Source organism: Faecalibacillus faecis (genome assembly GCF_003024675.1).
Taxonomy (GTDB): Bacteria; Bacillota_I; Bacilli_A; order Erysipelotrichales; family Coprobacillaceae; genus Faecalibacillus; species Faecalibacillus faecis.
Map to the genome: position 1 here is coordinate 1 of NZ_PYLP01000002.1, position 57,671 is coordinate 57,671.

Consider the following 57,671-nt stretch of genomic DNA (forward strand, 5'->3'; position numbering starts at 1 on the left):
AATCCATCGATGTGACAACAGTGCCTTATAAACCTTATGATCTGGCAAAACAAGTAGAAGAAACAATAGAAAATGGAACAAGAAAAGAACTTGTATCATCTAACTATTTAACATTAAATAAATATGATATGACAGGCTATAATAAAGTAAAGAATGATAAACCATTCCAACTTGTATCAATCATTGAAGGACAAGGAACAGTAGAAGGAAAAGAAGTGAAAAAAGGAGATCATTTTGTAGTTTGTTCAGATCAAAAAGAAGTTGATTTTGATGGAACAATGACAGTAATGATTTGTACATTATAAGGCGGAAGCCTTATTTTTTTAACTTGATTTTTTAGGTTGTTTAAAGTATTCTAATTACTATATTATTTAATAAAATGAAATAGGTGATTTTATGAAAGAATGGTTGATTTTAGCGTTTATATTTTTTATAGGAAGTTTAGCTGGATGGCTTTTAGAACTTATTTTTCGTCGCTTTTTTTCCAAAGCAAATCCTTCAAGAAAATGGATCAATCCTGGTTTTTTAGTAGGACCTTATTTACCACTTTATGGTTTTAGTTTATGTGTCGTTTATTTACTGGCACATATTAATGTTTCATTTATTCATGGAGTGTATTTAAGAAAGACGGTACTTTTTTTACTAATGGCTTTATCGGTTACTTTAATTGAATATTTTGCAGGACTTATTTTTATCAAAGGGATGCATGTAAAGCTTTGGGATTATAGTGATGAAAAGTTTAATATTCAAGGAATCATTTGTCCTAAGTTTACTTTCTTTTGGTATTTATTAAGTGCGATTTATTATTTTTTAATTCATCCTAATATCATTCATTCAATTGAATGGCTTGCTGGAAATCTTTGGTTTTCATTCTTTGTAGGTTTATTTTATGGTGTCTTTTTAATTGATGTTGGATATTCTTTAAATATTTTAAACAATATCCAAAAATTTGCGAAAGAAAACGATATTATTGTCCAATATGAAGCGTTTAGAAAACATATCGGTGAGTTAAGAAATGAATTTAAAGAAAAAGAACGTTTTGTTTTCTCTATGAAATTGGATCATATTTCAATCAAAAAATCATTAAAAGCGTATTTTGATAAATACTATAAATAGGAGAATTATATGGAATTAAAGAAAATAAGTGAAAATGATATTGAACAAGTAAGTCAACTTTATTACAGTGCTTTTCCTGAAGATGAAAGAGCACCATGGAAAGCTCTTATAGAAAAACACAATAAAGGTAAAGGAGAATTTTTATCAATCTATGATCAAAATAAATGGGTTGGGTTAACGTATGTCATTACCTATCAAAATTTGTCCTATGTTTTGTATCTTGCTATTGATGAACTTCAAAGAGGTCATGGCTATGGAAGTAGTGTTTTACAAATATTGAAAAAGAGATATCCTCATACCATTATGTTATGTATTGAAGAAGTAGATGAAAAATATGATAACTACAAACAACGTGTTCAGCGTAAAAACTTTTATTTAAGAAATGGACTTCAAGAAATGGGCTTTAAATATGTAGAAAAAGATGTTAAATATGAAATGCTTTATGTAGGAGAAAAATTATCAAGTAAAGTTTATGATGAATTGATGGTTGCTTATGCCGGACCTGTTTATCATAAATTTAGAGATTACAAGGCTGATGAATTGATTGACTAAACATCCATATGGATGTTTTTTTGCTTTAAGAGTATAATAAAGGTAATGATAGGAGGAAGAAAGAATGTTACATAAAAAATTAAAACCATTTCCTAAAGACTTTCTTTGGGGAGCAAGTACATCTGCTTATCAAGTAGAAGGAGCTAACTTATCACATGGAAAGGGTCCTTCGGTTCAAGATGTTAAAAAAGTACCAGAAGGGACATCTGATTTAACAGTATGCGCTGATTTTTATCATCGTTATAAAGAAGATATTGCTTTAATGGCTGAAATGGGCTTTAAAGTTTATCGTTTTTCTATTTCGTGGTCAAGAATTTTACCTCAAGGAACAGGTGAAGTAAATCAAGAAGGAATTGATTTCTACAATAATGTTATTAATGAATGTTTAAAATATAATATTATTCCATTAGTGACAATGTTCCACTTCGATATGCCACAAGCCTTAGAAGAAAGAGGTGGCTGGGAAAAACGTGAATCTATTGATTGGTTTGTTAATTTTGCTAAAGTGATGTATGAAAATTTTGGTGATCGTGTTAAATACTGGCTTACGATCAATGAACAAAACGTTTTAATTTTATCAGGAGATATTATTGGAACAACAACCCTTACAGGACCAGAAAAATATAAATCTCTTTACCAACAAAATCATCATATGTTAGTAGCACAAGCAAAAGCAATGGCTTTATGCCATGAAATGGTAGAAGGTGGAAAAATTGGACCAGCACCAAATATTTCTCTTGCTTATCCAGCAAGTTGTAAGCCTGAAGATCAATTAGCTGCTCAAAACTTAAATGCGATTCGTAACTGGCTTTACTTAGATATGGCTGTTTATGGAGAATATAATCATCTTGCATGGGCTTTTATGGAAAAAAGAAATGCAACTCCTCATATCGAAGAAGGAGATATGGAAATTCTAAAAAATGGACATCCAGATTTCATTGGTTTCAACTATTATTCAACAGCAACTGTTGCTTGGTGTGATGAAAACCAAGGAGAAACATTTGGACATGATCAACAAAAAACACGTATGGAAGAAGGTGTTTATCTAGGAGCTGCCAATCCAAATCTACCTCATACTGATTTTGGGTGGGAAATTGATCCATTTGGTTTTAGAGCAACTATTCGTGAAATGTATTCAAGATATCGTTTACCAATGATTGTTACAGAAAATGGTTTAGGTGCTTATGATAAATTAACTGAAGATGGAAAAGTTCATGATCAATACCGTATTGAATATTTAAGAAAACATATTGAACAAATTCAATTAGCGATTACTGATGGTGCAGAAATGATGGGATATTGCCCATGGTCAGCAATTGATTTAATTTCTACTCATGAAGGTATGGTTAAACGTTATGGATTTATTTATGTAGATCGAGATGAATTTGATTTAAAAACATTAGATCGTTATAGAAAAGATTCATTCTATTGGTATAAAAAAGTTATTGCTTCTAATGGAGAAGACCTTAGTGATTAAATCTTTAAAGAAAAATCTTTAAAGATTTTTCTTTTGTTAATGACAAGTTCATTTTTTTAGGCTTTAATAGAGATGAGGTGTTAAAATGAAACCAAGTCAAAAAATTAAACAAAATGTTGTGAATCAAATAGCAAAAACTACTTTATATGAAAATGTCTCAGAATTAATGAAAATGCAACAAATTTATGAAGCAGGAATTAAAGAAATTCGTACAAAATTAGAAATATTAGATGCAGAATTTAAAGTAAAACATGATCATAATCCGATTCATCATATCGAATCTCGTTTAAAATCGCCAGAAAGTATTTTAAAAAAAGCTATTAATAAAGATATTCCTGTAACAGAACGTTCGTTAGAAGAAAATATTCATGATATTGCGGGAATTCGTGTTATTTGTAATTATGTAGATGATGTTTATAAGGTAGCACAATTACTTACAGATCAAGATGATATCCGTTTAGTTGAAGTAAAAGATTATATTGCAAATCCAAAAGAAAGTGGTTATATGTCTTTACATCTTGTTTTAGAAGTACCAATTTTCTTATCAGAAGGATCTAAACCAATTCATGTTGAAGTACAGCTTCGTACAATTGCGATGGATTTCTGGGCTTCTTTGGAACATAAACTTAAATATAAAACAGATAATAATGTTCCTGAAGATATTAAAGAAGAATTACAAGAATGTGCAAAAACAATTTCAAAACTTGATTTAAAAATGCAAAATATCCATAATCGTTTAAATAAAAAACGTGTGTAAAAAAAGATATCGCGATTGCGATATCTTTTAATTATGTTCTTTTTTTAATTTGTTCATCAAAATAACCAGTGTTGGAATCAAAATAATGATAGCAGCAAACCAAGCAATAGGGTTGGCAAAACAAATGGCATTATAACCAAACTTACCAACGAGGGCAAAAGCAACAAAAGCTCTTGCCACTAATTCAGCACCCCCAGCAAGCATCGTAAGTGCGGATTTTCCTAAACCTTGAATGGTGTTTCTTGAAACAAATAGAATACCTAAAACAAAATAGAAAATACTATTGCAAATCAAGAATTGTTGTGCATCATTAATAACGCCTGTTTCATTACCGGCAACAAATAATAATGAAAGGTATTTTCCAAAGAAAATCATAAAGATACAAGCAACGATACCATAACCAATGACAAGGAACATAGATTCTTTAATTCCTTTAAAAATACGCTCTATCTTTCCAGCACCTAAATTTTGTCCAGAGAAGGTAGCCATTGTAGAACCCATCATATCCATTGGTTGCGTAAAGAACATAGATAATTTTTGGGCAGCAGCAATAGCAGCAACTTTTGCTGAACCTAAAGTATTAACGGCACTTTGTAAGATAACAGCACCAACAGCCGTAATTGAATATTGTAAAGCCATTGGGACGGCAATATTAATAAGTTTTTTGATAATTGGAAAACTTATAGAACGTGCATGATGATCAAATCTTAAATTAGGATATTTTTTAGCCATATAAATAAAACATAAAACAGCCGAAATTCCCTGAGCAATCACTGTTGCAAGGGCAGCACCTCGAACACCCATATGAAAATTAATAATCATTGATAAATCTAAAACAACATTAAGTACCGATGATATAATTAAGAAAATAAGAGGTGTTTTACTATCCCCTAAAGCACGTGAAACACTTGCTAAAAAGTTATAAGCAATGGTACATGTTAAACCATAAAAAATAATTGAAATATAATCGTAAGATTGTTTGAAAATATTAGCGGGCGTTTGCATCCATTGAAGTAATGTTTCCGTTGTAAAATGGGTTAAAATTGTAAGTACAATTGAAAAGAATATGCATAAGTAAAATGCGTTCATAATGGTTTGAAGCATTCTTTTTTCTTCTCTAGCACCAAAAGCTTGCGCAATAGGAATTCCAAAGCCAGCCGCAAGTCCTAAAACAAAACCGATAATTAAAAAGTTTAATGAACCTGTTGAGCCAACGGCAGCAAGAGCATTTACGCCGACAAATCTTCCTACAATCATTGTGTCAACGACGTTATAAAGTTGTTGGAAAATAGCTCCCCCAATTAAAGGAATACAAAATGAAATAATCAGTTTTAATGTATTTCCATGTGTTAAATCTTTTTCCATCTAATCCCTCCCTAAATCCTGTTTTTTTATTATAGCATAGAAAAGGAGTGAAAGATTTTTAAATAATGAAAAAAGTGTTCTCTATTTTATAGAAAACATTTTTTTACTTGAATAAGGAAAAAGGAAAGAAGAGAAAAAATATAAATCGGAATCATTTGAAAAAGGGATACTTTTTCAATTAAAAAGACTTTTTGTAAAAGAGGAATATATAAAACAAGATGTAATAGAAAAGTACCAATCAAAAAAGCAAGAATGCTTTGTTTATTTGAAAATAGTCCTATTTGATAAATGGGTTTTTCATTCCGACTACTTAAACCATGAAGTAAACGTGATAAACAAATTGTCGCAAAGGCAAAAGTAGAAGCAGCCAGTGTATTTATTTTTAAACTACAATAATAACTTGCCATCGTACATAAACCAATAATGATTCCGTCAAAAGAAATCCTAAAAAGTGATTTTTTATTTAAAAGAGATTCATCTTTTTTTAGGTGGATATTTTAAAACATTTTGATCATTTTTTTTCATCCCAATCGCAATGGCAGGTAAAGAATCTGTAATTAAATTCATAAATAAAAGGTGTGCTGGAAAAAACGGTGTTGGCAAAATAAATAAAGAAGCAAGTAATACACATAGAATCCCCGCAAAATTTCCTGACAATAAATAATAAATTGAATTTTTAAGATGTTCATAGACATTTCGACCGATAATAATAGCATGTACAATCGTTGAAAAGTTATCATCCATTAAAATCATATTGGCAGCATCTTTTGCCACTTCACTTCCTGTAATACCCATAGCCACACCAATATCACTTTGTTTAAGAGCAGGAGCATCATTGACACCATCACCTGTCATGGCCACCACTTTACCTTTTCTTTGCCAAGCTTCAACGATACGAATTTTATGTTCAGGAGCTACTCGTGCATAAACAGAAACACGAGGGAGAATTTCATCAAGTTCATGATTATTTAGTAAATCTAATTTTTGACCTTCTATATATAAATCGTTTTCTTCAAATATGCCAATTTTTTTGGCGATGCTTGTAGCGGTAATGACATGATCTCCAGTAATCATAATAGGTTTAATACCGGCTTTTTTACATTGAAGTACAGCTTCTAGACTTTCAACTCTAGGTGGATCCATTAAGGAAATAAGACCAATGAAAGTAAGATTTTCATGGTTATATTCTTTATAACGAAGGCAAGTACTCGTAAACCTGCTTTTGCAAGATCTTTATTTTGTTTTAAGATATGTTCTTTTGTATAGATGATAAAGCTATTTTTTCGCCATTGAGTAAAAGCGTATCACATTCTTTTAAGATATCTTGAATACTTTTTTGATAAAACATCACGGCTCCTCCTTTGAATAAAAAAAGACAAAACTCGTTAAAGATAAAATCCTTAACGAGTCTTGTCTTTAAGATGTACCAGAATAGAAAAAACTATTCGCGTATGTTGATACCATCACACAGATTGTGAGACTACTCCCTCATTGATTTCATTTTAACAACGACTCTATAAAAATAATGTCAATTTATAAAATCTTAATAATTTTATTTTTGTTAAGCTATGATATAATGACAAAGAAAAAGGAGAAGAATATGACATTAGCACAATTAAGATACGTTATTACAGTTTCTCAAGTAGGAACACTTTCAGAGGCTGCTAAGCGTTTATATATATCACAACCAAGTTTAACAAATGCAATCAAAGAATTAGAAAAAGAATTAGGTATTACGATTTTTATTCGTACCAATAAAGGAGTTATTTTATCAAGACAGGGAGAAGAATTTTTAGGTTATGCAAGACAAGTGATTGAACAAACAAACTTGATTGAAGAAAAGTATTTACAGGATCATAATATTAAACATGAATTTTGTATCTCAACGCAACATTATTCTTTTGCCGTAGAAGCTTTTGTTTCTTTGATTAAAGAATATGGTGGGAAGGAATATGATTTCAGGATTCGAGAAACACAAACTTATGAAATTATTGAAGATGTTGCCAAACTTAAAAGTGAAATTGGGGTTCTTTATCTTAATTCATTTAATGAAGTTGTTTTAAAGAAAACGTTGAAAGAAAATGACTTAACATTTCATCGTCTATTTATCGCAAAACCTCATGTTTTTCTTGGAAAAGATAATCCCCTCGCAAATAAAAATAAAGTATCTTTAGAGGATTTAAAAGAATATCCACGTTTATCTTATGAACAAGGAGAACATAATTCTTTTTACTTTTCTGAAGAAATACTGAGTACTTTAGAAAGCCAAAAAGAAATTAAAGTATGTGATCGTGCAACACTCTTTAATTTATTAATAGGTCTTAATGGCTATACAATTTGTAGTGGAGTCATTAATGAACAGCTTAATGGAAAAGATATCATTGCGGTTCCTTTAGATGTGAATGATTTTATGGAAATAGGATATATTACACATAATAAAGCTATTCTAAGTCGTTTTGGGCAACTTTATATTGATATCTTAAAAGAGTATACAAAAAAGGATTCGTAAGGAATCCTTTTAGTTTGCACGTGTTTTGCTAAAGTAAAGAAGATCGGTTGCTTGCATGTTGTTTTCATAGATTTCTTGAGGATAATAATCAATGAAAAAGTTTTCAATTTTATGACTATAATGATAACCAAGTTTTGTATAAATAAGCATGTTTGTCATTGAACTATTGGCGGTACCAATTAAAAAAGTTGTTTTGTTTTGATAAAGATTTTCAATGTATTGAAGTAAGGATTTTCCATATCCATGTCCTCGATTATTTTCTAAAGTAAGTAAGTTTTTAATTTCAAGGGTAGTATCATTGATTTCTTTAACAGCAATAAAAGCAAGAGGTGTTTGTTTTTCAAAGTAAGCAAATAATCTTCCATCTCTTAAATAATTTTCAACAAGGTTAATATTAGGATCACTTTCGCATAATAAAGATGCATAATCTAATTTATTTTCAATAATTTCTTCAATCATGTTTTATTCCTCCAATAGAGGCATTTTAACATATTTTAGAATATGTTAAAATAAGTTGAGGTGAATTTCATGAATCATAAATTAAATAAGAAAAAAGTAGCATTCGTTATTATAATAGCTGTACTTATTATTTCTTTAGGTGTTTTTCTCTTTAATAATGTAAATCAATCTACAAAAAAAGAAACACCTAAAAAGGTACAAGAAAAAACAGTGCAAAAAGAAGAAAAGAAGAAAGAAGAACCGGAAGTTAATTTTACTATTTCTTTTGCGGGAGATTGTACACTTGGAAATTATGCCGGACAAGCTTATGATGGATCTTTTAATCAAGAATATAAAAGACAAGGGAATGATCCAACATATTTTTTAAAAAAAGTAAAAGATGTTTTTGAAAAAGATGATTTGACAGTTGTTAATCTAGAAGGACCATTTACTACAGCCAGTAATCATCTTGAAAAAGAATTTCCTTTTAGTGGAGCTCCTGAATATACAAAAATATTGACTTCTTCATCAGTAGAAGCAGTTACCCTCGCAAATAATCATAGCGAAGATTATTATGAAGCAGGGCTTCAAGATACCAAAAAATATTTAGATGAAGCTTCTATTGGACATTTTGGTTATGATGATTCTTATATAAAAGAAATCAAAGGCATCAAGTGTGGATTCCTTGGTTATCGTTCACTTTCGGTATCTATGAATAATGAAAGTGGTCATCAAAAAATACAAGAGGCAATCAATCATTTAAAAAATGAGGAACAATGCCAACTTGTTTTTGTTTATTATCATTGGGGTATTGAAAGACAATATCAAGCTAATGAAGATCAAAGATCATTGGCTAAGTTTACCATTGATGCTGGAGCAGATGCTGTCATTGGTTCACATCCACATGTTGTTCAAGGAACAGAAACCTACAATGGAAAACCCATTGTTTATTCATTAGGTAATTTCTGTTTTGGTGGTAATCGTAATCCAAGTGATACAGACACAATGATTTATCAACTCTCTTATTCTTTTAAAGGAACAATACAAACAGGATATCAAGTACAAATCATTCCATGTTCTTTAACTTCATCAAGAGGAAGAAATGATTATCAACCATATGTTTTACAAGATGAACAAGCAAGTAGAGTCATGGAAAAGATTAAGAAATATAGTTATTAAAAAACAGAAGGAATAAGTGGAATTAAGCAATGATTCCACTTTTTTTATTTTACAAAATGTAATATATATTTGACATTTTGTAAAATAAATGATACTTTATAAATGTAGAAAGGAAGATAATCGATGGCAAAAAACATTGCACTCAAAGTAGCACGTGTCGAAAAAAATATGACACAAAAAGAACTGGCACAGGCGGTAGGAATATCAAGACAGACAATGAATGCGATCGAAAGTGGGGAATACAATCCAACGATTAAGCTTTGTCGAAAGATTTGTCGTCTTTTAGAAAAAGGTTTAGATGATTTATTTTGGGAGGATGAAGAAAATGAAAAGTAATTTAGATGAACGCCAAGAATTGAAATTATTAAAAATTCAACACTATGGTTGTTGGCTTGCTTTTTGGGGATTGCTTGCTGATATACTTATTCAAATGATTCTTGGAAATATGGTGTTTAAGAATTTCATCGGAGAAGTTATTGTTTTTATGTCTTTGGTGATTTATCTTGTAGTTGCTAGCCTTAAAGAAGGTATTTGGGATAGAAAATACAAACCAAATTTAAAAACAAACCTACTTTTTAGTACGATAGGAGCACTTGTTGAAGGAATTGTTTTCTTTATTATTTCTTATCGAGATTATCAAAATTTAAAAGGTTCTATAGGTATTATGATTTTGATATTTTTTATGATGGAAATTGTATGTATGATTTTATTTACGGTTGCAGGTAAAATTTATAAAAAAAGAGTTCATCAGCTTGAAGATTCAAATGAGGAATAAAAAAAGAAATGAGAAAAATTTTCCCATTTCTTTCTTTTTTTCTATCTTTATATTACCACAAAATGGGCATTTTTTCAAGGCTGGTCATTTTTGTCAAAGTCCTGTATTAAATATATGGAGGTAATTTTATAGAACAAAATATAACAGCATTAGTGAGCTTATTTGCAAGAGCGTATCATCAAAAAAAGGAAGGGTATTAAAATTTTTGATGATCCTCTTTCAATAAAATTAATTACAAAAAAAGAATATGAAATGATTGGGTTAAATATGTCACAAGGCATTTCATTTTTTAATCCTACTTTTAAAGGAAGTAAGGAAGAAGCATTATCAAACCTTGAAACCTTTACTTCAAAATGGAAAAGAAAATATCCTAGAGTAATTGATATTTTAGATAAAAATACGCATCTATTAACGTATTTTGATTATCCAAAGGAAGTAAGACATAGTATTTATTCAACGAATCTGATTGAAGGTTTCAACAAGCAACTTAAGAAGAAATTTAAGTTGAAGGAACAGTTTCCAACCGAAACATCAATGGAAAAATACTCAGTATCACAACTCAATCAATACAACTGTATACATGAAATTAAAGAATACATAAAAGACTGTAATATACAAGTTGATTTTATTAAAATTGATACTTTGGAAAAAGCAAAAAACATACCATGTATTTTTAATAATTGGGCAGTTTTTAAAAATGGAAAATATGTTTCACATATTTTGTTAAATAAAAAAGGTTTTGAAAAATTATTAAATGATTAAAAAGAATGATAGATTGTTGGAAAATTGATTTTTAGGTAAAATAAAAAATATTTTGGTGTTGCTAAAAGAGACATTTTTTGATATTATGCAGTTAAGTTATACGACTGACGGAAGTGGAATAAACCACAGGGAGTATAATCGTGTAAAAGAGTCGACCGTCTGGGCTAAGAATAGTCTGGATGAGTGGGCTCTTTTTTTGGTTGATAGGTAAAATAACTAGTTTCACATATTGTCTTGTAATATAATGAAAGTGGTTAATAGAATCAATCAAAAAGAAAAAAAGAAAGGATGAACGACAATGTTAACTGATGTAGAAATTGCACAAAGTGCAAAGATGAAACCGATTGTTGAAATTGCTCAAAAAGTTGGTTTAGATGAGGATGATTTAGAATTATATGGAAAATATAAAGCAAAGATTTCTCTTGAAGCTATTAAAAAACTAGATCAAAACGAAGACGGAAAATTGATCTTAGTAACAGCAATTAATCCAACACCTGCAGGTGAAGGGAAAACCACAACAATGATTGGATTATCACAAGCACTTAACAAATTAGGAAAGAAATCTGTAGTTGCAATGCGTGAGCCATCGCTTGGTCCATGTTTTGGAATCAAAGGTGGAGCTGCAGGTGGAGGATATGCGCAAGTTGTTCCAATGGAAGATATCAACCTTCATTTTACAGGAGATATTCATGCAATCACTGCTGCAAACAACTTAATTGCAGCCATGCTTGATAATTCCATTCATCAAGGAAATCCACTTAATATCGATGTAAGACAAATCGTTTGGAAACGTGTGGTCGATTTAAACGATCGTGCATTACGTCATACTGTTTGTGGACTTGGTGGTAAAGTAAACGGGGTTCCTCGTGAAGATGGATTTGATATTACCGTTGCTAGTGAAGTTATGGCAATTCTTTGTTTAGCGACTTCTTTAGAAGATTTAAAACAAAGAGCTGCAAAAATGATTGTCGCTTATACTTATGATGGAAAACCAGTTACTGTTGATGATATTGAAGCAACAGGAGCGGTAACACTTTTATTAAAAGATGCGATTAAACCAAATTTAGTTCAAACTTTAGATCACACACCAGTATTTGTTCATGGGGGTCCATTTGCAAATATTGCTCATGGATGCAACTCAGTTATGGCTACTCAACTTGCTGTCAAGTTAGGGGATTATGCGATTACTGAAGCTGGATTTGGTGCTGATTTAGGAGCTGAAAAATTCTTAGATATTAAATGTCGTCAAGCAAATTTAAATCCTGAAGCAGTTGTTATTGTTGCAACTGTTCGTGCTTTAAAAATGCATGGTGGTGTTGCTAAAAAAGATTTAGGAAATGAAAATTTGGAAGCTTTAAAAGCTGGTTTAGGAAATCTAGAAAAACATATTGAAAATATTGCAAAATTCGATTTACCTTGTGTTGTTGCAATTAATGCTTTTCCAACAGACACAGAGGCGGAACTTCAATTATTAAATGAATGTTGCAAGAAGCTTGGTGTTGAAGTAGCTATTAGTAAGGTTTGGGAAAAAGGTGCTGATGGTGGAATCGAACTTGCTGAAAAATTATTAAATATTTTAGAAACAAAAGGAGCCAATTATCATCCACTTTATGATTTAGATTTGCCAATTGAAACAAAGATTGAAACAATCGTTAAAGAAATCTATGGTGGAGATGGTGTTGAATTTACAAAGAAAGCAAAAAATAAAATTAAAAAATATACTGAACAAGGTTTAAGCCAATTACCAATTTGTGTTGCAAAGACACAATACTCATTATCGGATCAAGCATCCTTACTTGGTCGACCAACAGGATTTACTGTTAAAATCAATGATATTATCCCATCTGCAGGAGCAGGATTCTTGGTGGCTATATCTGGTGATATTATGCGCATGCCAGGACTTCCAAAACGTCCAGCTGCCGTCAATATGGATATTGATGAAGATGGAAAAATTATAGGTTTATTCTAAAAGGAGAGAAAGATGAAAGTTGCTATTATTATGGGTTCAACTTCTGATTTACCTAAAGTTGAACCAGCTATTTCAATTTTAAAAAATTATGGTGTTGAAGTGAATGTTCGTTGTTTATCTGCTCATAGAGCGCATTTAGGACTTTCTAGTTTCATTAAAGAAACAGAAACGGATGGAACAGAAGTTATTATTACAGCTGCAGGAATGGCAGCAGCCCTTCCAGGTGTGGTGGCTAGTCAAACAGTTTTACCAGTTATTGGTGTTCCAATTGCAGGAAGTAATTTAGATGGAATGGATGCTTTATTATCCATTGTTCAAATGCCTTCGGGTATTCCAGTAGCGACTGTTGCTATTAATGGAAGTAAAAATGCAGCTTATTTAGCACTTCAAATTATGGCTATTAAACATAGTGAAATCAAAGAAGGGCTACTTAAAGAAAGAAAACAAATGGAAGCTGACGCAATGAAAGCTAACGATGAAGTCATAGAAAAATACAAATAGGGGGAAAAGAAAAATGGCAGAATTATTGTATGAAGGAAAAGCAAAACAAGTTTACAAAACAGACAAGGAAGATGAATATTTAATTCATTATAAAGATGATGCAACAGCAGGTAATGGTGTTAAGCATGATAAGTTTGAGGGTAAAGGTGTTTTAAATAATACAATCTCTTGTATTATCTTTGATATGTTAGAAGAAGCTGGAATCAAAACACATATGATTAAAAAATTAAATGAAAGAGATATCTTAGTTAAAAAAGTAGATATCTTCCCATTAGAAGTTATTATTAGAAATATTACAACTGGATCTTTCTGTAAAAGATTAGGGGCACCTGAAGGAATTGTTTTAGATGAACCAATCTTTGAAATGAGTTATAAAAATGATGAATATGGTGATCCATTAATTAATGATGATCACGCTGTTGCTTTAAAACTTGCAACAAGAGAAGAATTAGCATACATTAAAGAAACAACGTTAAAAATCAATGAATTATTAAAAGAATTCTTCTTATCAATGAATTTAAAACTTGTTGATTTTAAAATTGAATTTGGTAAAACAGCTGACGGTACTATTTTATTAGCTGATGAAATTTCACCAGATTCATGTCGTTTATGGGATGTTAATACAAACCAAAAATATGATAAAGATGTATTTAGACAAGATATTGGAGATTTAATTGAAACTTATAAAGCAGTTCTAGCAAGAATGCAAAATAAATAATTAAGGAGAACAAAGATGGATTACAAAAAAGCTGGAGTCGATATTGAAGCAGGTTATAAATCAGTAGAATTAATGAAAGAACATGTTAAAAAAACAATGCGTCCTGAAGTTTTAGGAGGACTTGGTGGTTTTGCTGGTGCTTTTGATTTAAGTGGAATTAAAAATATGGAAGAACCGGTTTTATTATCAGGAACAGATGGTTGTGGAACAAAAGTAAAACTAGCTTTTGTGATGGATAAACACGATACAATTGGTATTGATGCCGTTGCGATGTGTGTCAATGATATTGCTTGTTCTGGAGGAGAACCACTTTTCTTCTTAGATTATATTGCTTGTGGTAAAAACTATCCCGAAAAAATTGCTTCCATTGTAAGTGGTGTTGCAGAAGGGTGTTTACAATCTGAATGTGCTTTAGTTGGTGGTGAAACTGCTGAACATCCTGGTTTAATGCCTGAAGATGATTATGATTTAGCAGGTTTTGCTGTGGGTGTTGTTGATAAAAAAGATATTATTGATGGTTCAACAATTAAAGCAGGAGACACACTTATTGGTATTGCTTCAAGTGGTGTTCATTCAAATGGTTTTTCACTTGTTAGAAAAGTGTTTGAAATGACAAAAGAATCATTAGATACATACTATGATGAATTAGGAAAAACTTTAGGAGAAGCTTTAATTGAACCAACACGTATTTATGTTAAAGCTTTAAAAAATGTAAAAAATGCGGGTGTTAGAATTAAAGGATGCTCTCATATTACAGGTGGAGGTTTCTTTGAAAATGTACCTAGAATGCTTCCTGAAAATGTAAGAGCAATCATTAAAAAAGAAAGTTATCCAGTACCAGCTTTATTTGGTTTAATTCAAAAAAATGGAAATATTGAAGAACATATGATGTACAACACATTCAATATGGGTCTTGGTATGGTAATTGCAGTTAATCCAGAAGATGTTGAAACAACAATGAAAGCTATTGAAGAAGCAGGAGATAAATGCTACGTTGTTGGAAATATCGTTGAAGGAGATAAGGGCGTGGATTTATGCTAAAATTTGCAGTCTTTGTTTCTGGATGGGGAACAGATTTACAATCTATTATTGATGCTAAAAACGAAGGAAAGATCAATGGCGAAATCGCCCTTGTTCTTTCGAATCGTCAAAAGGCTTATGGTTTACAAAGAGCTAAAGATGCTGGTATTGAAACGGCAGTTGTTAAAAAAGATGATGCTTTGATTGTAAAGATGTTAAAAGAAAGAAATATTGATTTTATTGTATTGGCTGGTTATCTAGCAATTTTAACGGATGAGTTAATCGATGCATATCCAAATAAAATTATGAACATTCATCCTTCTCTTATTCCTTCTTTTTGTGGACCAGGAATGTATGGAATGCATGTTCATGAAGCTGTATTACAACGTGGTGCAAAGGTTTCGGGGGCAACCGTGCACTTTGTTTCAAATATTGTCGATGGGGGACCAATTATTAAACAAGTTGCTTGTGATATATCGGATTTGGACACAGCTGAGGATATTCAAAAAAGGGTGTTAGAGATTGAACATAAATTACTACCAGAAGTTGTAGGGCTATATTGTGATAATAAGATAAAAATAATTGATGGAAAGGCAAAGGTAATTTAAATGAAAAGAGCTTTAATTTCAGTTACAAATAAAGATGGGGTTGTTGATTTTGCTAAAGGATTAGTAGAATTAGACTTTGAAATTGTATCGACAGGAGGTACAATGAAAGTTTTACAAGAAAATGGGGTTTCTTGTATTGCAATTGATGATGTGACAGGATTTCCTGAAATGTTAGATGGACGTGTTAAAACACTTCATCCAATGGTTCATGGAGGACTTTTATATCGTCGTGATTTACCTAGTCATGTTGAAACAATTAAAAAACATGGTATTCATCCTATTGATTTAGTATGTGTCAACTTATATGAATTTGAAAAAGCTTTAAAAGCTGGTAAAGATTTACCAGATATGATTGAAAATATTGATATTGGTGGACCATCAATGATTCGTTCAGCAGCTAAAAACTTTAAAGATGTTTTAATTGTTACGGATCCAAAAGATTATGATAATGTTTTAGATGCGATTAAAAATGATACAACTGATTTTGATTTTAGAATGAATCTTGCTTATAAAGCATTCTCTATGACAGGTGCTTATGATGCAATGATTTCAAGATACTTTGCAGATCAAGTTGGAGATCAATTTCCAGATACATTAAATCTTTCATTAAAGAAAGTAGAACATTTACGTTATGGCGAAAACTCTCAACAAGCAGCAAATAAATATGAAGATAGTTATGTTCAAAAATCTTTATTAGATTATGAACAACTTCATGGTAAAGAAATTTCATTTAACAATGTAAACGATTTATATGGAGCGGTTGCACTTGTTAGAGAATTTGGTAATCAAATCGTTACAGCAGCCATCAAACATTCAACTCCTTGTGGTGTTGCTATTGGAAATACAGGTTATGATTCTTATATGAAAGCCTATGAAGCTGATCCTCAATCTATCTTTGGTGGAATCGTTGCTGTTAACTATAAAATCGATAAAGCAACAGCTGAACAAATGCATAAGATTTTCTTAGAAATCGTAGCTGCACCAGATTTTGATGATGATGCTTTAGAAATCTTAAAGAAAAAGAAAAACTTACGTATTTTAAAACTTAAAAACTTAGATGCACGTGGTGCTAAATATGATATTAAATATCTTGAAGGAAAAGTATTAGTTCAAGAATTAAATACAAAAATGATTGATGAAATGAAAGTTGTAACAAATGTTCAACCCACAAAAGAACAACTTACAGATATGGAATTTGGTATGAAAGTTGTTAAATATGTAAAATCAAATGCGATCTGTATTGTTAAAAATGGTGTAACACTTGCTATTGGCGGTGGTCAAACATCAAGAGTGTGGGCTTTAGAAAATGCAATTCATAACAATCCTGATAAAGATTTCAATGGTTCAGTTCTTGCTTCAGATGCTTTCTTCCCATTCAATGACTGTGTTCAAGTCGCTGCAGATGCAGGTATTCAAGCAATTATTCAACCAGGTGGTTCAATTAGAGATCAAGATTCAATTGATTTATGTAATGAAAAAAATATCCCTATGGTATTTAGCGGATATAGACACTTTAGACACTAGGAGGCTTATATGAAAGTTCTTGTAATCGGTAGTGGTGGTCGTGAACATGCGATTGCTTATAAATTAAAACAAAGTCCAAAAGTAACTGAACTTTATGCAATACCAGGAAATCCTGGTATTGCAAGTTTAGGTACATGTGTACCTGGTTCAGTAGAAGATAATAAATTTATTGTTGATTTTATTCAAAAAAATCAAATTGATTTAACTGTCATCGGTCCAGAAGTTCCTTTATGTAATGGGCTTGCTGATGATATTGAAAAAGCAGGTTATAAAGCTTTTGGTCCTCAAAAAAAGGCGGCAACTTTAGAAGGAAGCAAAGCTTTCTCTAAAGATTTTATGGTCAGACATCATATTCCTACAGCAAAATATGTCGAAGTGACTGATTTTGAAAAAGCATGCAAAGAAGTTGATCATTTTGATTTTCCATTAGTTATCAAAGCAGATGGTCTTGCTGCTGGAAAAGGTGTTGTCATTGTTGAAAACAAAGAAGATGCCATATCTACTTTAAAAGACATGATGGTTGATGGTGCTTTAGATGGTGCCGGAAGTAAAGTTGTCTTAGAAGAATTCTTGACAGGATTTGAATGTTCTTTACTTTGTTTTACTGATGGTAAAACAATTGTACCAATGGTTTCAGCAAAAGATCATAAACAAATCTTTGATGGAAATAAAGGACCTAATACGGGTGGTATGGGAACTGTTTCTCCAAATCCATTTTTACCAGAAGGTATGGATGAAGTCTTGAAAAAAGATATTCTTGATCCATTTATGCAAGGACTTAAAGATGATCAAATGGATTATCGTGGTGTTGTTTTCATTGGTTTAATGATTGAAAATAATCAAGCAAAAGTTCTTGAATTCAATGTCCGTTTTGGTGATCCTGAAACACAATCAATCCTTCTTCGTTTAGAGAGTGATCTCTATGAAATCATGGATGCTTGTGCTACTTATACTTTAGATCAAGTTGAAGTTAAATGGTCTGATGACCATGTGGCTTGTCTTGTACTTGCAAGTGGAGGTTATCCAGGAAAATACGATAAAGGAATTGAAATTAAAAATATTGACAAAGTAAGTGAGGATATTGTTGTTTTCCATGCGGGAACAGCTTTAAAAGATGGCAAACTTGTCACAAATGGTGGACGTGTTTTAAATGTGTGTGCAAGAGGAGCAAATTTACAAGAAGCACTTGCGAAAGTCTATGAAACTGCTACAATTATTACATTCGATGGTATGTACTATCGTCATGATATTGGACTTAGATAGGAGAGAACTCTATGACAAATGTAAGAAGAATTTATGTAGAAAAAAGAAAAGAATATGCAACAGAAGCGCATGAAATTCAAACAAACCTTGTTGAACAATTAGGTTTAACAATTCATTCGCTTCGTATTGTTCATCGTTATGATGTACAAGGAATTAGTGAAGAAATCTTACAACAAGGAATTACTACAATTCTTGCTGAACCAATGGTGGATCATGTTTATGATGAAACATTTCCAATGAATGAAAAAGAATCTGTTTTCGCAATTGAATTTTTACCAGGTCAATATGATCAACGTGCTGATTCATGCGAACAATGTTTCCAAATTCTAACAGGAACATCTTCAACAAAAGTAAGATGTGCCAAAGTTATTGTAGTAGATATTGATAAAAATGAAGAAGTTTTAAATCAAATTAAACATTATTTAATAAACCCAGTTGATCAAAGAATTGCTTCTTTAGAAAAACCAGAACATTTAAATGATGAAACACCTGATATTAAACCTGTACCAACTTTAACAGGATTTAATGATTTAGATGAAACAGGATTAAATCAATTCTTAAAAGATAATGGAATGGCTATGAATCTTGATGATTTAAAAGTCACTCAAGATTACTTTAAAAATGAAGAACATAGAGATCCTACCGAAACAGAAATCAAAGTGTTAGATACATATTGGTCTGATCATTGTCGTCATACAACATTTGCGACAGTTATTACAGATATCGATATTCAAAATGGTGCTTTTAAAGAAATCTTAGAAAAAGATATTGAAAGCTATAAAACAAGTAGACATGCCGTTTATGGAGTGAATACGACACGTCCTCTTACTTTAATGGATCTTGCAACGATTTCAATGAAAGAACTTCGAAAAAAAGGATATCTTGATGATATGGAAGTTTCTGAAGAAATTAATGCATGTTCCATTGAAATTACTGTTCATACAAATCAAGGAGATGAACAATGGTTATTAATGTTCAAAAATGAAACACATAACCATCCTACAGAAATTGAACCATTTGGGGGAGCTGCAACATGTTTAGGTGGGGCTATTCGTGACCCACTTTCAGGACGTGCTTACGTTTACCAATCAATGCGTATTACTGGAGCTGGTGATCCAAGAAAAACATTGGCAGAAACAACACCAGGTAAATTACCACAAAGAAAAATTTGTCAAGAAGCCGCTCATGGTTTTTCAAGTTATGGTAACCAAATCGGGTTAACAACAGGTTATGTTCATGAAATTTACGATGAAGGTTATATCGCTAAACGTATGGAAGTAGGAGCTGTTGTGGCTGCTGCACCAAAAGAACAGGTAAAACGTTTAGAACCACAAAATGGACAAATCGTCTTATTAATTGGGGGACGCACAGGACGTGATGGTATCGGTGGTGCTACCGGTTCTTCAAAATCACATGACGTAAAATCTATTGAAACAGCAGGTGCTGAAGTTCAAAAAGGAAATCCTGTAGAAGAAAGAAAAATTCAAAGATTATTTAGAAATAAAGCAGTCTCAGAAAAAGTTGTTAGATGTAATGACTTTGGAGCTGGTGGGGTTTGTGTTGCCGTTGGTGAACTTGCTCCAGGACTTGATATTGATTTAGATGCTGTTTTGAAAAAATATGATGGTTTAACAGGTACAGAACTTGCTATTAGTGAATCACAAGAACGTATGGCTATTGTTGTAAATGACTATGATGTTGATTTCATTAAAGCAGAATGTGCAAAAGAAAACTTAGAAGTTGTTCAAGTTGCAACTGTCACAGGTACAAATCGTTTAGTAATGAAACACATGGGTAAAGATATTGTTAATATTTCTCGTGATTTCTTAGATGCAGCAGGAGCAAAACGTTATCAAAATATTGAAGTTGAATTACCAGACTTTGAAAGTACACCTTTTGATGAAGAAGAAAGAAATGATTTTGTTGATACAACAAAAGAAGTATTATCAAGATTATCTGTTGCTTCACAAAAAGGTCTTGTTGAAAGATTTGACTCATCTATTGGAAATGGTACAGTTTTATCTCCTTATGGTGGACGTACATACCACAGCGAAACAGAAGGTATGGCTGCTTTAATTCCTGTTTTAGGAAAAGAAACAACAACCGCTTCTTTAATGGCTTATGGTTATAATCCTAAGATTTCTAAATGGTCACCATATCATGGAGCTATGTATGCTGTTGTTGAAAGTGTTGCTAAGATCGTTGCCATGGGTGGAAACTATCATACAATTCGTTTTTCATTCCAAGAATATTTTGAAAAATTATTAGATGATCCAAAACGTTGGGGTAAACCATTAGCTGCTTTACTTGGAGCTAATCGTGTTCAACAAGAATTAAAACTTCCATCAATTGGTGGTAAAGATTCAATGTCAGGAACATTTGAAAATATTTCAGTTCCACCAACACTTGTTTCTTTTGCTATTACAGCAAGTGATGTTCATGATGTTATGACACCAGAAGCAAAAGAAGCTGGACATATTTTAGCAGAAGTTCAAATTAAAAAAGATCAATTTAAAGTCTTTGATTTTGATCATTTACAAAAACAATATGATACTATCCAAGATTTAATGAAACAAAAGAAAATTTATTCAGCTTATACAGTTAAAGATGGTGGTGTGATTGAAGCTGTTTGTAAAATGGCCTTTGGTAATGGTTTAGGAGCTGCTTTCAATACAGATTATTCACTTGCTTCTTATGTTGAAAAGAATTATGGAAACATCATTGTTGAAGTAAAATCCGAAAAAGATCTTGCTGGTTTAGATTATAGAGTTGTAGCTACTTTAAATGATAGTGAAAAATTCTCTTATGGAATGGATACAATTTCTATTCAAGAAGCTTATGCAATCAATAAAGCACCATTAGAAAGTGTTTATCCAACAAGAGAAAAAGCACCTACACAAGATATTAAAGTTGCGGAATGTAAAACAAGATCAACTTTAAAAGCAAAACAATATATTGAAACACCATTAGTTGTTATTCCAGTGTTCCCAGGAACAAACTGCGAATATGATTCAAAACGTGCTTTTGAAAAAGCAGGGGCTAAGGTTGAACTTGTATTAATTAGAAATAAAACAGAAGAAATGTTAAAAACATCGATTGATGAATTGGAAAATGCCATCAAACGTGCTAATATTGTGATGCTACCAGGAGGATTCTCTGCTGGTGATGAACCTGAAGGTTCGGGTAAATTTATTGCAACAGTTTTAAGAAATCCAAGATTAAAAGCGGCAATTAGTGATTTATTAGATAATAGAGATGGTTTAATGATTGGTATTTGTAATGGATTCCAAGCACTTATTAAATTAGGATTACTTCCATATGGTGAAATTAGAGATATGTCGGAAAATGACGCTACTCTTACCTTCAATACGATTGGTCGTCACTTATCTCAATTTGTAGATACACGTATTGGTTCTGTTAAATCACCATGGCTTGCTCATGTCAATGTGGGAGATGTTCATGTCATTCCTATTTCTCATGGAGAAGGACGTTTTGTTGCTCCTAAAGAAGTTATTGATGAATTATTTGCTAATGGACAAGTATTCTCTCAATATGTTGATCCTAATCGTAAAGTCACAATGCAAACACCATACAATCCTAATGGTTCAATGTATGCTATTGAAGGTATTGTTTCTCGTGATGGTCGTGTTCTTGGTAAGATGGGACATAGTGAACGTCAAGGAGAAAACCGTTTTAAAAATGTTTATGGTGAGATGGATCAAAAATTATTTGAAGCTGGTGTAAATTATTTTAGAGGTGGTAAATAGAATGGATAAACAACAATTTGAATGTTTTACATTAAGTCCCTTAGATGGACGTTATGCAAGTATTAAAGATGCTTTAGGTGAATATTTTTCTGAATATGCTTTAGTAAAATATCGTGTTTTTGTTGAAATTCAATGGTTAAAATTTTTAATTGAAAATGTAGAAAGTGATGTTCTTTCTAAATTCAATAAAGATAATTTAGGACAAATTGAAGCTATTTCAAAAAATTTCAATTATGATTCTTTTAAAGCAATCAAAGATATTGAAGCTATTACAAGACATGATGTTAAAGCAGTAGAATATTTCATTGGAAATCAATTAAAAGATATGGGGTATGATTATTTAATCAGCTTTGTCCATATCGGATGTACTTCAGAAGATATTAATAATACATCTTATGCTTGTATGATCAAACATGGTTTAAATGATGTTTGGTTAAAGAAAGCAAAAGAATTTACTGCTGTTATTAATAAATGGGCAGTTGAACATAAAAATGATGCGATGTTAGCTCATACTCATGGTCAACCTGCCACACCAACAACAATTGGTAAAGAATTTAAAGTTTATGCTTATCGTTTTACTTCAAGCATTGAAAATATTGAAAATATTAAAATTAAAGCTAAGTTTAATGGGGCAACAGGTAACTATAGTGCTATTTTAACAGCATTCCCTCAATTAGATTGGCAAACTCTTAATAAAAAATTTGTAGAAGAATATTTAGGATTAACTTACAATCCTTTAACAACACAAATTGAAAGTCATGATTATACTTGTCATATTTTAGATGGTATTCGTCATTTCAATAACGTGTTAGTGGATTTTGATGTTGATATGTGGCTATACATTTCTATGGAATATTTCAAACAAATTCCTGTAAAAGGAGAAGTAGGAAGTAGTACAATGCCTCATAAAGTCAATCCAATTCGTTTTGAAAACTCAGAAGCAAATGTTGATATGTCTAATAATATTTGTGTTGGTTTATCAAACAAATTGCCTAGATCACGTATGCAAAGAGATTTATCAGATAGTTCAAGTCAAAGAAATATTGGTTTAGCTTTTGGATATTCTTTACAAGCAATTAGTGAAACAACAAATGGTTTAGCTAAATGTGTTGTTAATAAAGATAAACTTTCTGCTGACTTAAATGAAAAATGGGAAGTTCTTGCTGAGCCAATTCAAACAATGCTTAGAAAATATGGTATTTCTGATGCCTATGATCAATTAAAAGAACTTACAAGAGGTAAAAATATTTCACAAGAAGCTATCATGAAATTTGCGAAGGGATTAGATGTTTTATCGGATGAAGATCGTCAAACATTACTAGATATGACACCGGCAAGCTATATTGGATATGCTTCAGATTTATGTGATATTGATTTATAATGATCGATCGTCAAGCAATTTATATTTTATATAATGATCAAGTTGGTAAAAAGCTGGTAGAAAGGTTCTATCAGCTTCTTGTTGTTTATAGTCAAAATAAAAAAACAAAACCTGTTGAAAGTTGTCTTTTAAAGTTGAATGATATTGCTAGAAAGAAGAAAACACGTCTAGTTTATTATGATAATCATAGTTTAAAGGAAGATTTGTCACAATTCATTGTAGAAGAGTATCGTCTTTCAAAAATAAAACAAAAATAGACAAATTTGACACAAAAATGAGACATAAAAGTAAAAAAAGCGTGGTATACTAAAGATGCTAGAAATAGGAATTGATTTTTTAGTCATTATTTTATATAATCTTTGTAATCCATTGAGCAAGATTAAATAGTGGAAATAGTTAGAGAGAAGATGGCTGGTGAAAATCTTTGTATGGAAGCTATGGGACACTTGTGAGGAATTACTTGAAAAGAGTAATCGTTAATCGCGTTAAGATGAAAGTGCGTATGAAAATACGAATTAAGGTGGTACCGCGTTGAAACGTCCTTAGAGGGGCGTTTTTATATTTTTAAGGAGGAAAAATAATGGGATATAGTGCACCAAGAGGTACGGTAGATATTTTACCTGGACAAAGTGAAAAATGGATTAAATTAGAACAATTGTTAAGAACAATTGCTGCTAATTATAATGTTAAAGAAATGAGAACACCAATTTTTGAACATGCTGAATTATTTAACAGAGCTGTAGGGGATACAAGTGATGTCGTATCTAAAGAAATGTATACTTTCCAAGATAAAAAAGGAAGATATATTTCCCTCAGACCAGAAGGAACTTCAGGTATTGCAAGAGCTTATGTAGAAAATAAAATGTATGGTTTACCAGAAAAACTACAAAAAGTTTATTATATGGGACCAATGTTTAGATATGAAAGACCACAAAATGGTCGACAAAGACAATTCCACCAATTTGGTGTAGAAATGTTAGGTGTTGAATCACCTTATGTAGATGTTGAATGTATGCTTATGGCAGTGACAGTTGTTGAAGCATTAGGACTTCAAAATGTAACACTTCATATCAATTCTTTAGGAGATGATGCATCAAGAGATGCTTATCGTGAAGCTTTAAAAGATCATTTTAGGGATCATTTAGATGAATTATGTGGGGATTGTAAGGCACGTTTTGAAAAAAATCCGTTACGTATTTTAGATTGTAAAGTGGATGCGAAACATCCAGCTATGAAAACAGCACCAAAAACAATTGATTATTTAAGTGAAAGTGCTAAAAATCATTTTGATAAAGTATGTTCGTTATTAGATGATTTAGAAATTGATTATGTTATCGATACAAACTTAGTAAGAGGATTAGATTATTATTCTCACACTGTTTTTGAAATTATTTCTGATGATCCAAAATTAGGTGCGGGAGCTACTGTTGGTGGTGGCGGACGCTACAATGGTTTAATTGAAGAAATTGGTGGACCGGCAACACCAGGTGTTGGTTTTGCCTTTGGTATGGAAAGACTTCTTCTTGCTTTAGATAATGAAGAAGATGAAGACGAAGATGGTTTAGATTGTTATATTATGCCTTTAGGCGAAGAAGCAAAAGATCTTGCTATGCAAATTATTGCGATGTTAAGAGCAAATGGCTTTACATGTGAAATGGATCATGTATCTCGTGGCTTAAAAGGACAATTTAAATCAGCAGATCGTTTTAATGCACATTTCTCTATTATTTTAGGGGAAGAAGAAGTAAAAAATGAAGTGGTTAATATTAAATGTAATCATGATAAAGAACAAGTTGTAGTACCATTAGAAAATATTTTGGCACATATTGAAAATCATTTAAGTGGAGGACATGAACATGAATAGAACGCATAATAACGGAGAACTTCGTTTAGAAAATGTTGGACAAACAGTTGAACTAAAAGGATGGGTTGCTAAAAAGAGAAATTTAGGAGCTCTTGTATTTATTGATTTAAGAGACCGTTATGGAATTACACAAATTATTATCAATGAAGAAATGGAAAACATTTCAAAAGATATTAAAAATGAATATATTTTATATGTTAAAGGAACTGTTGTAGAACGTTCTAGCAAAAATCCAAATATGCCTACAGGGGATATTGAAGTCGATGCATCAGAAATCAAAATCATCAATACAGCCAATACGACACCAATTATTGTTGCAGATGATACAGATGCTTTAGAAGAAACAAGAATGCAATATCGTTATCTTGATTTAAGAAGACCTGTTATGCAAAATAAAATTCTAACAAGACATAAAATTACAAGAAGTATTAGAGAATACTTAGATACTCATGATTTTGTAGATATTGAAACACCTTATTTAAATCGATCAACTCCTGAAGGAGCAAGAGATTTCTTAGTACCTTCACGTGTACATCATGGTGATTTCTATGCCTTACCACAATCACCTCAATTATTTAAACAATTATTGATGGTTGCTGGTTTTGAAAAATATTACCAAATTGCTCGTTGTTTTAGAGATGAAGATTTAAGAGCAGATCGTCAACCAGAATTTACTCAAGTTGATGTTGAAATGTCATTTATGACAACAGATGAAATCATCGAAGTTGGTGAAAATATGGTGGCTAAAGTCATTAAAGATGTAAAAGGTGTTGATGTTAAGTTACCACTACCACGTATGACGTGGCATAAAGCTATGGAAACATATGGTATTGATAAACCAGATATCCGTTTTGATATGAAACTTGTTAACTTAAATGAAGTTGTTAAAGATGTTGATTTTATGGTATTTAAATCAGCTTTAGAAAATAATGGATATGTTAAAGGTATTAATGTTAAAAATCATGCAAGTGATTATTCAAGAAAGAAAATTGATCAATTAACAGAACTTGCAAAAACATATAAAGCAAAAGGTCTTGCTTGGTTAAAAGTTAATAATGGTGTTGGTGAAGGGCCAATTGCTAAATTCTTTAGTGAAGAACAAATGCAAAGATTAATTGAATCAATGAACGGAGAAGATAACGATTTATTATTATTTGTATCGGATACCAAATATATGGTTGTTTGTGATGCACTTGCCGCTTTACGTAATCATTTAGGAAAAGAATTAAAGTTATATGATCCAAAAGAACTAGGATTATTATGGGTTGTTGATTTCCCAATGTTTGAATATGATGATGAAACTCAAAGATATTATGCAATGCACCACCCATTTACTAGACCTAAAGAATCTGATTTAGATAAAATTGATACAGATCCAGCAAATTGTCTTGCTGATGCTTATGATATTGTCTTAAACGGCTTCGAACTTGGTGGAGGTTCTCAACGTATTTACGAACAAAATTTACAACAAAGAGCTTTTAAAGCTTTAAGCTTAACAGATGAACAAGTAAGAAATAAATTTGGTTGGTTTGTTGATGCTTTAAAATATGGGACACCACCACATGGAGGGTTTGCTTTAGGATTAGATCGTCTTGCAATGTTACTTACTGAAAGTGATTCTATTAGAGATGTTATTGCTTTCCCTAAAAATGCCAGTGCAACATGTCCAATGTCTAAAGCACCAAATAGTGTAGAAGAAGATCAATTAAAAGAATTGGGTATTGGAGTTTTAAAAGATGAATAATGATCGTATACAAGAAATACTTGATTTAATGGAAGAAGCAAGATTAGATTACTTTTTAATAAGTGATCCTCAATCTATTGCTTATTGTACAGGATATTATAATGATCCTCATGAAAGAATGTTTGTATTCATGGTTTCAAAACATGGGAATCATACATTATTTATGAATGATTTATTCTATTTGGAACATGATTTAGGTGTCAACATCGTTTGGCATAAAGATGGACAAGATGCTATTCAAACAATTGTTAATGAAATGCATTTTCCAGGAAGAATCGGAATTGATAAAAACTGGGCTTCACACTTTTTACTAGATCTTATGAAAAAATTACCAAATGCAAAATATATCAACGCGTCACCATGTGTTGATCTTGTACGTATGAAAAAAGATTTACAAGAACAAGTTTTAATGATTGAATCAAGTAAAATCAATGATGCTGTCATGGAAGAAATTATTCCTTTCATTCAAGAAGGTGTCAGTGAAAAACAACTTGCTAAAAAATTAGATGAATTATTTTTTAATCATCATTCTACTTGTTATGGAGCAATTGTTGCTTTTGGTAAAAATGCCGCTGATCCTCATCATGAAAACGATGATACTCTTTTAAGAAAAGGAAATTGTGTTTTGATTGACATGGGATGTGTTTATAAAGGCTATTGTTCTGATATGACACGAACATTTTTCTATGGTGGAATTCGTGAAGATGAAATGAAAGTTTATGAAACTGTAAAAAAAGCCAATGAAGCTGCAGAAGCAATGATTAAACCAGGTGTAAAATTATCAGATATTGATAAATGTGCTAGAAAAGTCATTAGTGATGAAAGCTATGGACAATATTTTACTCATCGTTTAGGTCATTTTATTGGACGTGATGTACATGAATATGGTGATGTTTCTTCAGTAAATGATATGGAAGTTGAAGAAGGTATGATTTTTTCAATTGAACCAGGTGTTTATTTAGAAGGTGATTTTGGTGTACGTGTTGAAGATTTAGTAATGGTGACTCAAGATGGCTGCCAGGTATTAAATTCTTTTACAAAAGATATATATATTATTTAAACGAGCGAAAGCTCGTTTTTTGGTATAATTAAAAAAATGTTGTTTAAACTTATAAAGAAAAAAGAATGTTTTGGACACTTTAAACTGACAAATTTAGTCAAGACAAAATTATATAATAAAAATACATTAAGAAAGGATGAACGATATGGAAGTAAAAAGAGGAGACTTATTTTATGCTGATTTAAGTGTAGGTGTAGGAAGTGAACAATCTGGAATACGTCCTGTTGTTGTGATTCAAAATGATAGTGGAAATCGTTTTAGTACAACAATTATTATTTCACCTTTAACATCATCAAGAAAGAAAAATATTCCAACGCATACATTTATTAAATCACGTGATGATTTAAAAGAAAATTCAATTGCTTTATTAGAACAAATGAGGACAATTGACAAATCTAGACTTATTAGAAAAATAGGGGAATTGACCCCTTTAGAAATGGAACGCATTAATAAATGCATTCGTATTAGTCTAGGTGTTTAGATTACATAAACCTTTCAAACGAGCAAAGCTCGTTTTTTTTAAAAAATATTCTCTTAACAAAGAAAAAGAAATCAATTTGTGATAGAATAGTTACCGAGGTGACAATTATGTATTATTTTATAGGAATTAAAGGGTCAGGAATGGCTCCACTAGCAACAATTTTATATGAATTAGGGAACGAAGTTGCTGGAAGTGATATTGATAAATATATATTTATTGAAGATGAATTGAGAAAAAGAAATATTCCAATCTACTCATTCAATAAAGATAATATAAAGGATGGTTATCATGTAATTATTGGTAATGCTTTTGATGAATCTAATGAAGAAGTTAAAGCGGCTTTAGAAAATCCAAATGTTAAATGTACAAGATATTATGATTTCTTAGCTGACTTTATGGAACATTATGTTTCTATTGCTGTTGCAGGAACACATGGAAAAACAACAACAACAGGTATGGCTTATCATTTATTTGAAGATTTTGATAAAACATCGGTTTTAATTGGTGATGGTACAGGACATGGACAAGTTGGAAGTAAATATTTTATTTCGGAAACATGTGAGTTCCAAGACCATTTCTTACATTATCATCCAGATTATGCTATTATTAATAACATCGAATTAGATCATGTTGATTATTTTGGTAATCTAGAAAGATATATTCAATCATTCGAACAATTTGCAAAACAAGTTAAGAAAACTGTTATTGTTTGGGGTGATGACCCAAATATCAAAAAAATACATTTTGAAAAGCGTGTTTTAAGATTTGGTTTAGGTGAAAACAATGATGTTCGTGCGGTCAATGTTTTAGAAACACCACAAGGTTTATCTTTTGATGTTTATATTCATCAAGAATTATTTGGACATTTTAACATACCATTATTTGGAATGCATATGTTATATAACTCACTTGCAATCATTACTCTTGGTTATTTAGAAGATATGTCCTATGAATATATTTTAAGTAAACTTCAAACATTCAAGGGGACAAAACGTCGTTATACTGTAAAAACTCAAGGAAACAATGTTTTTGTTGACGATTATGCACATCATCCAACTGCAATCAAATATGTTATTGAAGCAACAAGAGTAAGATATCCTGGTAAGAAAATTGTCGCAATTTTCCAACCAGACCGTTTTTCAAGGGGAGCACGTTTTGCTAAAGAATTTGCTCAAGAAATGGATAAAGCAGATTATCCATATTTCTGTCCATTCCCAGAAAATGCAAAACATGAAGATGGTATTGATATTGATATCTATGATATTTCAAAAAATAGTGCACGTGCTAAAGTCATTACTGAAGACGAAGCAGGTGTTAAAGAATTAATGCAATATGATAACTGTGTGTTCTTATTTATGAGTAGTAAAGATATTTATAAATTTGAAGAAATGTTGATTGAAGCCAAAAAATCTATATAAAAAGAGTAAATTGTGGTACAATTATTGAAGAAAGTAGAGGGATGTTTATGACAACAATGGACATTTGTTACTGTGTTTTAATTTTAGCAGGTGCATTTTGTTTAGTTGCCTTAGGAGTATTGTTTATTCGTACATCAACGGCAATTAAACAAACAGGGGATACTGTTGAAATGGCACAAGATACATTGAAAAGAGTTGACAAAGTCTTAGATGATGTTAATTACAAATTAGACTTATTAAATGCGCCTGTAGAAACAGTTGCAAAGTTCTTTGATCCTCAAAGACCAAAGTTTAATCCATTGAAAATGATGATGAGCTTTATTAAGAAAAAATAGAAAGGTGAGATAATATGAAATTAGGAAGATTTTTAACAACTTTAGGAATTGGTGCTCTTGCAGGGATGTTACTAGCACCAAAAAAAGGGAGTGAATTAAGAGAAGAACTTAAAGATAAGGGAAAAGAAACTCTTGACAGTGCTAAAGAAATGACGGTGGAAGACTATCAAAAATTAATTAGTGAAACAATTGATAGTATCAAAAAAACAGTTGATGAATTTGATGTTGATGAATTCAAGGAAAGTTCTTTAGAAAAAATAAATGAATTAAAAGATAAATTTGATGATGTTGTAACTAAATTACAAGACAGCGACCAATATTCTAAGTTAAAAGATCAAGTTGATAATGTAATTGTCCAAGTAAATGATAAAATTAAAGATGTTAAAGAAAAAGTGAGCGAACAAGAATTTGATGATTTTTCTGATTTAGAAGACGAAATTAATGACATTGAAGATGATTTAAATGTCATTATTGATGATTTAAAAGACTAATGAAAAAAGCTACGATTTATGATGTTGCAAGAGAAGCTGGTGTTTCTCTTGCAACTGTATCTCGTGTTATTAATGGATCATCAGTTGTTCGTGAAAAAACTAAAGAAAAGGTTATGAAGGTCATTGATGAACTAAACTTCAAACCAAATCAAATTGCTCGTGGTCTTGCAACAAATAAAACAACAACAATTGCTGTTATCTTCCCACAATCATTATTTGCTCATGTAAAAGATATGATTGGTGGCATCGGTGATGCTGGTAGAACATTAGATTACAATATTACGATTTATACAACAGATGATATTGGAAATGGACCAATGGATGATGTTATGGAAAAAGTTATTCGTACAAGAGCAGATGGTGTCATTTTATTTAACAATGATAAAATTACTCAACAAATTGAACTTGTTAAAAAACATAGTATTCCTGCTGTTGTTATTGGAATGCAAGTAAGCGATGATTCCCTCGGATCTGTTTATGTCGATGCTCAAAAGATTACATACGATATCGTTAATAACTATTTAGAAAAAGGTAAGAACGATATTATTTTCGTCAGTCCTCAACAAAATCTTATTCGTACAGTTGATTTAATTGAAGGAATGAAAAAAGCTTATCAAGATCATCAACTCCCTTTTGATGAAGCAACACAAGTTATTGATACGTCAACTCACTATGAAGAAAGCTATACTCAATTTGTAGAACATTTTAGAAATCATAAACATGATTTAGTTTTCGCAAGTTATGATAAAGAAGGAGTAGCTGTTGTTAATGCGGCTATCGATAATAACATAAGTGTTCCTGATGATATGGAAGTTATGGCTATGATGGATACAAGCTATTCTCTCATTTGTAGACCATCATTATCAACAATTCATCTTCCAATTTATGATATGGGTGCTCTGGCTGTACGTTTGCTTACTAAGATTTTAAATCAAGAAGAATTAGAAACAAAAGAAGTATGTGTAGGGTATACAAATATTTATCGTAAATCAACTATTCAATAAACCACAAAAGTGGTTTATTTTTATATTAGCTTGACTTTAAATATGAAATTTAATATGATGTACTTACAGCAATGAAGGAGACAAGTAGTATTATTGGATTGTTATAGAGAGCTTGTGGTTGGTGGAAACAAGCCAAGAGATAATATGAATACACTCTGGAGCTTCTAAGTGCAAAGCTTAGACGGTGAAAGCCGTTATCTACTTGAGTGTATGTCTTTGACATGAATTTAGGATGGTACCGCGATCAACTCGTTCCTATGGGAATGAGTTTTTTATTTTAAGGAGGAAATTATGAAGATTTATGATGAATTAGTTTGGAGAGGATTAATTAAAGATGTTAGTTCTCCAGAAATTGAAGAAAAATTAAATAACGGGGGATTAACTTTCTATATTGGAACAGATCCAACAGGAGATAGTTTACACATTGGACACTTTTCATCATTTTTAATTAGTAAAAGATTAAAAGATGCTGGACATAATCCAATTCTATTAGTTGGAGGTGCAACAGGATTAATTGGTGATCCTAAACCTGATACAGAAAGACCAATGATTACAAAAGAACAAGTTCAACATAACTTTGATTGTTTAAAAGCACAAGCTCAAAAGATTTTTGGTTTTGAAGTGGTAAATAACTATGATTGGTCAAAAGATTTGAACTTTATTGACTTTTTAAGAGATTATGGTAAATATTTTAATGTTAATTACATGCTAAATAAAGATATTGTAAAAAGAAGATTAGATTTAGGAATTACTTATACTGAATTCTCTTATATGATCATGCAAGCAATGGATTTCTATTGGTTACATGAAAATAAAAATTGTCAATTACAAGTTGCTGGACAAGATCAATGGGGAAATATTACTGCTGGTATTGAACTAATTAGAAAGAAAACTGGGAAAGAAGCCTATGGATTTACAATGCCACTTTTAACTAAAAGTGATGGAACAAAATTTGGTAAGACAAACGGAAAAGCAATTTGGTTAGATCGAGAAAAAACTTCACCATATGAAATGTATCAATTTTTTATTAATTCCGAAGATGATAAAGTTATTGATTACTTAAAATTCTTAACTTTCTTAACACCAGAAGAAATTATGGAATTAGAAGAAAAAAATAAAACACAACCTCATTTAAGAGAAGCTCATAAAGCTTTAGCTAAAGAAGTAATTACATTCTTACATGGTAAAGAAGCTTATGAAGAAGCGGTGCAAGTTTCACAAACATTATTCTCTGGTCAAATTCAAAACTTAACATTAGAACAAGTTGATGTTGCTTTTGAAGGTGTACCAACAGTTGAAATAGAAGAAAATGAAATGAATATTTTGGACGCTTTAATTTTAGTGGGAGCCGCTAAAAGTAAAAGAGAAGCTAGAGAATTTGTCAATGGGGGATCTGTTTTAATTAATGGTGAACGTATTAAAGATTTAGAGTTTACCGTTAAAAAAGAAGATGCTTTTGGACAAAGCAAAACAGTCATTCGTCGAGGAAAGAAAAATTATTTTGTATTAAAATATAATGGGTAAAAGCTCTTAGGAGCTTTTTTTCATAAAGAATTTGGTATACTATCAAATAAGGAGGGACGGTTATGGAAAAAATAAGAAATTTTTTTAATTTTATATATAGATATTATTTAGATTATCGCTATAAAGTACCACCGGCATCTGCTTTATCTTTTGCTTATTATATGATACTTTCAATCATCCCTATATGTACATTATTAGCTTTTTTTACACCGTTTTTTCCTTTGGATATTAAAACCGCACAAGAAATTCTATCTTATTATTTAAGACCGGATGTTACAAAAATGGTGATTCAACTGATTGAACCACGTTCTTTATCAATTACGACGTTAACAACTTTGATAGCCTCTTTATTTGTTGTCAGTAGAGGTTTCTATCAATTACATCGTATTTCTAAAAATATGTTTCCTAATGATAAAGAATATCCGTTTTTCATTGATCAAGGAATTACTTTTTTAAAAACAATTTTAATTTTTATTTTAATATTAGCAGTGATTTCCTTATTGATTATCTTTCCTTTTTTTAAGATTATTTTTATTGATCAACATAATTTTATAACAAGAGTACTTTTTCTGTTTATTATTATTTTTGTTATCTTATTTTTATTATATAAAATCATTCCTGATCAAAATGTTGATTTCTTAGATACAATTACAGGGACAGTTGTTGCAACATTATTGATTGAAGTGATCATCGGTATTTTATCTATATACTTTTCTATTGTTGATTATAGCAATGTTTATGGGCCATTAGCGGCGTTGGTTATGTTGATGTTTTCGATTGCTGTATGTTCAGAAGCTATTTATTTTGGCATGTACGTTATTTTTGAATGTCATATTCGAAGATTAATAAAAAAATTATAAAGGAGAGAAATGATGTATCCTTATATCAATTTAGAAAAAACAGGCAAACAAATACAAAAATACATGGATGAAAATGGTTATCGTGTTCAAGATGTTCAGGATTATTTAGGGCTCTCTTGTAAACAAAGTATTTATAAGTGGTTAAAAGGCAAATCGTTACCTAATTTAGAACACTTATGTGCTTTAAGTTATTTGTTTCATTGCACATTAGATGATTTAGTTGTTACACAAATGAATTATTATGTGATTAAAGAAACAATATGTCAGTATACATTAGGAGATTGTTGATGATTTATTTAGTAATGATAAATGTATTAAGCTTTTTTATAATGGGACTTGATAAAGTAAAAGCTAAAAAACAAAGATATCGTATTTCTGAAAATACTTTACTTTTTATTGCTTTGATAGGTGGAAGTTTAGGAAGTTATTTAGCCATGTATTGTTTTCATCATAAAACGAAACATATTAAATTTTATATGGGTATTCCATTGATTTTATTTATACAAATCTTGATATATTGTTTTTATTTTTATACAAAATTCTAGACAAGAATTTTGTATATGCTATAATACAAACGTATTAAGCGAAAGCTTTGATCCACATTGTTAGGGAAAAAACAGTGTGGTTTTTTTATGGAGGAATTTATGAAAGCAAATAAAAAAGATATTATCAGTATATTACTTGGAAATACGTTACTTGCACTTGCAGTCATTTTATTTATTGTTCCAGGAAATTTATTAAGTGGAGGTACAACAGGTATTTCTTTATTTTTAAATCATTATTTTCATTTACCTATTTCAATATTTACTTTTATTTTTAATTTTATTGTTTTTATTATTGGTGCACTTATTTTAGGAAAGAAATTTGCTTTACAAACACTTATTTCAACTTTCTATTATCCATTTATTTTAGGCGTGTTTGAATTTTCTTTTCAAGGTTTTTGTTTAACCGATGATATTTTAATTAACACACTTTTTGCAGGTGTGTTAGTAGGTGTTGCTATTGCTATTGTTATTAAAGCAGGTGCTTCAACAGGAGGTATGGATATACCACCCCTTATTTTAAATAAATTATTTAAAATTCCTGTTTCTATTTCAATGTATGTTTTTGATACACTAATTGTATTAGCACAATTTGGTTTTTCCGATATCAGACAATGTCTTTATGGGATTGTATTAATTTTTATTTATACTATGGTTATTGATAAGATTTTAGTAATGGGTGCTCAAAAAATCGAAGTTAAAATTATTTCTTCGAAATATGAAGAAATTAGAAAGGCTATTTTAACGAACGTTGATCGTGGAGTAACAATGCTTCATGGACAAACAGGCTATTTATTAGAAAATACAGAAGTTTTAATTAATGTTATTTCGACAAGAGAACTTGTTCAAGTTGAAAGACTTGTAAAATCCATTGATGAAGATGCGTTTATGATTATTTCAAATGTTCATGAAGTTCAAGGAAGAGGATTTAACTTAGAAAAGGAATATATTGAAAAATAAAATGTATCATTTAGCTTTGTATTTTGATGAAAAAACAAATCAAAAATTATCTTTTCTAAGTGAACAAATAAAAGATAAACTTCATCAAAATTATTTAGAAGAACATCATATTCCTTTTCATCTAACAATTGCGACTTATAAAGAAATAGCAGAAAAGAAATTCATCGAACAGGCAAATCAGCTTTTTACAAAAGAAACGAATCAAGAACTTTATTTTGTTTCGATAGGGTGTTTTCAAAAATCAACGCTCTATTTATTACCTGTTTATAATGAGTTTTTAAATCAGTTGATTTTAAAAGTACATCATATTTTTGATGAATATGTTTCCATTTCACAAAAGAATCGCTATTTACCGTATCACTTTGTACCCCATGTTTCTATAAGCAGAAAGTTAAATGAACAACAAACTAATCAAGCATTTAAAATATTAAATCATTATTTTGAACCTTTTTATGGAAAGGTTACCAAGATTGCCGTAGTAAAGACAAATCCGTATCAGGAAATAAAGATATGGAATTTATAATGCTTATCAAGCATGATATAAACTATAAAAGAAGCATTTCACAATTGAGGCTTCTTTTTTTATAATGAAGGCAAGAGGGGAGAAATGAAAATGTTTTCAAATAAAGAATTAAGAAGCATGATCATTACTTTATTTTTTGAACAATTGCTGGTTATGCTTGTTGGTATTGTTGATACTTTTGTTGTAAGTAGCTGTGGGGAAGCAGCAGTTTCAGGAGTATCACTTGTCAATCAATTTAATACAATTTTTATCTATCTATTTACAGCACTTGCTTCAGGAGGGGCCATTGTTGTTAGTCAATATATTGGTAATAAAGATAAAGAAAGAACGATTTTATCATCAAGTCAATTGTTGATGTTTTCTATTGTTTTTTCAATTATTTTATCTATTTTAGTTTTGATTTTTAATAAACAACTTTTAGGATTACTATTTGGTAAAGTTGAATCAGATGTTATGGAGGCGTGTGTGACATATTTACGTATTTCAGCATATTCTTATCCAGCACTTGCTATTTATAATGCAGGTGCGGCTTTATATCGTTCAATGGCTAAAACCAAAGTAACAATGTATATTTCATTTGTTGCAAATATTATCAACGTTGTAGGAAATATCATTGGTGTTTATGTTTTAAAAGCGGGGGTTGCAGGTGTTGCCTATCCATCACTTATCTCTCGTGTTTTTTCAGCAATCTTTATTACTGTTTTATGTTTCAATAAAAAATGGGAAGCTTACTATGATTCAAAAGATATTTTTAAATTTGATAGAAAGATGCTCAAACGTATTTTAAATATAGCAATTCCTAATGGGATCGAAAATGGAATTTTCCAACTTGTAAAAGTGGCTTTAAGCTCAATTGTAGCGATGTTTGGAACCTATCAAATTGCAGCCAATGGGGTTGCACAAAGTATTTGGTCATTAGCTGCACTTGTTGGTTCAGCAATGGGGCCTGTCTTTATTACTGTTATTGGACAATGTATGGGAGCAAAGGATGTTGATCAAGCAAAATTCTATTTTTCTAAACTTATTAAATGGTCGCTTGTTTTTTCAATTGTATGGAATGTGCTTGTTTTAGCAATTACGCCATTTATCCTACAATTCTATAATCTTACATATGAAACAAAACATTTGATTTTTATTCTTGTTATTATTCATAATATTGCTAATACGGTGGTTTTCCCACTTTCTGGACCTTTATCTCAGGGATTAAGGGCAACAGGGGATGTCAAATTTACAATGATTGTTTCTATTGCTTCAACAGTGGGCGGAAGACTTGTCTTATCTATTATTCTTGCTTTAAAACTTAATTTAGGAGTTATAGGTATTGCCCTTGCAATGTGTGGCGATTGGACAATTCGTGCGATTATTTTCTATTATCGTTATAAATCAAACGCTTGGACAAAATTTGAAGTTATTTAAAAATGAACTTTTATGATACAATGTTTTTAAACTAAGAAAGGAGTATTTTTATGGCAATTGATATTAAAGAAATACTTGCAAATGGTTTGTTAGATTTATGCCACAAAAAAGACTTATCTCAAATAACAGTTAAAGATCTCCTAGAAACAACTGGAGTCAGTAGACAAACATTTTATAATCATTTCTTGGATAAAAATGATTTAATTCAATATATTTATAATCATAAAATTATTGATCATTTTAATGGACAAAATCCAAATTTTAATTTTTATGAATCACTTATAGACTCTTTTAAACATATGAAACAATATCAAACCTTTTTAAAACAAGCATGTTTAATGGAAGGTCAAAATTGTTTAAAAGAATATATTTCGAAACATTGTGAGGACTTTGATTTAAAGTGGCATCAACAACTTTATGGTGAAAAGCCAATGCCTGATGCATTAAAGTTTGCTACCATTTATCATGCTAATGCCTCAAGTGCGATGACTCTATCATGGATTCTATCAGATATGAAAGTTCCTGTGGAAGAAATGGCAAAAATGATTACCCAAATGCGCGGACTAGGAATGGATGATTTGTTTCAGGGAAGCGATTGTACAACAAACCCATATAAAATTGACAAATAATCTTTTTTGTCAATTTGTTGACAGAGTAATTTAATTATAAATTACTCTTTTTTATAAGCATGCTACAATAAGAGTGAAAGAAGAGGAATGTATGAAAAAGACACTTTATTTAATGAGACATGGACAAACATTATTTAATTTACAACATAAGATTCAAGGGTGGTGTGATTCACCACTTACAGAATTAGGAATCAAACAAGCAAAAGTTGCGGAAAAATGGTTTAAAGATCATGATATTACTTTTGATCATGCCTATTCTAGTACGAGTGAAAGATGTTGTGATACATTAGAACTTGTAACAGATATGCCTTATGTTCGCACCAAAGGTTTAAAAGAAAACTATTATGGAGAGTTAGAAGGAGAAAGTGAAAGATTAAATTCTCATTTAACACCAAAAGATTGTGAAACATTCTACTTACAATATAAAGGAGAATCATCTAATACGACAAGAGATCGTATGGTAAAAACTCTAACAGACATTATGAGTAAAGAAGACCATCATAGTGTTTTAGCAGTGAGTCATGGCGGGGCTTGTTTTAACTTTTTAAGAGCTTTCCAAGATCCAATGGAAGAATTAAAAAAAGGATTTGGAAATTGTTGTATTTTTATTTATGAATTTGATAATGGAACATTTACATTAAAAGATGTAATTAGACATCAAATCTAGGAGGCAATATGGAATACGTTAATTTAGGTAAGACAGATATTAAAGTTGCAAAAGTATGCTTAGGATGTATGGGCTTTGGTGATCCACAAGCAGGAATGCATTCTTGGACACTTTCTTATGAAGAATCTAAAAAAATCATTAAACATGCCCTTGACCAAGGAATTAACTTCTTTGATACTGCTATGGGCTATCAAGGTGGAACATCAGAAGAATATTTAGGACGTGCTATCAAAGAATTTTCGAAAAGAGAAGATGTTGTTATTGCGACTAAATTTATGCCACGTAGCCAAGAACAAATCAATCAAGGTATTAGTGCTCGAGAACATATTGAAACATGTATAAATGATAGTTTAAAAAGATTACAAATGAATTATGTAGATCTTTATATTCTTCATCGTTGGGACAATGTAACACCCATTGAAGAAACAATGGAAATCTTAAATGATCTTGTTAAATCAAAAAAAGTAAGAGCGATTGGCGTTTCCAACTGTTTTGCATGGCAAATTGCGCGGGCTAATGAGATTGCTAAAAATAATGGATGGGCAACTTTTCAAACAATTCAAGGACATTACAATCTGATTTTTAGAGAAGAAGAAAGAGAAATGAAACCTTATTGTGATTTAATGGGTGTTTCCATGACACCTTATAGTTCACTTGCTTCAGGAAGACTTTCAAGACATCCAGGGGAAACATCTAAAAGATTAAAAGAAGATGCGTATGCAAAAGGCAAATATGATGAAAGCGAAAAAGAAGATCTTGTCATTATTCAAAGAGTTGAAGATCTTGCTCAAAAAAGAAATTGTTCAATGTCAGAAATTTCTTTAGCTTGGTTACTGTCCAAAGTAGCTTCACCGGTTGTTGGTGCGACAAAACTCAGTCATATTGATACAGCTTGTAAGGCGTGTGATTTAAAATTAACAAATGAAGAAATGAAATATTTGGAAGAATGTTATAAACCCCACCCATTAGTTGGTGTTATGAAAGAAAATAATCAATAAAAACAAGAAAGATTCTTTTCTTGTTTTTTATTTTTTGTTATATTATAGAAAGACAAAAAGAAAGAGAGAAAAGAGATATGGGTATTGTAGTTATAGGTGCAGTTTTTGTTGATATTAAAGGTTTTCCAATTGATGCATACATTCCAACAGGAAGAAATGCAGGACATATTAAATACATTCATGGTGGAGTCAGTCGAAATGTTGTTGAAGATATTGCCAATGTTGAATTACGCCCGACATTTTTATCAATTGTTGATGAGAGCGCGTTAGGACAAGAAGTCATTCATAAATTACAAAGACATAAAGTCAATACAAAATATATTCAACAAATTCCTGAAGGAATGGGAACTTGGTTGGCTGTCTTTTCTAATGACGGTGATTTGGCAGGCTCTATTTCGCAAAGACCAAATTTAATGCCAATTTTAGATTTGGTGAAAGAAAAAGGCGATGAGATTTTTAAAGATTGTGATTCAATTGTTTTAGAAGCAGATATTGACCCTGAAATTATTAAAGTTATTTTAGATTATTCTAAAAAATATAATAAAAAAGTATTTGGTGTTATTTCTAATATGACACTTGCAGTAGAAAGACGAGATTTGTTACAACAATTTGATTGTTTAGTTTGTAATGAATTAGAAGCAGGTATTTTCTTTGCAGAAAATTATAGTAAAAAAAGTCCTAAAGATCTATGTGAAATTATTTCTCAAAAAATGGTAGCGGGGGCCATTAAATCAATGGTTGTTACGATGGGAAGTAAAGGAAGTATTTATGCAGATCATTTAGGCAATAAGGGGATTTGTCCAGCAAAAAAAGTAACAGTAAGAGATACAACGGGAGCAGGAGATGCTTTTTGTGCAGGACTTACAATTGGACTTACTTATGGTAAAGATTTAAAAGATTCTGTAGAAATTGGAACAAAATTAGCGGCTTCAGTTATTACTTCTTCAGAAAATGTTTGTCCACGTTTTTTACCTCGTGAATTAGGATTAGAAATTGATGTAACGGATGAGTAGTTTTCTTTGACAGAAGGGAAAGAAAGTTATAAAATATCTAAGCAATAGGGGATGTTGATTTATGAAAGAAAAACTCATGAATTTAAAAATAACAAAACAAGGAAAAATTGTTTTAAGTGTTGTTATTGCTATTTTTATGCTTATTTTTATTATTACAATTTTATATTCGAACAAGTTCTATCCTAATACTACGGTTGGTGGAATTGATGTTTCAGGAATGACCTTAACAGAGGCTAGAGAGGCTGTTGAAACGGATTTAAAAAATCACGTTTTAGTTATTAAGGGTAGAAACAACGCTAAATATGAATTAAAAGGAAAAGACATTGATTTATCTGCAAAGTATGAAGATCAACTTGAAAGTTGTTTTAAGAAAACGCACGGTTTCTTTTCGTTTTATAAAATTATGACAGGTGAAGATTTTGATGTAGCCTTTGATGTATCTTACAACAAAGATTTACTTGTGCAAAATTTATCACAATCGTTTTTAGTGGCGGGGGGAGATCAATATCAAATTGAAGCACCACGAAGCGCTTATGTAGAATATGATAAAAAAACAAAATCAGGTAAAATCGTTAAAGAAAATTTAGGTAACCAATTAGATGTAGAAAAATTTTATACTTATGTAGAAAAAGCACTTTCTACTTTGTCAACGAAGATCAATTTAGAAAGTGGTGATGTTTATTTAAAACCACAGTTTTATAGTAAAGATGAAGTTATTGCAAATGAACTGAAAACATATAATAACTATTTATTAAAATGGCTTCGTTTTGATATGGGTAAAAAACACTATGAAATCATTCAACCAACAGATATTAAAGAATGGTTGGTTATTGGCGATGATGCCTCTGTTTCTGTTGATAAAGATAAGATGTCATCTTGGGTAGAAGACTTTTGTTTAAAATATAAAACAGTTGGGAAAACACGTAGTTTTAAATCACATACAGGTGAAATCTTACAAGTATCTGGTGGGGATTACGGATGGCAAATTGATTATAGTCAAACAGTTGATCAAATTTACAATGCTATTACAGCTGAAAGCAAAGAAGCGGATGTCACTGCTTATTTAAATAAGCAATCAAAAGAAAATTCTAAAAAGTTGATTACTAAATTAGAACCAATTTATAAAAATAAAGCATATAAAATGAATTATGAAAATCCTGAAGAAGATTATAATACACAAACATATAGTGAAGTTGATATTTCTGAACAAATGGTGTATGTTTTCCAAAACGGACAAGTTGTTTATAGTGCAAAATGTGTTACAGGACTTCCTAGTGATGCAACACGTTCAACAAAAACAGGATGTTGGTATATTAAAGATAAGAAGTTAGAATATACGTTAACAGGTGCGGACTATAAAACACCTACAAAATATTGGATAAGGATTACTTGGACAGGAACTGGATATCATTATATGAATCGTAGTGACTGGGATAAGTGGACACCTGATTTATATAAGACAAGAGGATCACATGGTTGTATAAATCTTCAATTGGAAGATGTTAAAAATATTTACAATCTTGTTTCTTTAAGAGATATGGTCTTTATACATGATTAACCATCAAACCATCTTTGGATGGTTTTTTTATTTTTACAAATGGTTTGCATATTCGTTGACAAATGAGTAAAAAATGATAAAATGCAATTGATTTGCAAATTGAGGTGATTTTATGAAATATAAAACAAAAGCATCAAAACTAATAAAACAATATACAGATCAACATTCTGATCAAAGCTTTACAGCACATCATTTATATGAATATATTGTTGAACAAGGCCAGGCAGTCAATCTATCGACAATTTATCGTAATTTAGATCAATTCGTTGATGAAGGAATACTGACAAAATTTAAAACGGGACATAATGATGTTTTTATGTATCGCGTCAATCAAGATGTCTTTCATTGTCATGAACATCTTCATTTACAATGTTGTAAATGTGGAAAAATAATTCATGTAGAAAGTGGTTTGATGAAAAAACTTGTCAATACTTTAGAAAATGATTATCATTTTTATCTTGAATGTGATGCTTCAACAATTAGTGGCTTATGCAAAGAATGTAGGGAAAAACAATGAAAAAATTAAAAGCTATATTAATATCTTGTCTTTGTCTTTTAATGATGACAGGATGTACAACGAATAAAATAGATAATCAAAAAATAAAAATTGTTTGTACAACATATGTTCAATACGATTGGTTACAACAAATTATTGGTAAAGAAAATAGTACTTTTGATTTATCTTTAATTATAAAAAATGGAGTTGATCTTCATAATTATCAGCCAACTGTTCAAGATATTGTACAAATATCTTCAGCAGATCTATTTGTATGTATCGGTGGAGAATCAGAATCATGGGTCAATGATGCGATTAAAGAAGCCAAGAATAAAGATGTAAAAATGATTTCTTTGATGGATGTTTTAAAAGATCACCTTAAAGAGGAAGAACATTTAGAAGGTATAGAAGAACATGATCATGAGGCTGAAGATGAAACAGAATATGATGAACATTTATGGCTCTCTTTAAAAAATGCACATCAAGCAATTGAGTTTTTATCTAATGAAATTCAAAAAACAGATCAAAAGCATAAAGATATTTATCAAAAAAATACAGAAAATTATTTAAAAGAAATAGATGATTTACAACAACAATATCAAAGAACGGTTGATGCGTCAAAAACAAAAACACTTGTTTTTGCGGATCGTTTTCCATTTCGTTATTTGATGAATGATTATTCTTTAAATTATTATGCGGCTTTTCCGGGATGTTCAGCAGAAATAGAAGCAAGTTTTTCTACGGTGACTTTCTTAGCTTCTAAAATAGACGAATTGAATTTATCGTATGTTATTGTGGTTGATCTATCGGATAAAAAAATGGCAAAAACAATTATTAATTGTACAAAAAATAAGGATCAAAAAATTGTAACATTGGATTCATTGCAAGCTGTTAAACAGGAACAAATTGATAAGGGTTATAGTTATTTAAAAGCAATGAAACACAATTTAAAAGTTTTAAAAAAATGTTTGGAATAGGATGAGAAAATATGGCGTATATTAAATGTCAAAATTTAAGTGTTGGATATGCAGGAGAAACACTTATAGAAAATATTAATTTTGAAGTTCATGAACATGATTATCTATGCATTGTAGGTGAAAACGGGGTAGGGAAAAGCACTTTAATGAAAACATTACTTGGTTTAGTTGATAAAAAAGAAGGAAATGTTGAATTTGGTAAAAATATTAATCGTAAAGAAGTAGGCTATTTACCTCAACAAACAGCACTGCAAAAAGATTTTCCAGCAACGGTTATGGAAGTCGTATTATCAGGAAATCTTTCTAAAATAGCTTTACGTCCTTTCTATCGAAAAAAGGAAAAAGAAAGAGCTCTTTTAGAAATGAAGAAGCTTAAAATTGATTCTCTTGCCAGTCGTAGTTATCGCGAACTTTCAGGAGGACAACAACAACGTGTTTTACTTGCAAGAGCGTTATGTGCAACAGAGAAAATTCTTTTTCTTGATGAACCAACAACAGGACTTGATCCTCAAGTAACAAAAGAATTTTATGATATGTTGAAAGAATTGAATAAAAAAGGAATGGCAATTATTATGGTTAGTCATGATTTATCAGTATTAGAAGAAGCAACGCATGTTCTTTATTTACGAAAAAATGATTATGTTTATGCTCGAAAAGAAGAATTTATGAATACATATGGAAAGGAAATGAAAGCCGATGTCAATTATCGAAACATTTAGTTATTATCTATCTTATCCCTTTGTTCAATATGCTTTGATCGTAGGGGTTTTAATTGCTTTATGTTCATCACTTTTTGGTGTTTCTTTAGTGTTAAAACGCTTTTCATTTATCGGGGATGGACTTTCTCATGTTGCTTTTGGGGCAATGGCGATTGCAACCGTTTTAAATTTTAGTATGCAAACACCGTTTATTATGATTATTACGATTATTGCTGCAGTTTTATTACTGAGAACGGGACAAAACACAAAAATCAAAGGGGATGCGGCGGTAGCAATGTTTTCTGTAGGTTCACTAGCAATTGGTTATTTATTGATGAATGTTTTTTCAACATCGACGAATGTTTCAGGAGATGTTTGTTCAACTTTATTTGGCTCAACGACTTTACTTACTTTAACTAAATCAGAAGTAGTAGTCTGTATCATTATGTCTTTACTTGTTGTAGGGTTTTATATTTTCTTTTATAATTGTATTTTTGCAGTAACATTTGATGAAAATTTTATGAAAGCAACGGGTTTGAAAGCGGAAATTTATAATTTATTTATTGCGGTCATTACAGCTATTATCATTGTTCTAGCTATGAAACTGGTAGGCTCTTTATTAATTAGTGCACTTCTTATTTTCCCGGCTCTTTCAGCTATGCGTGTTATGGTAAGTTTTAAAGGTGTTGTTATTTATTCAGCAATTTTATCTGTGTTAGGAGCACTTGTAGGAATTGTTTTATCAATTTTATTTTCAACGCCTGTGGGAGCCACAGTTGTAGTGATGGATATTCTTATTTTCTTGATTAATAATTTTATTGCGGTTTTCAAAAGAGCATAAAGATTTCTTTGCAAGAGAGAAGGAATTTGTTAAAATGGAAAAGGTGATAAAAATGGATGGAATATTATTGATTAATAAACCAGCAGGTTATACAAGTCATGACATTGTTGGAATTGTTAGAAAAAAATTACATACAAAAAAGGTTGGTCATTGTGGGACTTTGGATCCAGATGCGACTGGTGTTCTTGTTGTATGTGTAAATAAAGCAACAAAAGCAATACAGTTTTTAATGAGTGATAGTAAAATCTATCGAGCGACGTTATCTCTTGGTAAAAGTACAGATACATATGATGCCAGTGGAAAGGTTCTTGAAGAAAAAGAGGTTGGAGAAATTTCAAAAGAACAAGTTGAAGGAGTACTTAATTCTTTTTTGGGACATTCAAAACAAAAGCCGCCAATTTATTCAGCAATTAAAGTAAATGGAAAAAAATTATATGAATACGCCAGAAATGGAGAAGAGGTAGAAATCAAAGAAAGAGATATCGAAATCATGATGATTCAACTTATTTCTTTTGATAAAAATGAAATTGTCTTTGATGTGAAATGTTCTAAAGGGACGTATATTCGTTCTTTATGTGTGGATATCGCTAAAAAGTTAGGTTATCCAGGACATATGTCACATTTGACGCGTATTGTTTCAGGTGATTTTTCTTTAGAAAAATGTTATACGTTAGAAGATCTACAACAAGATCGCTATAAGCTTTTATCAGTAGATGAAGCTTTAGATAGCTATCCTAAAATAATTTTAAAAGATCCTACAGTTGTTTATCATGGAAAAATGATTAAAAGTGATTTGACAGGCCAAGTCGCTATTTGTGATGTAAATAAACATGTTCTTGCTATTTATGAATCTAATGGTGAAGGCTATTTGAAAAATGTAAGAGGGTTATGGTAATGAAAGTATTTTATTTGAAACCAGATTCTTCTTATTCATTAGAACCTTCTGTTTGTGCAATTGGCTATTTTGATGGTGTTCATTTGGGGCATCAGCAACTGTTAAAACGTGTTGAAAAAATTGCCCAAGTGAAGAACATGAAAAAGGCTCTAATGACATTTTCTTGTCATCCTAAAGAAATTTTAGGAAAAAAAGATTTTAAATATTTGATGTCATTACAAAGTAAGATTGCTATTTTAGAAAAAAGAGGTTTTGACTATTTCTTTATTATTGAATTCAATCAAGATATTTCTCAATATTCACCTACTTCATTTCTGGAATGCTATCTTTATAAAAACAATATCGAACATCTTGTTTGTGGGTTTGATTTTCATTTTGGTAAAAATGGTCAAGGGGATACGCGTTTTTTAAAAAATATACAAAAAGAAAATTTTTCTGTAGATATTATTGAAGAGTATGATGTAGACGGGGTTAAAGTATCATCTTCTTTTATTAGAAATAAATTAGAAGAGGGACAACTAGAACAAGCAAATCAACTTTTAAGCCGTCCTTATCGTATTTCTGGAAAAGTCATTTATGGTTTACAAAATGGACGAAAGATTGGTTTCCCTACAGCTAATGTAGATGCAGGACACTATGTTATTTTAAAAAAAGGTGTTTATGGCGTTTATTTTTATCATGATGGTAAATGTTATCTTGGAATGGCAAATGTGGGCTTAAATCCAACAGTAGGAGAAATTACAAAGATTTCTTTAGAAGTAAACGTTTTTGATTTTGATGAAGATATATATGGAAAAGAAGTAGATGTGGATTTTATGTTTAGAGTTCGTGATGAAAGAAAATTTGCTTCTTTAGATGATTTAAAACAACAATTAAAGAGAGATGAAAGGTTTATTAGACATTATTTTGATTAATAAACCTTTCTTTTGTTTAAACTAAAAAAGGGTGGTTTTGTGATTTATATACTGCTTTTTCTAGCAAATGCAACTTGGGGTTTAAATATCATTATAACAAAATTTAATTATGATTCATTTGATCCTTTGTTTTTAGTTTATTTAAAAATCTTTTTTTCAATGCTATCTTTATTGGTTTATATATATTTCAAGAAAATTCCTTTTGAAAAAGCTTCTTTTAAACAAGTAGTTATTAATACAAATCTTATTAATGTTTTAAATTTTATGATGACATATTTAGCATTAAAAACAATTAAAGGTTCACAGGTGGCAACAATTAATTGCTTGTCGCCACTTATTATGGCTTGTATTACTTTTAAACAACAAAAGTGGAATTTTAAAAAGATAGGTCTTTTCTTTTTTATTTTAGTAGGCTTTTTTATAACGATTCATTTTGATTTTTCAACATTGAATATAAGTTTTTTTATGATGTTAGGAGCTTTATTGTTCTATAACATTGGAAATTATCGATTAAGATCTATAAACCAAAATCTCTTTATTTATAATTTTTATATGTTTTTTGTTGCATTTGTTGAACTTACCGTTTTTCTTTTATTTCAACATGAACAGCTTTTTTATCATATTTATCGTTTTCCTTTTTGGCTTTTTGTTTTATCTTCAGGAATAGGTTATGCTTTTATTCAAAGTGTTTCCTTTTTCTCAATTAAAAAAATCGGTCCTTTTTCAACTAGTTTTTTCATGGCGTTCAATCCGTTGTTTACTTATATTTTCTCACTTTTCTTTTTAAAAGAAAGCTTTGATTGGATGATTTTAATAGGATTTTTATGTATTTTTATAGCTTCTTTGGCTATTTTAAAGGAAACATTAAAACAAAATAAATTTTAGACAAGAATACGACACTATGGTATAATTAAACAGTAAAATGTATTAAAAGAGGTTAAGGTCTATGGAATATATAAATAAGGTCATAAATATTATAGGATTAAAAATGCTTATTGCGATCGTGTCAATTGTTTTAATTGTTATTGTTCTTTTTATAACGTATCGTTTATTAAAACTTAAACATTATCGTAAACAAATCATAGATTTAGAAAATAGAATAAATGCAATCAAATCTTTACCCTTACAATATCGTTTAGGAAGGGTTAAAGGAATTGCGAAAAATATGCCAGAACTTCAAGATAAATATGAGCTTTATGAAGAACAGTTTTCAAAATTATCTGATACACTTAATGATGAAATTACACCATTAATAAATGAAGTTGATGAAGCACTTTATTATCGTAAATTACATGGTGTTCAAAAGAAAATGTCTAAATTAGAAAATGATGTCATGCACTATGAGACAGACTCAAAACAGCTATTAAAAGATATTGAAGTTATTACAGAAATCGAAAATATTCAACGTTTAGAAATAATTAAGGTTAAAGAAAAATATCGTGAAACAAATGATCATTACTCACAAATTCGTTTCAAAGTAGAAGATTATGTTCCTAAATTACAAGATGTTTTCCATGGCATAGACCAACAATTTGTACAATTAGAAGATTATATGAATAATCAACAATTTGAAGAAGCTAAACAATATACAGAAAAAGTTTCTAAAGATATAGATGATTTAGAAGCCAACTTAAGAGATTTGCCAACTTATATTTCTGTTACACGTCAATATTTACCAAAACGTTTAAATGAATTAAAAACAATCATGGATGAAATGATGCAAAAAGATTTTGCGGTTGAAAGAATGAAAGCAACGTTACGTATTGATAAAATTGAAAGTGATTTAAATGAAACAGCACAAGCAATTAAAGATTTAAATTTAGAAAATGTTGGACAAAATATTGAAGTTATGACAGAAGACATGAATCTTTTGTATGCGGATTTTGAAAAGGAACAAAATGCGTATGCACTTTATGAAGAAAAAAGAGATGCATGTTACAAATATGTAAATACAATTGATAGCGGTCTTTCAAAAACGAGAGATGTTATTAAAGATTTAGAAAAAAATTATATTTTAAGTGATTATGAAATAACGATTGAAGATGATTATAAAGAATTTCAAAAAGTTTTAGATGATTTAAATGATGTGACTGAAATTATTGAAAGTAAAGATTTTTCTTATCAAGATATGATTGAAAATTTTGAAAGAATTACGATAAATAGTAAGCCTTTCAATGATTCTTTAATTAAACATAATGAACTTGCAGAATCATTAAAAATTCAAGAAAAAAGAGCACTTGATGAACTTGATAACATTAATATTGTTTTACTTGAAATTAAATCAGAAATTCGAAATAAACATTTACCAATGATTAGCGAGTCTTATCAAGATTATATTGATGATTCTTATCAAAAAGCAGATGCTATTTTGAATTTCATTCGTCAAAGACCAATCGACTTAAAGAGCCTTTCAATGCAAGTAGATGCTGCGCGAGATGTTATTTATAAACTTTATGATAATGTGCATAATTTAATTGTAACAGCTGAAATGGTTGAAGATGCCATTATTTTTGGAAATCGTTATCGTTCTTCCTTTTTAGAAGTCAACACAGAACTTACAAAAGCGGAATTACTTTATCGAAATGGTGAGTATACAAAAGCCTTATCGACAGCGGTAGATATTATTGAAAAAATCAAACCGGATTCTTATGAAATGCTCGTTAATAAAAAAAGTCCTAAAAATGCCTAGGACTTTTTTTACGAAAAGGCACAGGTTAAAAAAAAGAGAATAAAATAGAATATGGAGGGAAATATGGTATATCTAGATTATGCGGCAACAACGCCTTTTAATAAAGAGGTTATTAAAACACATGAACAACTTTTAGAGAAATATTTTTATAATGCGGATAGTATTTACAGTCAAGGAATTGAAGTTAATCGTTTATTGGAAAAATCAAGAAGTCTTATTGCAGGTATGTTACATGTAAAAGATGAAGAAATCATTTTTACAAGTTGTGGTAGTGAAGCAAATAATATGGCAATTAAGGGAATTGCTTTTCAATATCAAAATAGGGGAAAACATATAATTACGACTTCTATTGAACATTCTTCGGTTTATGAAGCATGTAAGGAATTGGAAGAAGTTTTTGGCTTTGATGTGACGTATTTACCAGTAGATCATAGTGGACATATTTCAATAGACGATTTAAAAAAGAGTATTAGAGAGGATACTATTTTAGTAAGTGTTATGCATATTAATAATGAAGTAGGAGCTATTCAACCTATTGAGGAAATTAAGAATGTTATTAAAGAACATCCACTTATTAAATTTCATGTAGATATGGTTCAATCCTTAGGAAAGTTGACAATTGATTTATCAGGAATTGATTGTGCTTCTTTTTCAGCACATAAAATCAATGGTTTAAAAGGAAGTGGACTTCTTTATAAAAATCACTCGACAACACTTGTTCCTTTAATTAATGGAGGACAACAAGAATTTGGTTTACGTGGTGGAACAAGCAATGCTTGTACGTATATTGTTTTTGCGAAAACATTAAGATTAGCATTAGAAAACTTCACCCAAAAAGAAGAATATGTAAAAAAATTAAATTCGTATTTAATTCATGAACTTTCACAAATTGAAAGTGTAGTCGTTAACACTCAAGGAAAAGCTTCAAACCATATTGTTAATTTTTCATGTGTTGGCTATAAACCAGAAGTTGTTTTACACGCTTTAGAAGAAAAAGATATTTTAATTTCTACAAGAAGTGCTTGTTCTTCTAAAACAAATGATATTTCAAGAGTTATGCAGCAACTTCATTTAAGCGATGAAGTAGCAAGATGTGCTTTGCGTGTAAGTATTAGTGATTTGACAAAAGAAGAAGAAATTGATAAATTTATTTATTGTCTAAAAGAAGTGTTAAATTCAATAAAAAAACAGAGGTAGATTATGGAAGCAAATTATATTGTTGTTCGTTTTGGTGAACTCACAACAAAAGGAAAAAATAGAAAATTATTTACACAAAAATTATTAAAAAATACGAAGGAAATTCTTTTTGAATTTCCTCAACTTCAATATCAATTACAATATGATCGTCTTTATATTTATTTAAATGGTGCAGATCATTTAGCGGTAAACGAAAAATTAAAAACAGTTTTTGGAATTCATTCATTTTCAAACGCATATAAATTTCCAAAAGATTTAGATGTTGTAAAAGATTCTATTGCGCAAATGATCAATGAAGATACAAAAACAACTTTTAAAATCAACACAAAACGTAGTGATAAAACATTCCCTAAAAAATCACAAGATATCAATAGAGAAATAGCAGGACATGTTTTTCATCATGTTACTCGTCCTTTAAAAGTAGATGTCCACAATCCAGAAATGTTGGTTACGGTTGAAATTAGACATGATGCAATGTACGTTATGACAAATGTTATCAAAGGTGCCGGTGGTTATCCAGTTGGAATTGGTGGGAAGGCTCTTTTAATGTTATCGGGTGGAATAGATTCACCAGTAGCCGGTTATTTAACATTAAAACGTGGTGTAGATATTGAATGTGTGCATTTTGCAGCTCCACCTTATACAAATGAATTTGCTAGAGAAAAAGTTTTTGATTTAGTAGATCAATTACGTCATTATACACATGGTCAAATTACTGTACATGTTGTCAATTTTACAAAATTACAATTAGCTGTTTATGATCATTGTGATGAAAGTTATGCAATGACTGTTATGCGTCGAATGATGTATCGTATCGGTGAAAAACTAGCACGTAAAAATCATTGTTTAGCGTTAGTCAATGGGGAAAGTATTGGGCAAGTTGCTTCACAAACATTAGATAGTATGAATGTTATTAATGAAGTTATTTCTATTCCTGTATTAAGGCCTGTTTTATGTCTTGATAAATTAGAAATTATTGATATTGCTCAAAAAATCAATACATATGATATTTCAATTCGTCCTCATGAAGATTGTTGTACAATTTTTACTCCTAAAGCACCTGCAACAAAACCAAAAAGTTATAAAGCAGTTGCTTTTGAAGAAACATTTGATTTTGATACATTAGTTGATGAATGTGTTGAAACAGTTGAAACCATCGTTGTTGATAATTCTTATAAAAATGATGAAGATATTTTTTAAAAAAAGCGTATAGTTTTTATATCCTGACACAAAATAAAAGTGTCAGGAGGTGACACAAGATGGCACAAAGTAATAACAGTAATAGATTAGTTGTACCAGGAGCTCAAAATGCGATTGACCAAATGAAATATGAAATTGCTAATGAATTTGGTGTTAATTTAGGTCCTGATACAACAGCTAGAGCTAACGGTTCTGTTGGTGGAGAAATCACTAAAAGATTAGTTAAAATGGGGCAAGAACAAATGTCTCGTTCTTCATATAATAAATAAAGAATAGTGTAAAAACTATTCTTTTTTGTAAGTGGTTACATTTTTTATGTAATTTCTCCTAGTTTTATTGTTTTTATGTACCAAATTTAGTACAATATGTTTATATGACTAGGAGGTAAATTATGGTTAAAGTAATGGCGGTAAACGCAGGGAGTTCCTCTCTTAAATTCCAATTATTGAATATGCCAAGTGAAGAAGTCATCACATCTGGTTTAGTTGAAAGAATTGGTCAAGAAGTTGGAAATTTTGTAATAAAAGTAAATGGAGAAAAAAGAAAATTAGAAACTCCAATTCCTGATCATCAAGTAGCAGTTGATTTGTTATTGGATGCTCTTGTAAAACATCATATTGTAGAAAGTTTAGACGAAATCGATGCTGTTGGACATCGTGTTGTACATGGTGGAGAAGATTTTAATGATTCTGTTGTCGTGGATGAAGATGCAGTTAAAAAAGTAGAAGCTTTAGCGGAACTTGCACCTTTACATAATCCCGCAAATATTATTGGATATAATGCTTTTAAAAAAGCACTTCCTCATGCAGGACATGTCTTTGTATTTGATACAGCATTCCATCAAACATTGGATAAAGAAAGATATCTTTACCCATTACCACTTGAATATTATACAGATTTAAAAGTGCGTAAATATGGGGCACATGGTACAAGTCATAAATATGTTTCACAACAAGCAATTGAAATGTTAGGGAATCCTAAAGAATCAAGAATTATTGTTTGCCATTTAGGAAATGGAGCTAGTATTTCAGCTGTACAAGATGGTAACTGTATTGATACATCCATGGGATTTACACCTCTTGCAGGGGTTATGATGGGAACAAGAAGTGGAGATGTGGATCCATCTGTTATGCCTTATTTATGTAAAAAACTTAATAAAAGTGTAGATGAAGTGTTAGAAATCTATAATAAAAAATCAGGTATGCTAGGTATTTCTGGTATTTCTTCTGATTCAAGAGATATTGAAAATGCTTTATTTAATGAAGGTAATGAAAGAGCTTTATTAACTGGGTTATTATATGCACGTATTGTTTCAAAATATATTGGTCAATACTATGCAGAACTTGGTGGTTGTGATGCCATTGCCTTTACTGCTGGGGTAGGAGAAAATGCAGCTTATTTAAGACGTTTAATTATTGATAACGTTTCAAGAGCATTTGGTGTTTTCTTAGATGAAGAACTTAATAATATTCGAAGTGATGAAAATCGTGTTATCTCTCATCAATATTCTCAAATCAAGGTTATGGTTATTCCAACAAATGAAGAAGTAATGATTGCTAGAGATACAGTGAGATTATTAGAACTTTAATGAAAAGGTCCTCTATTTTTAGAGGTCTTTTTTATCTAATTATGATATGATAAAAATGAGGTGAAATTATGATAGAAGAAATTTTAAATAAAATAGAGGAATATGATTGTATTTGTCTTTATCGACATGTTAATCCGGATTATGATGCTTTTGGTAGTCAATTTGGAATGTATGATCTTATTAAAAATACTTTTTCAAATAAAACAGTTTATATGGAAGGAGACTTTTCTTCTGATTTAGTTCAAAAATTTAATATTGAAATGAATATTGAAAAACCTAAATTTGAACAACCTGTTTTAGGAATTGTTTTGGATACGGCAAATAAAGAACGTATTGATGGAGAAAGTTATCAACAATGCAAGGAAATCATTAAGATTGATCATCATATTGTTGTTGAATCTTATGGGAATATTAACTTAGAAGATAGCAGTGCTTCTTCATGTAGTCAAATGGTTGCACTCTTTTTAAAAAATGAACGAGTTCATTTAGCATCTTTTGGAGCGGCAAGTCTTTATATGGGAATTATGGGCGATACGAATCGCTTTATGTATTCAGGTACGGATTGTCGTACATTTGAAGCAGCAATGTATCTTTATAACTGTGGTTTTGATATGCAAGCACTTTATGAAAGAATGTATATGAAAAAGGCGAGTGATTTAAAAGTAAATGCTTTCTTATTAAATCATTATATTGAAGATGAAGGAATTGCTTATTATATTTTAAAAGATGAAGACTTAAAAGCACTCAATCTTTCAAGAGAACGTGGTTCAGATTATGTTAATATTTTAAGTTCGGTTGAAGAATATAAGATTTGGCTTGCAATCACCGAAAATGTTAAAGATCATAATTGGCGTGTATCAATGCGTTCTAGACACTGTCCTGTCAATGTTGTCGCTAACAAATATCGTGGAGGAGGACATGCTTTTGCTTCAGGTGCTACACTTTTATCAATAGATGAACTTCCTTCGCTTCTTAAAGATTTAAAGGAGCTTATCAATGGATAATTTTATTCAGATTATTAAAGAAAAAATGAATCATTTTTCTTTTCATTCAAACTATACACCTTCATCTAAAAAATGGAGTTATATTATTCCTTTATTAGTTGTATTGATTTTAAGTATTGTTGGTGAGTATGTTTTATTGTTACCAATTCACTTTCAATCACAAACATTTATTTTTCATTTGATTTTCTTACTTGTTTTATTTGCGATGCTGCATGCAATTTTACTTGGAACAATTGACCAAGTGTCTAAGGTATTTGTGGCTATCTCTTTAGGATTATTGATCTATGTAGGTATTGGAAGTGTTTATAGTGCACCTATTTTCCATGCAAAAAATTATCAAAAACAACTTCTTTTAGATAAAAAAGCAGATTTTTATAAAGATAATGAAACAATTTCTTATCAGTCTATCCCTGTTGTTGATCGTGAAAGTGCTATCAAACTTGGTGATCGTAAGATGGGTCAGATGATTGATTATGTTTCACAATTTGAAGTTGATGAATCTTATGAACAAATCAACTATCAGGAAACACCTTATCGTGTAACACCGCTTGAATATAGTGATTTGATTAAATGGGTTACTAATCGAAAAGAAGGACTTCCAGCTTATATTAAAGTAAATATGGTTACTCAAGAATCAGAAGTTGTAGAATTAAAAGAAGGTATGAAGTATTCAAAATCAGAACATTTTGGACGTAATATTTATCGCCACTTGCGTATGAATTATCCAACGAAAATGTTTGAAGAACTTGCTTTTGAAATTGATGAAAAGGGAACACTGTATTGGATTGCTCCAGTATTTGAATATCAAATTGGACCCTTTGGTGGAAAAGATATCGTAGGAGCGGTTTTAGTGGATGCTGTAACGGGGAAACATAAATATTATGATATTAATGATATTCCAAGTTGGGTCGATCGCGTTTATCCAGCGAATCTTGTAATATCTCAACTTGAAAATTATGGAAAATATACAAATGGTTATATCAATTCAATCTTTTCGCAAAAAGGTGTTTTACAACCAACAGATGGTTATAATTATATTGTGATTAAAGATGATGTTTATTTGTATACGGGTTTAACAAGTGTTTCTAAAGATGCCAGCAATGTAGGATTTGCACTTATTAATTTAAGAACAAAAGAAGGTAAATATTATCATATTTCTGGAGCGGAAGAATATTCGGCAATGTCTTCGGCAGAAGGAAAAGTACAAAACTTAAAATATAAAGCAACATTTCCAATTTTGATTAACGCTGGAGGAGAGCCTACTTATTTTCTTTCTTTAAAAGATAGTAGCAATCTTGTTAAGATGTATGCTTTTGTCAGTGTTAAAAATTATCAAATTGTAGCAACTGGAAGCAGTGTATCTGAGGCTGAAAAAGCTTATTATGAAGTTTTATCTCAAAATGGTAAAAGTCATGTCGAAGCTGAAGAAAATACTTTAACGGGGAAAATTGCTTTAATCAACAGTGCGGTTAAAGAAGGAAACAGTGTTTATTATTTTAAACTAGAGGGTGATGATCATATTTATATTGCAGATTTATCCCTTTCTAATTCCTTACCACTTGTAGACGTTGGAGATGAAGTTGAAATTCAATTTATTTCAAATGAACATCAAAGCGTGGTTGTTAGTCAATTTAAAGCTAAATAATTTAAAATAGGAATACGCATTATTCCTATTTTTTTACATTTTTATGAAATAATTATAATAAATAGAAAAAAAGAGTGTATTTTTTATAAATATTTATTATAATGATAAAGCATTTTAAGATAAGGGAGAGGTTTAAATAATGATTCAATTTTTCAAAAAAAATATCGAATCCAATAAAAAATTAAGAACACTTGAAATAATTGTTTTATGTTTACTTGTTTTTACTTCAATTGGTTCAGTTTTTTATGGTTTGCTGCAAATTCATAAAGATGTAGGAGATTTGCGATATGTTCAATCTGTCACGATGAATAGAGATAAAGATGAAGAGGATTATGATTCGGATAATAAAGTTTGTGATGTCATTTATCGAAAAGGTGATCAAAAACTTGTGGTATCTTATGATTATGAAGATTATGTTAAATTAAATAAAAATTCAATCAAAGCATATGAATTTAAAACAGTAAATGGACAAAATCTTTATTTTGATCATAAAGATGTAAGTCATCAAGAAGCAAGTCATACTTATAAAGAAATGATGGCAGAAGAAACATTGTCTGTTTTCAATTTAGCGAGTGCAACATTTATTTTAATGTTATCTGTTGCAATTATGATGTTATTCTCTAAACAATTTACAACATATGAAAAATCATGGTTTATCTCAATTATGGTATTAGCTACGATTTTATCTGTGTTATTCCCAGAAGATAGTGCCAATGGTGTAAACGGTATTATCATTATGATTCTTTATTTATTAGATAC

56 protein-coding genes, 2 pseudogenes, 1 riboswitch and 2 other annotated features (1 of these 61 running past the window's edge) are annotated in these 57,671 nt (G+C 30.4%); of the genes and pseudogenes, 55 read left to right on the top strand and 3 right to left on the bottom strand.

Annotation, left to right across the window (positions count from 1 at the left end):
• The 5 genes and pseudogenes from C7U55_RS13640 to C7U55_RS01885 form a co-directional block, all read left to right on the top strand.
• Nucleotides 1-305, top strand: a pseudogene (locus tag C7U55_RS13640) (mannose-6-phosphate isomerase); the annotation flags it as partial.
• Nucleotides 306-396: 91 nt separating this feature from the next.
• A complete protein-coding gene (locus C7U55_RS01870; RefSeq protein WP_032090163.1) occupies nucleotides 397-1,116 on the top strand; it encodes a putative ABC transporter permease in 720 nt (239 codons plus the stop codon).
• A 9-nt stretch (nucleotides 1,117-1,125) separates the two neighbouring features.
• Nucleotides 1,126-1,668 (top strand): GNAT family N-acetyltransferase, encoded by a 543-nt coding sequence (locus tag C7U55_RS01875; protein WP_106987095.1) that lies wholly within the window; start codon nucleotides 1,126-1,128, stop codon nucleotides 1,666-1,668.
• A gap of 64 nt (nucleotides 1,669-1,732) precedes the next feature.
• Complete coding sequence (locus tag C7U55_RS01880; RefSeq protein WP_106987096.1) at nucleotides 1,733-3,145, top strand: glycoside hydrolase family 1 protein; 1,413 nt, start codon at nucleotides 1,733-1,735, stop codon at nucleotides 3,143-3,145.
• 85 nt (nucleotides 3,146-3,230) lie between these two features.
• The gene (locus C7U55_RS01885) at nucleotides 3,231-3,902 is read left to right on the top strand and encodes a GTP pyrophosphokinase (protein ID WP_106987097.1); all 672 of its coding nucleotides are present in this window, start codon (nucleotides 3,231-3,233) and stop codon (nucleotides 3,900-3,902) included.
• A gap of 27 nt (nucleotides 3,903-3,929) precedes the next feature.
• Here the strand turns inward: C7U55_RS01885 and C7U55_RS01890 are convergent, their stop codons facing one another.
• Nucleotides 3,930-5,267, bottom strand: a complete 1,338-nt coding sequence (locus C7U55_RS01890) for an MATE family efflux transporter (RefSeq protein ID WP_106987098.1) — start codon at nucleotides 5,265-5,267, stop codon at nucleotides 3,930-3,932.
• A gap of 86 nt (nucleotides 5,268-5,353) precedes the next feature.
• Nucleotides 5,354-6,410: pseudogene (locus C7U55_RS14195) on the bottom strand (HAD-IC family P-type ATPase).
• 457 nt (nucleotides 6,411-6,867) lie between these two features.
• Between C7U55_RS14195 and C7U55_RS01900 the strand changes: the two are divergent.
• Nucleotides 6,868-7,776, top strand: coding sequence for a LysR family transcriptional regulator (locus C7U55_RS01900; RefSeq protein ID WP_032090156.1), 909 nt, complete (start codon nucleotides 6,868-6,870; stop codon nucleotides 7,774-7,776).
• A gap of 9 nt (nucleotides 7,777-7,785) precedes the next feature.
• Here the strand turns inward: C7U55_RS01900 and C7U55_RS01905 are convergent, their stop codons facing one another.
• Complete coding sequence (locus C7U55_RS01905; protein WP_106987099.1) at nucleotides 7,786-8,235, bottom strand: GNAT family N-acetyltransferase; 450 nt, start codon at nucleotides 8,233-8,235, stop codon at nucleotides 7,786-7,788.
• Between the two features lie 69 nt (nucleotides 8,236-8,304).
• On the opposite strand from C7U55_RS01905, the gene C7U55_RS01910 reads away from it, so the two are divergent.
• From C7U55_RS01910 to pnuC, 49 genes are all read left to right on the top strand, one after another.
• Nucleotides 8,305-9,393, top strand: a complete 1,089-nt coding sequence (locus C7U55_RS01910) for a CapA family protein (RefSeq protein WP_106987100.1) — start codon at nucleotides 8,305-8,307, stop codon at nucleotides 9,391-9,393.
• A gap of 123 nt (nucleotides 9,394-9,516) precedes the next feature.
• Entirely contained in the window at nucleotides 9,517-9,729 is a 213-nt protein-coding gene (locus C7U55_RS01915) for a helix-turn-helix transcriptional regulator (RefSeq protein ID WP_106987101.1), read from the top strand.
• A complete protein-coding gene (locus C7U55_RS01920) occupies nucleotides 9,719-10,168 on the top strand; it encodes a DUF6773 family protein (protein ID WP_204638378.1) in 450 nt (149 codons plus the stop codon). The genes C7U55_RS01915 and C7U55_RS01920 overlap by 11 nt, the downstream gene beginning before the upstream one ends.
• A 252-nt stretch (nucleotides 10,169-10,420) precedes the next feature.
• Entirely contained in the window at nucleotides 10,421-10,930 is a 510-nt protein-coding gene (locus C7U55_RS01925) for a transposase (protein ID WP_146139602.1), read from the top strand.
• Between the two features lie 90 nt (nucleotides 10,931-11,020).
• A riboswitch (ZMP/ZTP riboswitch) is annotated at nucleotides 11,021-11,102 on the top strand.
• Nucleotides 11,103-11,228: 126 nt separating this feature from the next.
• Entirely contained in the window at nucleotides 11,229-12,899 is a 1,671-nt protein-coding gene (locus tag C7U55_RS01930) for a formate--tetrahydrofolate ligase (RefSeq protein WP_106987104.1), read from the top strand.
• 12 nt (nucleotides 12,900-12,911) lie between these two features.
• A complete protein-coding gene (purE, locus tag C7U55_RS01935; RefSeq protein WP_022001457.1) occupies nucleotides 12,912-13,400 on the top strand; it encodes a 5-(carboxyamino)imidazole ribonucleotide mutase in 489 nt (162 codons plus the stop codon).
• Nucleotides 13,401-13,413: 13 nt separating this feature from the next.
• Nucleotides 13,414-14,118, top strand: coding sequence for a phosphoribosylaminoimidazolesuccinocarboxamide synthase (purC, locus tag C7U55_RS01940; RefSeq protein WP_106987105.1), 705 nt, complete (start codon nucleotides 13,414-13,416; stop codon nucleotides 14,116-14,118).
• Nucleotides 14,119-14,133: 15 nt separating this feature from the next.
• The gene (gene purM / locus C7U55_RS01945; protein ID WP_106987106.1) at nucleotides 14,134-15,159 is read left to right on the top strand and encodes a phosphoribosylformylglycinamidine cyclo-ligase; all 1,026 of its coding nucleotides are present in this window, start codon (nucleotides 14,134-14,136) and stop codon (nucleotides 15,157-15,159) included.
• Nucleotides 15,153-15,746 carry a phosphoribosylglycinamide formyltransferase gene (purN, locus tag C7U55_RS01950; protein WP_106987107.1) on the top strand — a complete coding sequence of 198 codons (594 nt, stop codon included), beginning with the start codon at nucleotides 15,153-15,155 and terminating at the stop codon, nucleotides 15,744-15,746. The genes purM and purN overlap by 7 nt, the downstream gene beginning before the upstream one ends.
• Complete coding sequence (gene purH, locus C7U55_RS01955) at nucleotides 15,747-17,270, top strand: bifunctional phosphoribosylaminoimidazolecarboxamide formyltransferase/IMP cyclohydrolase (protein WP_106987108.1); 1,524 nt, start codon at nucleotides 15,747-15,749, stop codon at nucleotides 17,268-17,270.
• A gap of 9 nt (nucleotides 17,271-17,279) precedes the next feature.
• Complete coding sequence (gene purD, locus C7U55_RS01960) at nucleotides 17,280-18,533, top strand: phosphoribosylamine--glycine ligase (RefSeq protein WP_106987109.1); 1,254 nt, start codon at nucleotides 17,280-17,282, stop codon at nucleotides 18,531-18,533.
• An 11-nt stretch (nucleotides 18,534-18,544) separates the two neighbouring features.
• Complete coding sequence (locus tag C7U55_RS01965) at nucleotides 18,545-22,300, top strand: phosphoribosylformylglycinamidine synthase (protein WP_106987110.1); 3,756 nt, start codon at nucleotides 18,545-18,547, stop codon at nucleotides 22,298-22,300.
• 1 nt (nucleotide 22,301) lies between these two features.
• Nucleotides 22,302-23,681 carry an adenylosuccinate lyase gene (gene purB / locus C7U55_RS01970; protein WP_106987111.1) on the top strand — a complete coding sequence of 460 codons (1,380 nt, stop codon included), beginning with the start codon at nucleotides 22,302-22,304 and terminating at the stop codon, nucleotides 23,679-23,681.
• Nucleotides 23,681-23,938 (top strand): hypothetical protein, encoded by a 258-nt coding sequence (locus C7U55_RS01975; protein ID WP_106987112.1) that lies wholly within the window; start codon nucleotides 23,681-23,683, stop codon nucleotides 23,936-23,938. Before purB ends, C7U55_RS01975 begins: the two co-directional genes overlap by 1 nt.
• Before the next feature lie 103 nt (nucleotides 23,939-24,041).
• Nucleotides 24,042-24,228 (top strand) — a binding site (T-box leader).
• A 33-nt stretch (nucleotides 24,229-24,261) separates the two neighbouring features.
• A complete protein-coding gene (gene hisS, locus C7U55_RS01980; protein ID WP_106987113.1) occupies nucleotides 24,262-25,545 on the top strand; it encodes a histidine--tRNA ligase in 1,284 nt (427 codons plus the stop codon).
• Nucleotides 25,538-27,289, top strand: coding sequence for an aspartate--tRNA ligase (aspS, locus tag C7U55_RS01985; protein ID WP_106987114.1), 1,752 nt, complete (start codon nucleotides 25,538-25,540; stop codon nucleotides 27,287-27,289). Before hisS ends, aspS begins: the two co-directional genes overlap by 8 nt.
• Nucleotides 27,282-28,349, top strand: coding sequence for a M24 family metallopeptidase (locus C7U55_RS01990; RefSeq protein ID WP_106987115.1), 1,068 nt, complete (start codon nucleotides 27,282-27,284; stop codon nucleotides 28,347-28,349). Before aspS ends, C7U55_RS01990 begins: the two co-directional genes overlap by 8 nt.
• Before the next feature lie 145 nt (nucleotides 28,350-28,494).
• Nucleotides 28,495-28,830: a type II toxin-antitoxin system PemK/MazF family toxin gene (locus tag C7U55_RS01995; protein WP_146139603.1), complete on the top strand. Its 336-nt coding sequence runs from the start codon at nucleotides 28,495-28,497 to the stop codon at nucleotides 28,828-28,830.
• 107 nt (nucleotides 28,831-28,937) lie between these two features.
• Nucleotides 28,938-30,248 carry a UDP-N-acetylmuramate--L-alanine ligase gene (locus C7U55_RS02000; RefSeq protein ID WP_106987116.1) on the top strand — a complete coding sequence of 437 codons (1,311 nt, stop codon included), beginning with the start codon at nucleotides 28,938-28,940 and terminating at the stop codon, nucleotides 30,246-30,248.
• A 47-nt stretch (nucleotides 30,249-30,295) separates the two neighbouring features.
• Nucleotides 30,296-30,583: a DUF948 domain-containing protein gene (locus tag C7U55_RS02005; protein WP_022001471.1), complete on the top strand. Its 288-nt coding sequence runs from the start codon at nucleotides 30,296-30,298 to the stop codon at nucleotides 30,581-30,583.
• A gap of 14 nt (nucleotides 30,584-30,597) precedes the next feature.
• Entirely contained in the window at nucleotides 30,598-31,074 is a 477-nt protein-coding gene (locus C7U55_RS02010; protein ID WP_106987117.1) for a YtxH domain-containing protein, read from the top strand.
• On the top strand, nucleotides 31,074-32,078 hold the full coding sequence (locus tag C7U55_RS02015; RefSeq protein ID WP_106987118.1) for a LacI family DNA-binding transcriptional regulator: 1,005 nt from the start codon (nucleotides 31,074-31,076) through the stop codon (nucleotides 32,076-32,078). The genes C7U55_RS02010 and C7U55_RS02015 overlap by 1 nt, the downstream gene beginning before the upstream one ends.
• A 62-nt stretch (nucleotides 32,079-32,140) precedes the next feature.
• Nucleotides 32,141-32,338: a binding site (T-box leader), on the top strand.
• A gap of 31 nt (nucleotides 32,339-32,369) precedes the next feature.
• Nucleotides 32,370-33,602 carry a tyrosine--tRNA ligase gene (gene tyrS / locus C7U55_RS02020; protein ID WP_106987119.1) on the top strand — a complete coding sequence of 411 codons (1,233 nt, stop codon included), beginning with the start codon at nucleotides 32,370-32,372 and terminating at the stop codon, nucleotides 33,600-33,602.
• A 62-nt stretch (nucleotides 33,603-33,664) separates the two neighbouring features.
• Complete coding sequence (locus C7U55_RS02025) at nucleotides 33,665-34,462, top strand: YihY/virulence factor BrkB family protein (RefSeq protein WP_106987120.1); 798 nt, start codon at nucleotides 33,665-33,667, stop codon at nucleotides 34,460-34,462.
• 12 nt (nucleotides 34,463-34,474) lie between these two features.
• Nucleotides 34,475-34,750, top strand: a complete 276-nt coding sequence (locus tag C7U55_RS02030; protein ID WP_162297390.1) for a helix-turn-helix transcriptional regulator — start codon at nucleotides 34,475-34,477, stop codon at nucleotides 34,748-34,750.
• Entirely contained in the window at nucleotides 34,750-35,007 is a 258-nt protein-coding gene (locus tag C7U55_RS02035; RefSeq protein ID WP_227279175.1) for a DUF1294 domain-containing protein, read from the top strand. The genes C7U55_RS02030 and C7U55_RS02035 overlap by 1 nt, the downstream gene beginning before the upstream one ends.
• 99 nt (nucleotides 35,008-35,106) lie before the next feature.
• Nucleotides 35,107-35,964: a YitT family protein gene (locus C7U55_RS02040; RefSeq protein ID WP_106987122.1), complete on the top strand. Its 858-nt coding sequence runs from the start codon at nucleotides 35,107-35,109 to the stop codon at nucleotides 35,962-35,964.
• Nucleotides 35,954-36,487, top strand: coding sequence for a 2'-5' RNA ligase family protein (locus tag C7U55_RS02045; protein ID WP_106987123.1), 534 nt, complete (start codon nucleotides 35,954-35,956; stop codon nucleotides 36,485-36,487). Before C7U55_RS02040 ends, C7U55_RS02045 begins: the two co-directional genes overlap by 11 nt.
• Before the next feature lie 84 nt (nucleotides 36,488-36,571).
• Nucleotides 36,572-37,903 (top strand): MATE family efflux transporter, encoded by a 1,332-nt coding sequence (locus C7U55_RS02050; protein WP_106987124.1) that lies wholly within the window; start codon nucleotides 36,572-36,574, stop codon nucleotides 37,901-37,903.
• A 50-nt stretch (nucleotides 37,904-37,953) separates the two neighbouring features.
• Nucleotides 37,954-38,532, top strand: a complete 579-nt coding sequence (locus C7U55_RS02055; protein ID WP_106987125.1) for a TetR/AcrR family transcriptional regulator C-terminal domain-containing protein — start codon at nucleotides 37,954-37,956, stop codon at nucleotides 38,530-38,532.
• A 91-nt stretch (nucleotides 38,533-38,623) separates the two neighbouring features.
• Nucleotides 38,624-39,199 carry a histidine phosphatase family protein gene (locus C7U55_RS02060; protein WP_106987126.1) on the top strand — a complete coding sequence of 192 codons (576 nt, stop codon included), beginning with the start codon at nucleotides 38,624-38,626 and terminating at the stop codon, nucleotides 39,197-39,199.
• Nucleotides 39,200-39,207: 8 nt separating this feature from the next.
• A complete protein-coding gene (locus C7U55_RS02065; protein ID WP_106987127.1) occupies nucleotides 39,208-40,197 on the top strand; it encodes an aldo/keto reductase in 990 nt (329 codons plus the stop codon).
• A gap of 77 nt (nucleotides 40,198-40,274) precedes the next feature.
• Nucleotides 40,275-41,210: a carbohydrate kinase family protein gene (locus tag C7U55_RS02070; protein WP_106987128.1), complete on the top strand. Its 936-nt coding sequence runs from the start codon at nucleotides 40,275-40,277 to the stop codon at nucleotides 41,208-41,210.
• Nucleotides 41,211-41,271: 61 nt separating this feature from the next.
• Nucleotides 41,272-42,768, top strand: coding sequence for a L,D-transpeptidase family protein (locus C7U55_RS02075; protein ID WP_106987129.1), 1,497 nt, complete (start codon nucleotides 41,272-41,274; stop codon nucleotides 42,766-42,768).
• 112 nt (nucleotides 42,769-42,880) lie between these two features.
• Nucleotides 42,881-43,285 carry a Fur family transcriptional regulator gene (locus tag C7U55_RS02080; protein WP_106987130.1) on the top strand — a complete coding sequence of 135 codons (405 nt, stop codon included), beginning with the start codon at nucleotides 42,881-42,883 and terminating at the stop codon, nucleotides 43,283-43,285.
• Entirely contained in the window at nucleotides 43,282-44,241 is a 960-nt protein-coding gene (locus tag C7U55_RS02085) for a metal ABC transporter substrate-binding protein (protein WP_106987131.1), read from the top strand. The genes C7U55_RS02080 and C7U55_RS02085 overlap by 4 nt, the downstream gene beginning before the upstream one ends.
• 11 nt (nucleotides 44,242-44,252) lie before the next feature.
• Entirely contained in the window at nucleotides 44,253-44,960 is a 708-nt protein-coding gene (locus tag C7U55_RS02090) for a metal ABC transporter ATP-binding protein (protein WP_106987132.1), read from the top strand.
• On the top strand, nucleotides 44,938-45,780 hold the full coding sequence (locus C7U55_RS02095; RefSeq protein WP_106987133.1) for a metal ABC transporter permease: 843 nt from the start codon (nucleotides 44,938-44,940) through the stop codon (nucleotides 45,778-45,780). The genes C7U55_RS02090 and C7U55_RS02095 overlap by 23 nt, the downstream gene beginning before the upstream one ends.
• Before the next feature lie 52 nt (nucleotides 45,781-45,832).
• Nucleotides 45,833-46,675, top strand: coding sequence for a tRNA pseudouridine(55) synthase TruB (truB, locus tag C7U55_RS02100; RefSeq protein ID WP_106987134.1), 843 nt, complete (start codon nucleotides 45,833-45,835; stop codon nucleotides 46,673-46,675).
• A complete protein-coding gene (ribF, locus tag C7U55_RS02105; protein ID WP_239985140.1) occupies nucleotides 46,675-47,589 on the top strand; it encodes a riboflavin biosynthesis protein RibF in 915 nt (304 codons plus the stop codon). Before truB ends, ribF begins: the two co-directional genes overlap by 1 nt.
• A 39-nt stretch (nucleotides 47,590-47,628) precedes the next feature.
• Nucleotides 47,629-48,474, top strand: coding sequence for a DMT family transporter (locus C7U55_RS02110; protein ID WP_162297391.1), 846 nt, complete (start codon nucleotides 47,629-47,631; stop codon nucleotides 48,472-48,474).
• 61 nt (nucleotides 48,475-48,535) lie between these two features.
• Nucleotides 48,536-50,278 carry a septation ring formation regulator EzrA gene (locus C7U55_RS02115; RefSeq protein ID WP_106987137.1) on the top strand — a complete coding sequence of 581 codons (1,743 nt, stop codon included), beginning with the start codon at nucleotides 48,536-48,538 and terminating at the stop codon, nucleotides 50,276-50,278.
• A 63-nt stretch (nucleotides 50,279-50,341) separates the two neighbouring features.
• The gene (locus tag C7U55_RS02120) at nucleotides 50,342-51,475 is read left to right on the top strand and encodes a cysteine desulfurase family protein (protein WP_106987138.1); all 1,134 of its coding nucleotides are present in this window, start codon (nucleotides 50,342-50,344) and stop codon (nucleotides 51,473-51,475) included.
• 3 nt (nucleotides 51,476-51,478) lie between these two features.
• Nucleotides 51,479-52,675: a tRNA uracil 4-sulfurtransferase ThiI gene (thiI, locus tag C7U55_RS02125; RefSeq protein WP_106987139.1), complete on the top strand. Its 1,197-nt coding sequence runs from the start codon at nucleotides 51,479-51,481 to the stop codon at nucleotides 52,673-52,675.
• Between the two features lie 59 nt (nucleotides 52,676-52,734).
• Complete coding sequence (locus C7U55_RS02130) at nucleotides 52,735-52,944, top strand: alpha/beta-type small acid-soluble spore protein (RefSeq protein WP_048923864.1); 210 nt, start codon at nucleotides 52,735-52,737, stop codon at nucleotides 52,942-52,944.
• Between the two features lie 122 nt (nucleotides 52,945-53,066).
• Nucleotides 53,067-54,263: an acetate/propionate family kinase gene (locus tag C7U55_RS02135; protein ID WP_106987140.1), complete on the top strand. Its 1,197-nt coding sequence runs from the start codon at nucleotides 53,067-53,069 to the stop codon at nucleotides 54,261-54,263.
• 68 nt (nucleotides 54,264-54,331) lie between these two features.
• A complete protein-coding gene (locus C7U55_RS02140) occupies nucleotides 54,332-55,267 on the top strand; it encodes a DHH family phosphoesterase (protein ID WP_106987141.1) in 936 nt (311 codons plus the stop codon).
• Nucleotides 55,260-56,912 (top strand): hypothetical protein, encoded by a 1,653-nt coding sequence (locus tag C7U55_RS02145; protein ID WP_106987142.1) that lies wholly within the window; start codon nucleotides 55,260-55,262, stop codon nucleotides 56,910-56,912. Before C7U55_RS02140 ends, C7U55_RS02145 begins: the two co-directional genes overlap by 8 nt.
• A gap of 139 nt (nucleotides 56,913-57,051) precedes the next feature.
• Nucleotides 57,052-57,671 carry the 5' portion of a nicotinamide riboside transporter PnuC gene (pnuC, locus tag C7U55_RS02150; RefSeq protein ID WP_106987143.1) on the top strand. 607 nt of this gene lie beyond the right edge of the window, so the window shows 620 of its 1,227 coding nt (coding positions 1-620); its start codon is at nucleotides 57,052-57,054; its stop codon lies beyond the right edge, outside the window.

What these genes read in the sequence shown, in the direction of transcription:
- C7U55_RS01870 (WP_032090163.1), top strand. Translation starts at nt 397, where the DNA reads ATGAAAGAATGGTTGATTTTAGCGTTTATATTTTTTATAGGAAGTTTA.
- C7U55_RS01875 (WP_106987095.1), top strand. Translation starts at nt 1,126, where the DNA reads ATGGAATTAAAGAAAATAAGTGAAAATGATATTGAACAAGTAAGTCAA.
- C7U55_RS01880 (WP_106987096.1), top strand. Translation starts at nt 1,733, where the DNA reads ATGTTACATAAAAAATTAAAACCATTTCCTAAAGACTTTCTTTGGGGA.
- C7U55_RS01885 (WP_106987097.1), top strand. Translation starts at nt 3,231, where the DNA reads ATGAAACCAAGTCAAAAAATTAAACAAAATGTTGTGAATCAAATAGCA.
- C7U55_RS01890 (WP_106987098.1), bottom strand. Translation starts at nt 5,267, where the DNA reads ATGGAAAAAGATTTAACACATGGAAATACATTAAAACTGATTATTTCA.
- C7U55_RS01900 (WP_032090156.1), top strand. Translation starts at nt 6,868, where the DNA reads ATGACATTAGCACAATTAAGATACGTTATTACAGTTTCTCAAGTAGGA.
- C7U55_RS01905 (WP_106987099.1), bottom strand. Translation starts at nt 8,235, where the DNA reads ATGATTGAAGAAATTATTGAAAATAAATTAGATTATGCATCTTTATTA.
- C7U55_RS01910 (WP_106987100.1), top strand. Translation starts at nt 8,305, where the DNA reads ATGAATCATAAATTAAATAAGAAAAAAGTAGCATTCGTTATTATAATA.
- C7U55_RS01915 (WP_106987101.1), top strand. Translation starts at nt 9,517, where the DNA reads ATGGCAAAAAACATTGCACTCAAAGTAGCACGTGTCGAAAAAAATATG.
- C7U55_RS01920 (WP_204638378.1), top strand. Translation starts at nt 9,719, where the DNA reads ATGAAAAGTAATTTAGATGAACGCCAAGAATTGAAATTATTAAAAATT.
- C7U55_RS01925 (WP_146139602.1), top strand. Translation starts at nt 10,421, where the DNA reads ATGATTGGGTTAAATATGTCACAAGGCATTTCATTTTTTAATCCTACT.
- C7U55_RS01930 (WP_106987104.1), top strand. Translation starts at nt 11,229, where the DNA reads ATGTTAACTGATGTAGAAATTGCACAAAGTGCAAAGATGAAACCGATT.
- purE (WP_022001457.1), top strand. Translation starts at nt 12,912, where the DNA reads ATGAAAGTTGCTATTATTATGGGTTCAACTTCTGATTTACCTAAAGTT.
- purC (WP_106987105.1), top strand. Translation starts at nt 13,414, where the DNA reads ATGGCAGAATTATTGTATGAAGGAAAAGCAAAACAAGTTTACAAAACA.
- purM (WP_106987106.1), top strand. Translation starts at nt 14,134, where the DNA reads ATGGATTACAAAAAAGCTGGAGTCGATATTGAAGCAGGTTATAAATCA.
- purN (WP_106987107.1), top strand. Translation starts at nt 15,153, where the DNA reads ATGCTAAAATTTGCAGTCTTTGTTTCTGGATGGGGAACAGATTTACAA.
- purH (WP_106987108.1), top strand. Translation starts at nt 15,747, where the DNA reads ATGAAAAGAGCTTTAATTTCAGTTACAAATAAAGATGGGGTTGTTGAT.
- purD (WP_106987109.1), top strand. Translation starts at nt 17,280, where the DNA reads ATGAAAGTTCTTGTAATCGGTAGTGGTGGTCGTGAACATGCGATTGCT.
- C7U55_RS01965 (WP_106987110.1), top strand. Translation starts at nt 18,545, where the DNA reads ATGACAAATGTAAGAAGAATTTATGTAGAAAAAAGAAAAGAATATGCA.
- purB (WP_106987111.1), top strand. Translation starts at nt 22,302, where the DNA reads ATGGATAAACAACAATTTGAATGTTTTACATTAAGTCCCTTAGATGGA.
- C7U55_RS01975 (WP_106987112.1), top strand. Translation starts at nt 23,681, where the DNA reads ATGATCGATCGTCAAGCAATTTATATTTTATATAATGATCAAGTTGGT.
- hisS (WP_106987113.1), top strand. Translation starts at nt 24,262, where the DNA reads ATGGGATATAGTGCACCAAGAGGTACGGTAGATATTTTACCTGGACAA.
- aspS (WP_106987114.1), top strand. Translation starts at nt 25,538, where the DNA reads ATGAATAGAACGCATAATAACGGAGAACTTCGTTTAGAAAATGTTGGA.
- C7U55_RS01990 (WP_106987115.1), top strand. Translation starts at nt 27,282, where the DNA reads ATGAATAATGATCGTATACAAGAAATACTTGATTTAATGGAAGAAGCA.
- C7U55_RS01995 (WP_146139603.1), top strand. Translation starts at nt 28,495, where the DNA reads ATGGAAGTAAAAAGAGGAGACTTATTTTATGCTGATTTAAGTGTAGGT.
- C7U55_RS02000 (WP_106987116.1), top strand. Translation starts at nt 28,938, where the DNA reads ATGTATTATTTTATAGGAATTAAAGGGTCAGGAATGGCTCCACTAGCA.
- C7U55_RS02005 (WP_022001471.1), top strand. Translation starts at nt 30,296, where the DNA reads ATGACAACAATGGACATTTGTTACTGTGTTTTAATTTTAGCAGGTGCA.
- C7U55_RS02010 (WP_106987117.1), top strand. Translation starts at nt 30,598, where the DNA reads ATGAAATTAGGAAGATTTTTAACAACTTTAGGAATTGGTGCTCTTGCA.
- C7U55_RS02015 (WP_106987118.1), top strand. Translation starts at nt 31,074, where the DNA reads ATGAAAAAAGCTACGATTTATGATGTTGCAAGAGAAGCTGGTGTTTCT.
- tyrS (WP_106987119.1), top strand. Translation starts at nt 32,370, where the DNA reads ATGAAGATTTATGATGAATTAGTTTGGAGAGGATTAATTAAAGATGTT.
- C7U55_RS02025 (WP_106987120.1), top strand. Translation starts at nt 33,665, where the DNA reads ATGGAAAAAATAAGAAATTTTTTTAATTTTATATATAGATATTATTTA.
- C7U55_RS02030 (WP_162297390.1), top strand. Translation starts at nt 34,475, where the DNA reads ATGTATCCTTATATCAATTTAGAAAAAACAGGCAAACAAATACAAAAA.
- C7U55_RS02035 (WP_227279175.1), top strand. Translation starts at nt 34,750, where the DNA reads ATGATTTATTTAGTAATGATAAATGTATTAAGCTTTTTTATAATGGGA.
- C7U55_RS02040 (WP_106987122.1), top strand. Translation starts at nt 35,107, where the DNA reads ATGAAAGCAAATAAAAAAGATATTATCAGTATATTACTTGGAAATACG.
- C7U55_RS02050 (WP_106987124.1), top strand. Translation starts at nt 36,572, where the DNA reads ATGAAAATGTTTTCAAATAAAGAATTAAGAAGCATGATCATTACTTTA.
- C7U55_RS02055 (WP_106987125.1), top strand. Translation starts at nt 37,954, where the DNA reads ATGGCAATTGATATTAAAGAAATACTTGCAAATGGTTTGTTAGATTTA.
- C7U55_RS02060 (WP_106987126.1), top strand. Translation starts at nt 38,624, where the DNA reads ATGAAAAAGACACTTTATTTAATGAGACATGGACAAACATTATTTAAT.
- C7U55_RS02065 (WP_106987127.1), top strand. Translation starts at nt 39,208, where the DNA reads ATGGAATACGTTAATTTAGGTAAGACAGATATTAAAGTTGCAAAAGTA.
- C7U55_RS02070 (WP_106987128.1), top strand. Translation starts at nt 40,275, where the DNA reads ATGGGTATTGTAGTTATAGGTGCAGTTTTTGTTGATATTAAAGGTTTT.
- C7U55_RS02075 (WP_106987129.1), top strand. Translation starts at nt 41,272, where the DNA reads ATGAAAGAAAAACTCATGAATTTAAAAATAACAAAACAAGGAAAAATT.
- C7U55_RS02080 (WP_106987130.1), top strand. Translation starts at nt 42,881, where the DNA reads ATGAAATATAAAACAAAAGCATCAAAACTAATAAAACAATATACAGAT.
- C7U55_RS02085 (WP_106987131.1), top strand. Translation starts at nt 43,282, where the DNA reads ATGAAAAAATTAAAAGCTATATTAATATCTTGTCTTTGTCTTTTAATG.
- C7U55_RS02090 (WP_106987132.1), top strand. Translation starts at nt 44,253, where the DNA reads ATGGCGTATATTAAATGTCAAAATTTAAGTGTTGGATATGCAGGAGAA.
- C7U55_RS02095 (WP_106987133.1), top strand. Translation starts at nt 44,938, where the DNA reads ATGTCAATTATCGAAACATTTAGTTATTATCTATCTTATCCCTTTGTT.
- truB (WP_106987134.1), top strand. Translation starts at nt 45,833, where the DNA reads ATGGATGGAATATTATTGATTAATAAACCAGCAGGTTATACAAGTCAT.
- ribF (WP_239985140.1), top strand. Translation starts at nt 46,675, where the DNA reads ATGAAAGTATTTTATTTGAAACCAGATTCTTCTTATTCATTAGAACCT.
- C7U55_RS02115 (WP_106987137.1), top strand. Translation starts at nt 48,536, where the DNA reads ATGGAATATATAAATAAGGTCATAAATATTATAGGATTAAAAATGCTT.
- C7U55_RS02120 (WP_106987138.1), top strand. Translation starts at nt 50,342, where the DNA reads ATGGTATATCTAGATTATGCGGCAACAACGCCTTTTAATAAAGAGGTT.
- thiI (WP_106987139.1), top strand. Translation starts at nt 51,479, where the DNA reads ATGGAAGCAAATTATATTGTTGTTCGTTTTGGTGAACTCACAACAAAA.
- C7U55_RS02130 (WP_048923864.1), top strand. Translation starts at nt 52,735, where the DNA reads ATGGCACAAAGTAATAACAGTAATAGATTAGTTGTACCAGGAGCTCAA.
- C7U55_RS02135 (WP_106987140.1), top strand. Translation starts at nt 53,067, where the DNA reads ATGGTTAAAGTAATGGCGGTAAACGCAGGGAGTTCCTCTCTTAAATTC.
- C7U55_RS02140 (WP_106987141.1), top strand. Translation starts at nt 54,332, where the DNA reads ATGATAGAAGAAATTTTAAATAAAATAGAGGAATATGATTGTATTTGT.
- C7U55_RS02145 (WP_106987142.1), top strand. Translation starts at nt 55,260, where the DNA reads ATGGATAATTTTATTCAGATTATTAAAGAAAAAATGAATCATTTTTCT.